The following is a 57,671-nucleotide window of genomic DNA, read 5'->3' on the forward strand; positions in this document are numbered from 1 at the left end:
GTCATCTGCCCGTACATCATCAGCCCTTTTTTCTCAAGGTCATGGAAATGCTCCCAATCCGCCCATTTCGGCACGAGAACCGAATTAGCCAGCAGGACGCGGGGCGCGCGGCTGTGCGTGCGGAACAGTCCGACCGGTTTTCCGGATTGGATCAGCAGTGTTTCATCATCTTTTAACATTTTGAGGGAACGCTCAATCGCGTGAAAAGCATCCCAGTTTCGTGCGGCCTTGCCTATGCCGCCGTATACGATCAGATCCTCCGGTTTTTCGGCAACCTCCGGGTCAAGGTTGTTTCGGAGCATGCGGAGCACGGCTTCTTGCTCCCATCCTAAGCATTCAAGTTCGGTGCCGCGGCCGGCGCGGATTGATTTCTTTACATCAGTCATCTTGTAAGTCCCCCTTCATTGGTCATCAGTTTTTGGTGATGCTCATTCGGCAGAAAAGACTCCTTCTTCAGCCAGTCACTCAGATGCTCGATGTCATAAGAAAACACGCGGTCTTCTTGTATGGACGGCACGATGTTTCTCATTTCGTGATAGAGCTGTTTTGTGTACGAGGCGCAATGTTCCGCACCCCGGTACTCCACGGCCTGCAGCGCGCAAATAGCTTCAACGGCAAGCACCCGTCTCGTATTCGCAATGATCTGGTAGGCGTGCCTTGAGGCGATGGTTCCCATGCTGACGTGATCCTCCTGGTTTGCCGATGAAGGAATGGAATCGACACTGGCGGGATGGGCCAGGGTTTTATTTTCTGACACGAGGGAGGCCGCCGCATATTGCATGATCATCGCTCCGGATTGTAAGCCGGGCTGCGGGCTCAGAAAGGGCGGCAGGTCATTCAGCTGCGGATTCACAAGCCGTTCGATCCGGCGTTCAGAAATATTCGCAAGCTCGGCCGCCGCCACTTTGAGAAAATCCATGGCAAAGGCGATCGGCTGTCCGTGAAAGTTTCCGCCTGAGATGATTTTGGCGCCGTCTTCGAAAATGAGCGGGTTATCTGTCGCGGCATTCATCTCAATTTCTAATTTTTCTTTTACATACGCTAATGTCTGCCATGATGCGCCGTGGACTTGAGGAATACAGCGGATCGAATAGGCGTCCTGGACACGCAGCTCCCCTTGGACGGTCGTCAGCTTGCTGTCTGACAAGTAATAGCGGATTCGCTCTGCGACATCCATCTGTTCCTGATAACCGCGGGCGGCATGAATGTCCTCGTCAAACGCATCGATAATACCCTGAAGGCCTTCGATCGTTAAGCTCGCGATCCGTTCCGACTGATAGGCCAGCTTTTCGGCTTCGAGGTAAGCGATCAGCCCCATCGCGGTCATGGCCTGCGTTCCGTTGATCAGCGCGAGTCCTTCCTTAGAGGTCAGGACGGCCGGCTGAAGGTTTGTCTGTTCTAAAGCATGAGCTGTCGGCATCCGGGCCCCTTCGTAAAAGACTTCGCCTTGACCGATAAGCGCCAGTGCGAGATGAGAAAGCGGCGCCAAATCCCCGCTCGCCCCCAGTGACCCTTGCTGCGGGATGACCGGGTGAATGCGATGATTGAGATACGCGAGCAGTTGATCAATCAGCTCAGTCCGCACGCCGGAAAAGCCTTTCAGCAGGGCATTGGCGCGCAAAAGCAGCATGGCCCGCGATACAGATTCCGGAAACGGATCACCGACGCCGCACGCGTGAGAAAGAATCAGATTCAGCTGCAGATCCGCGGCGTCTTCTTTTTGAATCAGCACATCGCTGAACTTGCCGAACCCCGTCGTAATCCCGTAAATGGTCTTCTCTTCTTGAACGATCCGTTCAACCGCCGCCCTGCTTTTTTTCACACGTTCCATGCTTTCGGCAGATGCCTGAACCTCTTCAAAATCAAACAGCACACGCTGGGCATCTGCGGTTGTCAGTGAGGAACCGTCTAACGTTACCATCATTTCAACCCCTTTTTCTTTACTTTGGTAAAGCGCCCATACAAAAAGGAGCTATGCCATGAAAATGATGTTTCATGCATAGCCCCCTATCATCTGAAATCTATGGGCTGATTCATATGTGATTAATTCCGACTCCGAATGTTTCGTGCTCAAGCCCCTTAATCGGAGCTCCGATCGTACCGTAAAGGGAAACGGCGATCCAATCGCCTTCCGCCTCGCTTTCATACGGATTTCCCCGCAAGACGGCAAACTTCAGGCCCACGGTACGAAGCAGCGAGCCAAGCAGCATTTCGCCCCGCGTCACTCCGTGCAAAGCTTCCATTGTGGCATGATACAGCGCATGTGATTCGCGATAACCCTCAGATTGAATGACGCCGCTCTTTTTGGAAGCGGTTTCAATTGCAGCTACCACCTTATGCGCATCCATTGAACCCACCCTGCCGAGACAGACTTTCCAGCCGTCCCGTTCCAGCCGGCTGATCTGCTGGTTTTCTTCAGTCTCATGAAGCAGAAGAAGGACGGACAATCGCCCGATGCGGCGGTCTTTGTGTAAGGTCATATATGCTTCACTCAATTCTTAAATATTCTGATAACTAGTAACTGTTTTTTATATTAAGTGTTTGCGAATCAGAAGTCAAAACTTTTTTTCCAGTCTTTCACAAATCAGATTGCTATTGTATTAAAGCGGTACATCGGGAAGCCGGCGCTGTTGATCACATATTTCCGCCATCCGCATCATAAAATGGAGCGTTGTCTTGAAAGCGTTTTAAGAAAAGAAGAGAGCGAGGAGATTTCAGAAAATGAAAACCAGTTTCTTTCGTGTGTGCTTGGTCTCAGCAGCGGTCATCGGGTTCACTCTGCCGCAGGCAAAAGCCCAGCATCCCGTTTTTTCAGAGGTCAGCGTGCATGATCCGTCCGTCATCAAAATAGGCGATACATACTATGTATTCGGCTCGCATTTGGCTTCCGCCAAGTCGAAAAACCTGATGCAGTGGCAGCAACTGTCTTCAAGCGTCAATCCCAATAATCCCCTGATCCCGAACGTCTACTCCGAATTAAAAGAGACATTCGACTGGGCCCAGTCTGATACGCTGTGGGCGCCGGATGTGGCTCAGCTGGCTGACGGGAAATATTACATGTACTATAACGCCTGTAAAGGAGACTCGCCGCGATCCGCTCTCGGTGTCGCCGTGAGTGACAAAATCGAAGGACCCTACAAAAACAAAGGCATCTTTTTGAAATCAGGCATGGAAGGAAAAAGCGAAGACGGCACGACGTATCATGCAAACGTTCACCCGAACGTCGTAGATCCGCAAACGTTTTTTGACCATAAAGGCAAGCTCTGGATGGTGTACGGCTCTTACTCCGGGGGGATTTTTATACTGGAAATGAATCCGAAAACCGGTTTCCCGCTCCCGAACCAAGGCTACGGAAAAAAACTGCTCGGCGGAAATCACAGCAGAATCGAAGGCCCGTACATCAGCTACAATCCGGAAACGAAATATTACTATCTGTATCTGTCATTCGGCGGACTTGACACAGCCGGCGGCTACAATATGCGTGTGGCGCGCTCTAAAAATCCGGACGGTCCGTACTATGACGCCGCAGGCCATAACATGCTTGACGCCAAAGGAAAAGACGGCAGTTTCTTCGATGACAAAGCAATTGAACCGTACGGGGTTAAACTCATGGGCGGCTACAGCTTCGCCTCACAATCTGAAAAAGGCACGGGCTACGTTTCACCGGGACACAACTCCGTGTTTTACGACGGGAAAACGAAACGATCATACCTCATTTTCCACACCCGTTTCCCGAACAGAGGCGAAGAGCACGAAGTCAGAGTGCATCGGCTGTACATGACCAAAGACGGATGGCCCGTTGCAGCGCCGTACCGCTATGCGGGAGAACCGGATACACACATATCGGCAGCCGCCGCATCCGGAGCCTACAAACTCATCCAGCACGGAAAAGACATTACAGCTACGATCAAAACCCCAAAAACCATCCGGCTTAACAACGACGGCACCATTTCCGGGGAAATGACCGGAACCTGGACAATAACCGACAGCAGCAAAGCCCGAATCAACCTGAACGGCACAAATTATGACGGCGTCTTCCTGAAAGAATGGGACTCAGCGAGGGAGAAGGAAGTTGTGACGTTTAGTGTGCTGAGCGGTGATGGGGAGGCTGTTTGGGGAGTGGAAGTTAATTTATAAATTCAGAGGATACCGCTCAAAGGTATCCTCATTTTTTAATGCTTTTATTGATATGTGATATGTAAGTAATAGTGGAAAATTTATGTTTTTGTCCGATATATATAGGAGCCCGATTCAAATAGAGTTACTGTTCTAAGGATATTAAATTAAATAGGGAGAGAATAACATGATAGTTGGACTGATGTTACGTAATTACAAATGCTATAAAAATATAAATTACATATCATTACTAAAAGATATACGCCATCCTTATACAATCTTAACAGGAGATAACGGGGTAGGGAAAAGTGCAATCTTAGAAGCTTTAGATTCCTTGTTTAATGGCAGAGGTTGGAATGTTAATAATTCTATATCTGAGAAAGATGATACAAGAACACCTTTTATTTGTCCTTTATTCTTAATAAAAAAAACTAAGGTAAAGTTAAAGGAAGAAAACAAAAATATTTTAGAGTATATTAGTGATTACTTTTGGGATGTAAATTGGTCCAAAAATCAGGATGCATTCAACATTATCTCCAATGATATAGAGGAATATAGAGATTACCAGAATGATTATTATTTGATATTTATTGGAGAGAAACTAAATAGTAAAGATGCTTTGTTAACAACAACTTATAACGAAGAGATACAAAAAAATTTAATGAAGGAATTTGGGTTAGAGCAAAATAAAATAAGAAAAAGTTTGAGTTCTTTAAAAAAGTATATATTTGAGATGTATTCTTATATATATTCCTGTGGAACAACCTGTAAGTGAATTGTTAAAGCTTGAAACTAGAGAGATGCAAGCTCTTTTAGACAAGGATATATTAGATTTTATCGAAAATATAATTGAAAAAAACGATATTGTTAATAATATAAATGATAAACTCGAAGATTTTATGAATGAAGTGAATGTTAATTTAGAAAAACTAGGAATGAATTATGTTTACGATTATAAATCAAAAGCGAAATATAGGTTGACAAGTAAGGATATTAAAGAGCAAATTCTTTTTGCCTACTTTAATTTAAGAGCTTTAAAAGTGGAAAATAAAACACTTGATAAGCTAAGTTCGGGAGAACAAAGACAAGCATTAATAAATACAGCATATGCATTTTTGAAAAATTCCAATAACTCTTCTAACGAAAGAGGTAAAGAAATAATACTAGCTATTGATGAGCCAGAGGTATCTTTACACGTTTCAAAAAGTTTTGAACAATTTCTAAAGTTAGAGGAAATTCTAGATAACAGTTCAGCCCAGCTCTTAGTTACTACACATTGGTACGGATTCATACCATTATCTTCAAAAGGAGAATTGAAGTATCTTTTGAAAGAAAAAGATAATATATCAATTACCTCCAATGATCTAGGCGAAATACTTAGTGATTCTAGAAATATACCAGATATTATCGAACTAAAAAGCATGTTCGATTTAGCAATAAGTCTTATTTCATTCATGAGGGAAAATCCTAGTGTCAATTGGATTTTTACTGAAGGCAAATCTGATGAAATTTATTTGAAATATATTTTGAAAGATGAAAATGATATTAGAATTATTTCTCTTGGTGGGCGAGATAAAGTATTAAAGTTATATAATATAATTTATAGCACCATTTCAGACAGAAAAGAGAAAAATGAAATAAAAAACAAACTGCTTTTTTTGGTGGATACCGACTTGGAATTTAAGCTCCCTGAAACTCCAAAATCATATGGTAGAAACGTAGATGATATTGTATATCTCCGTAGATTATTAGTCACTGAAAACTTCAGGTGTTAAGTTATTAGATTTTAAAAAAGGCAGTGAATTAAGAAAAACTGACATTGAAGATTGTTTGATACCCAAGGTTTTAATTAACACGTTAGAAGAAATTTTTAAGGATAATACGAGGTTTATTGAAATTCATAAAAAGTTAACAGAGGAGAGTAGGATAGATTATTCATCAACTCATACTAATTTTAGAGATCAAGAGGTATCTTTTATAGATTTTGGTGCAAAGGATGACTTTAATTATTTTAAAGACCTAATATTCAAAAATAAGGATAAAGATATAAAAGTCAAGATAGCACATAAATACTGTGAATTAGTTGAACGCGAACCGATAACTGATCATTATTTGAAAAGAGAAATTATGAATTTGTTTGTTTAAAATGATGAATACCTAAGACATTACCGTTTTTATTTAACTAGAAAAATAAATTTATTCAAAAAAAGAAAGACTGAAAAAGGCGAATAGAGCGGGTCTATGGTAAATTACTTGAATGTAAGCATAGATAATCAGTATAAAAAACTCAAAAGGGTTCCTTTTGAGTTTTTCCTATCAGTATCAATCATAATATATAATTTTAAATGTAAGCGTTGACACCCCATAAATCCAGTGCTAAAGTATACATATCAACCCAATATCATTCACATAGGATTGTTACTGCAAACCGCAGGCAAAACCTAAATTGCGTCAGACAGGGGAAGACCCCCGTGTTCTGTGCAGTTTAGGTTTTTTTTATACCTTTTTTTCGGAGGTGATGCTGATTTCATAACAAAAAAGCCGGAGAAAGGCGGCCACCTTTCGTCCGGCAGTTCCCCCATTTTTAAGGAGGTATACTCATGGACTATCATAAAATATCAAAAGAGATTTTACAACTTGTCGGCGGGGAGGAGAATGTTCAGAGTGTCATCCATTGCATGACGCGGCTTCGTTTTAATCTGTATGACAATGCGAAAGCAGATCGGAGCGGGCTGGAACAGACGGAAGGCGTGATGGGGACAAATATCAGCGGCGGGCAGTTTCAGATCATTGTCGGCAATCATGTGCCGAAGGTGTATCAGGCTTTGATGGAGAGCAGCGGGCTCAGTGATGAAAGCGCAAACAAAACATCGAAACAGAAGAAAAATGTGCTGAGTGCTGTATTTGATGTGATTTCCGGCGTGTTTACGCCGATTTTGCCGGCCATTGCCGGAGCCGGCATGATAAAAGGGCTTGTCACGCTAGCGGTGACATTCGGCTGGATGTCGGAGAAGAGCCAGACTCACAGCATTCTCACGGCTGTCGGTGACGGTGCGTTTTATTTTCTGCCGCTTTTGCTTGCGGTAAGCGCGGCGAGAAAATTCAGATGTAATCCGTACGTGGCGGCCGCTGTGGCGGGTGCGATCCTGCATCCGGATTTGACGGCCCTGCTTGGGGCAGGGAAAAGTATCTCCTTTATCGGTCTTCCTGTAACCGCTGCCACGTATTCATCGACAGTTATCCCGATTTTGCTGGCGATCTGGCTGATGTCCTATGTGGAGAAGGGAATCGACCGAATCACTCCTTCCTCTTTGAAATTGATTGCCGTTCCGATGCTTACGCTTGTGATCGTCGTGCCTGTCACCCTGATCACAGTCGGCCCGCTCGGCGCGATTCTCGGAAATTATCTGTCTGTCGGCGTCAATGATTTGTTCAATCATGCGGGCATTGCCGCGATGATTCTGCTGGCCGGCACGTTTTCGCTCATCATTATGACGGGGATGCATTATGCGCTTGTGCCGATCATGATCAATAACATTGCGCAAAACGGACATGATTACATTCTGCCTGCGATGTTTTTGGCGAACATGGGGCAGGCCGGCGCGTCATTTGCGGTTTTCTTGAAATCAAAAAACAAAACCTTCAAATCACTCGCGTTTACGACGAGCATTACGGCATTGATGGGCATAACCGAACCTGCCATGTACGGCGTCAACATGAGATTGAAAAAACCGTTCGCGGCTGCATTAATCGGCGGCGCGGCAGGCGGCGCTTTTTACGGTGTAACGGGTGTCGCTTCTTACATTGTGGGCGGAAACGCCGGTCTGCCGAGCATTCCGGTCTTTATCGGGCCGACGTTTCTTTACGCGCTGATCGGGCTTTTTATCTCGTTTGCGGCGGGTATGGCGGCGGCACTTCTGATCGGGTTTGAGGATGTACAGTCTGAACGGGACAAAGCATCTGAAACGCCGGGTGTGACGGCAGGCGGAGAAATCATTCACAGCCCGATTAAAGGCGAAGTGAAAGCATTAAGCGAAGTGAACGACAGCGTCTTTTCCGGTGGAATGATGGGAAAAGGTTTTGCGATTCTGCCTGAAGAGGGTGCGGCGGTTTCTCCCGTAGAAGGCAGGGTGACAGCCGTATTTAAAACAAAGCACGCCATCGGCATTACGAGCGCCCGGGGAGCCGAAATTCTCATTCATATCGGGCTTGATACGGTACGGCTAGATGGCAGGCATTTTGAAATACACGTCAAAGAAGGCGATGCCGTCGCGCCGGGAGATCTGCTGATTACTTTTGATATCGAAGAGATAAAGGCTGCCGGTTTTGACGTGATCACGCCGGTCATCATTACGAATACGGATCAATATTCATTTACAGACGTGAAAAAAAGCGGAATGGTCAAACCGAACGAAGCGCTTCTGGCGTTATCCTGAAAAAGAGGTGGAGAAAACATGAAGAGATTTCCGGAAGGTTTTTTATGGGGCGGCGCAACGGCTGCCAATCAGATTGAAGGAGCTTATAAAGAAGGGGGCAAAGGACTTTCTACGGCGGATGTCTCCCCGGACGGCATTATGTCTCCGTTTCATGAGACGGATGATGCGCTGAATCTGTATCACGACGCGATTGATTTTTATCACCGCTATCAAGAGGATATCGCCCTGTTTGCAGAGATGGGCTTTAAAGCGTTCCGCACCTCCATTGCGTGGACGAGAATTTTTCCGAACGGCGATGAAACAGAACCGAACGAAGAAGGGCTGCAATTTTACGACCGTCTTTTTGACGAATTGAGAAAACATCAGATCGAACCGGTCGTCACGATTTCTCACTATGAGATGCCGCTCGGTCTTGTGAAAAACTATGGCGGCTGGAGAAACCGCCGGACGGTCGATTTCTATGAGCGGTACGCCCGGACGGTTTTCACCCGTTATAAAGACAAGGTGAAATATTGGATGACCTTCAATGAAATCAACGTTGTTCTTCATGCTCCGTTTACAGGCGGCGGTCTTATATTCCGGGAAGGCGAAAATAAACAAAACACGATGTACCAAGCGGCCCATCATCAATTTGTGGCGAGCGCGCTGGCGGTAAAAGCCGGCCACGAGATCATCCCGGATTCCCAGATCGGCTGCATGATCGCCGCGACGACGACGTATCCGATGACGCCGAAGCCGGAGGATGTATATGCGGCTTTGCAAAAAGAGCGGAGCACGCTGTTCTTTTCTGATGTGCAGGCAAGGGGCAGCTACCCGGGCTACATGAAGCGCTTCTTTAAAGAAAACGGAATTACGATCGAGATGAAGGAAGGAGACGAGGCGCTACTGAAAGAACATACGGTGGATTACATCGGCTTCAGCTACTACATGTCGATGACGGCCAGCACGGCGCCTGAGGATCTGGCGCAATCTAAGGGAAATCTCCTCGGCGGCGTGAAAAACCCGTACCTGAAATCTTCCGAATGGGGCTGGCAGATTGATCCGAAGGGCTTGCGCATCACCTTAAACACGCTGTACGACCGTTATCAGAAACCGCTCTTCATCGTCGAAAACGGGCTCGGCGCGGTTGATCAGCCGGAGGAGGACGGAACCATTCAGGATGATTATCGAATCAATTATCTGCGTGATCATTTAATAGAGGCAAGAGAGGCGATTGAAGACGGCGTCGACCTGATCGGCTACACGTCGTGGGGGCCGATTGACCTCGTCAGCGCCTCAACGGCAGAAATGAAAAAACGCTACGGCTATATCTATGTCGACCGCGGCAATGACGGAAAAGGCACGTTTGAAAGAAAGAAAAAGAAAAGTTTTTATTGGTATAAAAACGTCATCGCCACAAACGGAGAAAGTCTGTAAGCGCAATGTTCCGGAGAAAGCCGGCAAAATTGACATTCAGCAAAGAGAGGAGGACAATAAAAGCAGAAAGGCGGGATTCATATGTTTAAAAAAATTCTTGCAGCAGTAGACGGTTCAGACATGAGCAGCAAAGCTTTGGACGCAGCGATCCATCTGGCGAAAGAACAGCAGGCTGAACTCACCATTCTCTATGCGGGACGTGAAGCCGTTGTCTCCACATCAGCCCTAACAGGGATTGTCTATGTTCCGGAAAACTTCATTGAAGACATCAAACATGAAGTCGAGCAAAAAGGAGCGGCCATTCTGGAAGATGCCAAGCAGAAAGCGGCAGAAAGCGGGGTAAATGCGGAAAGCCTGTACGTTCAAGGCGAACCTGCGCATCAAATTTTAAACATAGCGAAAGAACAGCATTTCAATCTGATTGTCGTCGGAAGCCGCGGAATCAGCGGATTTAAAGAAATGATGCTCGGAAGCGTGAGCCATAAGGTCTCACAATTGTCTCCTTGTCCTGTACTGATCGTTCATTAAACAGAAGACCCTGCTGATGCGGGGTTTTTTTATGAGAAAAGACCGCCGTCTTTCGAAAAATAGGATGAAATCTTCCTCTGAATCAAGTAAAATGGCTGTTAGTATTTGTCTGAATAAACAGTCAATGATATGGGGGAAGCGAATCAATGCAAGCTGAACAAACATCAAATGCCGTCATCAAAATGGTCATTTCCATGGTCATTTTCGGATCAATCGGCTTTTTCTCGGAACATACGAATGTGCCTTCAATTGAACTGGTCTTTGTGAGATGTCTGTGCGCCTCATTGTTTCTGGGCGTTTGCTGGTTTGGTTCCGGACGGTACCGCACCGAACAATGGAACCGGCGTGAGGTGCTGCAGACACTGGCCTGCGGATTTTTTCTCGTGCTGAACTGGGTGTTTTTATTTAAATCATTTGAGGAGACATCAGTGACGATAGCGATTTCCGTTTATCATCTGGCCCCGGTTCTCGTCCTTCTTCTAGGGAGCCTTATATACCGGGAGAAACTGCATATTGTGTCCGTCACTTCCATCGTAATTTGTTTTCTGGGCACCGCCCTGATTTCCGGCATCAACGGAAATACGTCATTTTCTCAGCTGATGGGATCGGGTATTATTTGGGCCGTGCTGGCCGCCCTTTTTTACGCCTTTACGACACTGGCCGGGAAAGGTATCAACAGTCTCAGCCCATATGCGGTCACCTGTTTGCAGACCGGGTTGGGCGTTATCATTCTTCTCCCGTTCGTCCGTTTCGGCGCTTTTTCTGATTTGTCGCATGTGAACTGGATCATGATTGTGTCAACCGGTATCATTCATACGGGAATTGTGTATTTGCTCTTTTTTGACAGCTTGCGGTTTTTATCCACCCGGTTTATTTCAATCATCGTATTTCTTGATCCGGCGGTGGCGATTGTGCTTGACACCGTATTTACGGGATTTCGCCCCGACCTTTATCAATCTTTGGGGATTGTGATGATTTTTGCGGGGATGGCGCTGTCCTTGATTCGAAAGCAAAAAGCCGTGCCGGCGGAAACTCAGGCAGACAGCACCCGTATATAGGCGGCCGTATCGGCTGCTTTTTTTATTTTGGGGCTTTTCAGCCATAACGAAAAAGCAGACAAACAGATCATGGAAAAAGAGGATAGTAATTGTATAATACTTCATGTGTTTACAATTTAAGAGATTAAAGGAGTGAAGGGCATGAAAAAGAAGACGCGTCATCTCGCTTTCTTGGCTGCACTCGGCTTTGCGCTTTGTCTGGCCATCGTATGTTCCGCATCCAAGCAGGCAGAAGCGGCAGCGGCTTATCCGGATGTGATGCAGGGACTTACCGGATTCGCTGGCAATGCGAAGGATCATAACGGAAAAGCAAAATCCGCCGTATCGGGAGGCCAGGGCGGCCCCGTCGTCTACGTCAGCAATCTCAATGATCTGAAAAACAATGCGGGCGGAACGGACCGCAAAACCATCGTCATCACAAGTGATATTTCTTCCCCGGGTAAAGCCGTTGTGACAGTCGGCGCCAATAAAACCATCGTCGGCTCTTATACCAGCCACAGGCTGACCAACATCTATCTGACCACCGGCTCCGGCTCAAACAATGTGATTTTCAAAAATCTCATTATCAGCCATAATGCCGCCATTACAGGCAACAACGACATTCCGATGTACATAGCGAACGGACAGAATTACTGGATTGACCACGTGTGGTTTGAAGGACACAGCTACAATCCGAACAGCCGCAGCGATTTGGGAAAGCTTCTGTATGTCGGCGCCAAAGCGGATTTTGTGACGCTGTCTAACTCTAAATTCACAGACCATCTGTACGGCCTGATTCTCGGTTATCCGAATGATGATAACGAGGGACGCAATTATATCGGCTATCCGCATATGACGATCACCAACAACTATTTTAATAACGTCTATGTGCGTTCACCGGGCCTGATGAGATACGGCTATTTTCACGCGAAAAACAACTATGTGACCAATTTCAATTTAGGATTCACCATTCATACAAACGCGACTGTCTTCTCAGAAGCCAACTATTTCGGTAACGGAAATGAAAAAGGCGGAATGATAGACGACTACGGGACGGCCCAATTCACCGACATCGGTTCATTCCCGTCGCTCAAAGCCCCGAAATCACCGCGCACCGGCTGGAATCCGAGATCAAATTACAGCTATGGCACGCTTTCAGCCCAGGACGCCAAAAACTTCGCCCAATCCTACGCGGGAGCGCAAAATACAAATCTCCGCTATCCATAATACGAAAAACCGCCGGCAGCCGGCGGTTTTTTTATATGAATAAAAGGTTCAAAATTCCTATAATCCTTAAAATAACCTTAAATACCTAGGGAAATATTGATAAACAATTTCAATAATATTACTATTGTTAAAACTGTGTTGCACAAGAAGTGGAACTTAACTCACCCTAACCGCCAGAATACCGGAGAGTAACATGAAAACATCAACCTGAATAGAAAAACATTTTGAACGAATCGCATTAAACAAATTATGAAACAATCAAGAAACGTTTAGAAAAATGGGATTGAAAATTGAAGCTGCTTTTGGAAGAGTCGGGAGAATACCTATCATTCACTGATATTTTTTTTTGCAGCCTATTTGGGCGGCACCGGCTTTCACGATAATGAAGACGGCTATTGTGTAGATCATTTTGATATATGGGTTTGTGAAAAAAAGTTGTTTTCAGGTAAAGCGGGATATTTATCAGATCTAGAAAGTGATGAAGAAATCGCAGAAGAAATTCAAAACAGGATAAATGAATTGTACTTAGAAGCGGCAGAAATGATTGAAATGTTAAATGAATCCTAGTCTATTAATGTGAAGAGAGGTTCCCAGCCTCTCTCACTCAAAGGGAGGAGACAGCGACCAAAATCGGAGACAGCTGTCTGGAACTTGAAATAACACCAAGAAGGTATCAAGAGGCGGAGGATGATCCTTTTATCTCAACAATGTTTGAAATGTTGGAACATAATAAAGTAATCGCCCGCGATTACTCTGCCGTTTATTAGAAAGTGAATATAAAATGCTGACATCAGTGATCGAAGCGTTATTAGCAGGCAATCAAGACAGGATACGTTTAGAAACAATTGAACCATTTTTTATTTTGAGTATAGATAAAGAAAACGAATATTCGTAATGAAGAGAAGCTAGAACTTTTCGTGTAGACTCTAAAATCAGATCTCAAAGACTCCAAAACTTTAGGGAGATAAACGATGTACAAAACAATAAATGAATGGGTAGATTACATAGATGGGGGGTGCGCTGTCCTTCATTTTGATTTTCAAGTGTTTAAAAAAGAACTTTCACTTAAGATTCAGGTCGTTGAAAATAAAGCCGAATATACGCATAACATTCTTTTTCAAAATGTAGCATCTGTTTATTTCAGTGCAGATATTGGTGATATGAGATTAGAAAAAATAGATCCTGAAGAATACAATTGGCAAGTATTTGAGATGAGTTACCACCCGGAAGGAATCGGTAATCTATCAAATGCTGTAATTCCGGAGTATCAATCAAATGCTAATTTTCTCATTGACATGAACAGAATGCTGATTGCTGTAGAAGCTGAAACAGTTCGCTTTGACGACCAATCATTTTATGCGTATCATTCAAGATCATAAATAAACAAATAAGAGAGGTTCCCAGCCTCTCTTTTCTTACATAACGAAATCGTTCGCGGAGGCAAACATGAACACTCCTTTAAATTTACAAAAAGAATCATTGAGGGCTATAGGGAATCTGGATGTGATTAATCCGCTTAAATACAATTCGATTTATTCATGTGATCTAGTGAGTAAAGATACTTTTTCTCAATTAATGAATGACTTAGAATTCGAAACAGTTCTGATAGAAGTAATGGCATCACCTTCTTTTATTGAAGAATGGAAGAAGAAGGTTGAAAAGAAAATGATAAATATGAATACTGTATCGAAAAAGTTCATTCATATTGAATGTGCCCTAACCAAAGAAGAATTGATGGCAGATCACTTATTAGATGAATTATATTTTTTAGCATCGATCAATGACTTTGTTGTTATAATAGCAAATCCTGCCAAAAATAAGTCCTATATGAACCTGAACACTCAAAAGGTTGATGTAACTACTGAAAATAATGAAAAAATCATTTGGTTTGAATTTGATGCAGCAGATTTATATATCATTGATTAATTTGATATAAATTCCAGATTCTTAATCTATGGAGTGTTGCTGATGTTGAAACTTACCGCGGAGCGGGTTGGGTCATATAAAAGAGAGCACATCATCTATTTCAATGCGGGTCGGGATGATCAGGTATTTATTGTGTCGGTGCACGATCACAAAGTAATATTGGAGGTTATGAAAGGCAGCTCTCTTTTAATCAAAAAAGAGTTACACGGATTTTCTGAAGATGCCCATTTCTATCTGATTGATTCGTATGATAACACAATCGTGATCGTTTACCTGGAAAATCATACGTGTCAATTAGCCGCATACTGCATAAACAGTAATAAAATCAATCCGATTTGTTCTTTTCTATTAAGCGCCAATGTATTTCATCTGGGTGAGGATGGATTATTATGGATCGGATTAACGGACGAGGGTATGTATGATGAGAGAAATCCTCAAGGAAAAGCGATATTTGCTTTTCATGCAGAAGACAGAACGTTTTATTTTGAAGACGATTTTAAAGAAATGATGCATGAATGCTATGCCGTACAATCGATCAAATCTGATTTGTATGTATGTTTCGAGGGAGAGGATTGCTGTGTCATCGGGCATTATCAGATTGGACGGGACAGAATTCGTACTGTTGCAGAATATGTGCTAAACGGCGATCAATACTCCTATTGTGATCAGCTATCCGTTTCGAAAAAAAGGGTGCTTCTGATTCAGAGTCACGAGGATACCCTATTTGCATTTCATGAAGAGAACAAAGGCTTATCAGAGGCTGACGTCATGATACACGGTATTGATAGAAAAGGAGAAACAACGTACAGAGCCGTACAGGACCGCATGTTTATCTTTAGTGATAACGATTTATATCTGGTGAAGTATTAATTACTTCTATGCAGCATACATGCCGGCAGAGTGAAAATATCCTGTAAGGAAGTGTTCAGTGATGAGAGAAAAGTTAATTGACAAGCTTGAGGAAAACAAGAGGCATTTTTTAATGAAACAGGTGCGTGACTCGTTAAGATCTTGTGAAGAATCAGGGTTTGTTTATCAATTAGCTGAGGCAGAACAAAGCAGGCAGATATTTGAGACTATATTATCGAATTCTTTCCCAAGTGCAGTGCGTGAAGTTGATATAAGCGACAAGGAGACAGCCATATCGCTTATTTTAGAAATCATTGCGGATACGGGGGTTGAACGGATGAATGATATTGTTTATCTGTTTCATCCGTATAGTGATGAAGTCGGCGCTATCAAATGTGCGCTGAAGGATTGTGCATGTCATCTGCACTGTCTCATGGATTTTATAGATATTGAAGGCCGGCTGCTTTCTAACAGCTTTATTGTAGTTGAGCCGTCCTTCTCATTTGCTATCTGTTTATTTCACACAGAATACGGCTGTGAGCTTGCGTATAAACCGCCGAAAAGAGGTACAAGATGCATCCCTTTTTTATAAAGAACACAAAGGAATCGGCAGTCTTTCAATCTCAAATATATTCCTTATTTCATGAAGACAAAACGTTGCCCGAACAAGTATTTAAACAACGAAAACATTATTATCTATTCGAGGAATTCCACTGGGTCTTGTCTGAAGAAGGTTGGGAAATGCTCAAAAGTTTGGCGCATCATCATCACGATGAATTTATCTTAATGGCTGTTCTGGAACAACCTGATGATATGAATCGGTTTCACGTGGAATTCGGCTATTTTGACTGGTTAAAGATTCCTTTAAATATAACCGAAGATGAATATCTTTCAATCTTAACTGATTATCCAAAGCACAGTAAAAATGACTGCATAATGAATATTGCATCCCGCGTCGTATGGGCTTCACCGACTTTAAAGTGGGCGATTTACGGAGAGAGAGATTTTGAGATCTGTATTCTAGGCATTGATCAGGAGATTGCGGGAAAAACGTTAGGATCATGGAGGCCCTTAGATAATCATGTTTTAGACTGGGTATCAGTTGTATTCCCGGATCAGATCGTTCGGGATGAATTTCAAAAAAAGCTCGCCGCGCATTATAAATTCAAGGGGCCATGACATGAAAATAAAAATGAATAAGATACACGATGAATCAGTAAAAGGATGTTTTTGTCATTTTGATAACTGCGGGCGTCTGTATCTCGGAAGGCATCAGAATGACGGTCTTTCGTTTACGATCATCGACGAATCCGGCGATAGCCGAGTGATTCATATCGATGAACAAATTCTGTGTGAGGATATTATGCTGTTTCAACAGAGTTTGGCTGACAGGTATGTGTTGATTTACTTTGAATCGCATGAGTATAAAGTGAAGGTACTTTCAGCAGATGGAACAGAACAATGTGCATTTTCTCTGCCTTCAGGGGTTTCATGCAGTCTTTTGGACGAAAAACAAAAGCTGTGGATCGGTTTAAGTGATGAAGGTATTTATAGTGATGAAAATCCTGATGGGCACAGTGTGCTGTGCTATTCATTAGATGGCCGGCTGAAGAAAACTCACATTGATCAGCAGCTTTCGGAAATATACGCGCCCGCGGCAGATGACTGCTATGCACTTGCAGAAAAAGACGGACTGATCTACATGCTGTATTACTCTTATACAGTCATTGCTGCGTTTGATGAAACCGACGTGAAACGAGTTTGGATTATTTCTGATAAAACATATTCCGGGGTTTACGACCAGCTAGCGATTTCTGATGACGGGTTTTGGGTATGCAAAGATGATCATTCACTGTCTCTCATTCCGGCCGATGTCAGTCTGCCGATGCAAGAGGTGACGTGCTGTGATCCGGATGGCGATGAGCTTTCCGGGCATCAGCTGAAGCTGACTGGCAATGCCATTTACGTGGTCTCGAATTCGGGGATTTATAAGCGGGATATCAGTAATTGGAAAGCGGCAAAATGAGATGATGAAATCCAACAGATATTCTTTAAATGATGACGTCATCCGAAACCTGAAATTACACAAAAAAGAATTAGAGGGTCCGCTGCCTTCAGATGCAGGGAGATTCGAAGAATACTTTAAGGGTGCTGCCTGCGCTGGGGATTTTTATGAGTATTTCGCGCTTGTCTGCGGCAGCTTAGATTTTGTGTTGGCGAATAAACAAATGCCTGCACGGCAGCGTAAAGCCTTATATAAATCCTTTTTTGAGCTGTATCCGCAATATGCGCAGCTGAAAAACGCTTTAACGGATTATCCGGAGCTCAGCCGGGAAATCGGGCGGCACGAACGGGCCAGGAGGCTGTTAGTCAGCATTTTAAACAAGAAATGAAAGGCAGGCTTCTAACGTGAAAGAACCCACAATAGCAGAATGTCTGAAAAAGGCTGGTCTGATCCTGAACGGTCAAGCGGCGAGGGAAGAAGTGTCGGATTGGGCGTGCGAGTACGTGGCTGCAGATGATCCGGCGGTTGAGGACGAAACCGTTTGGGAGATGCTCGTATATTTGAGCGGGTTTGATCTGAAAGATTCGCCTGATGCGTATCTGCATACGTTAGAAGAATTAAGAGATTGGGTGCAGGAATATAAAGAAGTTCATGGGGCTTTGTAAGACATGTCAATTCAGGTGAAAAAAAGGAGGCGCAAAATGGAGTGGCACAAACATGAGAAAGCAGTTCTGCTGGGGCCGAATTCGCCGGGTTGTTTTGAATTGACGGAGTTTATGTTCTATACCGGATATAACGAGTATTATGATAAAATCCCGGTGTTTGAGCTGAAGCTGACTGACGGACAGTATGATGCCGTGCTGCGCTTTGAGGATGTGAGGTCTGCCCGGCTGGATGATCTTGAAAGCATCACCGACATCCATCTGGATATCAGCCCGGTCGACGGCGGCTGGGAATCGATCCGCTACTATGTCAATGACGGGGAAGGAAGCATGAGCTTTTATTGCGCCAAATGGGTCGTGCTCGACATGAAGAAAAAGCAGTCCCCCGAACGGCCCGGCAAAACGTCAGGGTAAAGCGGCGGCATTTCGCGTATAATGAGGGGAGCCGGACAGAGAAGGAGTTTAGTCATGAATGAGTTTAATGAATATGCGATCAGCCCCGAGATCCGACGGGCGCTGAATGGCTTGCAATACACCGAGCCGACTGAAGTGCAGCGGCGCGTCATCCCCGCCGCGCTGCAAAAAAAAGACCTCGTCGTCAAATCGCAGACGGGCAGCGGCAAAACCGCGGCCTTCGGCATTCCGATCTGCGAGCTTGCGGAGTGGGAGGAAAACAAACCGCAGGCCCTGATTTTAACGCCGACCCGCGAGCTTGCGGCGCAGATTAAAGAAGATATCACGAATATCGGCCGTTTCAAACGGATAAAAGCCACGGCGGTTTTCGGAAAAGCTTCTTTTGACAAACAGAAAACCGAACTGAAGCAAAAAAGCCACGTCGTTGCCGGAACACCGGGGCGTGTGCTTGATCATATAGAAAAAGGGACGCTGCCGCTTGAGCGGCTGGCGTATGTGGTGATTGACGAAGCGGATGAAATGCTGAATATGGGATTTATTGAACAGGTGGAAGCCATCATTCAGCATCTGCCGAAAAACAGAGTCACCATGCTGTTTTCAGCGACGCTGCCGGATGACGTCGAGAAGCTGAGCCGCACATATATGAAAGACCCTGAATTGATTGAAGTAAAAGCGGAAGGCCTGACGACAAAAGACATTGAGCATTTTGTCACCAGAACAGAAGAAGAGGACAAAACATCTTTGCTGCGTGATGTCCTGATCACCGAAAACCCGGACAGCTGCATCATATTCTGCCGGACAAAAGAAAGAGTCATACAGTTAACCGATGAGCTGGACAGGCTGGGCTACCCTTGCGATAAAATTCACGGCGGCATGGTGCAGGAAGACCGCTTTGACGTCATGAATGAATTCAAGCGCGGCGAGTTCCGCTATCTCATTGCGACCGACGTTGCCGCCAGAGGAATTGATATCGAAAACATCAGCCTCGTCATCAATTATGATATTCCGCTTGAAAAAGAAAGCTATGTGCACCGCACAGGCAGAACGGGCCGCGCCGGACACCGCGGACGGGCCGTTACGTTTGTGACGCCGTCTGAATCGCGGTTTCTGAATGACATTGAGACATATATCGGTTTCCGCATCCAAAAGCGGGAAGCGCCGTCGGAAAAAGAAACAGCGGGACGGAAAGCGGCATTTGCGGAAAAATTGAACGCCCGCCCCGATGCCAAAACAGACAAAAGCGAACAGTTAAACAAAGACATCATGAAACTGTATTTTAACGGCGGGAAAAAGAAAAAACTCAGAGCGGTCGATTTTGTCGGGACGATCGCGAAAATCGACGGCGTTTCAGCCGATGATATCGGGATTATCACGATTCTGGACAACGCATCGTACGTCGAAATTCTGAACGGCAAAGGCCCGCACGTTCTTGACATCATGAAAAATACGACGGTCAAAGGCAAAAAACTGAAAGTCCATAAAGCCAAGAAATAAAAAAAGAAAGCCTGCCGCGCGCAGGCTTTTTTTACGCCGTCTCCTCGGGCACAAACGCAAGGATGCCAATCCCGATTACAAACAAAATGATCAGGCTGAACACGGCGGCTGACGAATTTCCGGTCAGCTGGGCGGTGACGGCAATCAAAAGCGGGCCGATAATCGAAGCGAACTTGCCGAAAATATTATAAAAGCCGAAAAACTCATTGGCGTTCTGTTTGGGGACAAGCTTGGCAAAGTAAGAGCGGCTCAGCGCCTGAATACCTCCTTGGGAAGTGGCGACAAGCATAGCCAAAACCCAGAAATCAAAAGCGGAATCCATAAAATAAGCATACGTGCAGACAATCATATACACGCCGATTCCGACATAAAGCATCGTTTTTCCTTTAAACCGTTCGGCCAGCCGTCCGTACAAAATCGAAAAAGGCGCGGCGACGACCTGTGTGACAAATAAAACAATCAGCAGATTTGCCGCGCTGATGCCGAGGTCAGCCCCGTATGACGTGGACATCGTAATGATGGTGCCGACCCCGTCGATGTAGAAGAAATAGGCGAGCAGAAACAAAAACAGCGCCCGGTGCTTCCTGATCTGCTTCAGCGTGCCGGCCAGCCGTATAAAACTGCTGATCACAAGCCGCGGCTCCCTCTCGATATAATAGCGCTGGCGGACGCGGAGAAGGAGCGGAATCGAAAACAGTCCCCACCATGCCGCCGTAATCAAAAAGGCAATGCGGCCCGCAGTCTGGGCGGACAGCGGAATCACCTCCGCTTGTGCTGACAGAATCACGGCAATGCTGAGGAGAAAAGGGATTGTACTGCCGATATAGCCCAGCCCAAACCCCCTGGCGGACACCATATTCATCCGCTCCTTTGCGGCCACATCAACGAGAAACGCATCATAAAACACATTAGACCCGGCAAAGCCGATCGTAGAAATCGTATAACAAATTAATAACAGCATCCAAGATTCGCCGGGAATCAAAGCCAGCGCGGCGGTGCCCGCCACACCGATCAGAAAAAAGAAGGCAAAAAACCGTTTCTTGCATCCTTTGTAGTCGGCAATCGTTCCTAAGACGGGGCTGAGCATCGCCAAAATAAAAGTCGCGGCGGCAATCGTATAGCCCAAATAAGCGGTGGAATCAGCCGCGCTGACGCCGTTTTCCGCCGCCGCCGCTTTAAAAAACAAGGGAAACACCGCCGTCATAATAATGACCGAATAAGCTGAATTGGCCCAATCATACAGCATCCAGCTGCTTTCTTCTTTCGAAAACCGTTTCATCACACACGCTCCTTCCCAAAAACCGGTTCTCTGCATTATATGCGCCTCTGCCTCATCGTTGGACAATGATTTCTGAACGGCGTTTTCTGATTGACCTGGAGATATTGACCTAGTACAAAAAGGATGTACAATCAAGGTGTAGCAGGTAAATGGTCAGGCGGGAGGGAGACGGAATTGAAGATTGCGAAAGTCATTAATAATAATGTCGTCAGTGTGCTCAAAGAAGGCAATCAGGAATTGGTCATCATGGGCCGGGGCATTGCTTTTCAAAAGAAAACGGGAGATCCGGTAGATGAAGCCCGCATTGAGAAAGTGTTCACTCTCGATAACAAAGATGTATCCGAAAAGTTCAAAACCCTTTTGTATGATATTCCGATCGAGTGTATGGAAGTATCCGAGGAGATTATCAGCTATGCGAAATTACAGCTCGGCAAAAAGCTCAACGACAGCATCTATGTATCGCTGACCGATCATATTAACTTTGCGATCCAGCGCAATAAGAAAGGGCTGGATATCAAAAACGCCTTGCTGTGGGAAACGAAACGGCTGTACAAAGACGAATTTGCAATCGGCAAACAAGCGTTGGCCATGGTGAAAAACAAGACTGGCGTGTCGCTGCCGGAGGATGAAGCAGGCTTTATTGCGCTGCATATTGTAAATGCCGAGCTGAATGAAGAGATGCCCAATATCATCAACATTACAAAAGTCATGCAAGAGATTTTGAGGATCGTAAAATACCATTTTAAGATTGAATTCAACGAAGAATCGCTTCACTATTATCGATTTGTCACCCACTTAAAGTTTTTCGCGCAGCGTCTTTTTAACGGCACACATATGGAAAGCCAGGACGACTTTTTGCTGGAGACAGTGAAAGAAAAATACCATCGGGCGTATGAATGCACGAAGAAAATCCAAACATGCATTGAGAGGGCGTATGAGCACAAGCTCACCAGTGACGAGCTGCTGTATTTAACGATTCACATAGAAAGGGTAGTCAAACAAGCATAATGAAAGCGTTGGCATTTTTGTTTTCTTGTATTCATTTTTTCTTACATTCACATATGATCTTGTTAGGATTGTTACTCATAAGCAGGCAAAACCTAAATTACAATGAGTGCGGATCATCTCTTACTGTGCTGATGGTAATTTAGGTTTTTTTAAGATTCGTTATTATCATTATTCTGACCGATGTTCCCTTTTAACAGAATCATGTATGATCGATAAAGAAATCGCTTTCAAAGAAAGGGGAATGCCGACATGTTTTATCGTATGAAACGAGTGCTGCTCATTCTTGTCACTGGATTGTTTTTGAGTTTGTGTGCGATCACTTCTGCTGCATCAGCTCAAACAGGCGGATCGTTTTTTGAACCTTTTAACAGCTATAATTCCGGTTTCTGGCAAAAAGCAAATGGTTACTCCAATGGAGATATGTTCAACTGCACTTGGCGTGCAAATAATGTATCCGTGACGTCATCAGGTGAAATGCGTTTGGCGCTTACAAGCCCGTCTTATAACAAGTTTGACTGCGGGGAGAACCGCTCCGCTCAAACCTATGGCTATGGACTTTATGAAGTCAGAATGAAACCGGCTAAAAACACGGGGATCGTTTCATCGTTCTTCACTTATACAGGTCCAACGGATGGTACCCCTTGGGATGAGATTGATATCGAATTTTTAGGAAAAGACACGACAAAGGTTCAATTTAATTATTATACAAATGGCGCGGGAAACCATGAGAAGGTTGCGGATCTCGGATTTGACGCGGCCAATGCCTATCATACGTATGCGTTCGATTGGCAGCCGAACTCTATTAAATGGTATGTCGATGGGCAATTAAAACATACTGCGACAAGTCAAATCCCGACAACACCGGGAAAGATCATGATGAACTTGTGGAATGGGATAGGTGTCGATGACTGGCTCGGTTCCTACAATGGTGTAAATCCGCTATACGCTCATTATGACTGGGTGCGCTATACAAAAAAATAATGTACAGAAAAGGATTTCCGCCAGCGGAAATCCTTTTTTAATTAAAACGAAATAATCCCAATCAAAAGCGCCGCAATCGTCATCACAATCGTTGTCCCCACGGCCCATTTGATGGTGAATTTTTGATGGTCGCCAAAGCTGACGCCTGCCATTCCGACCAATAGATAGGTGGATGGCACAAGCGGGCTGAGCAGATGCACCGGCTGGCCCAGCAAGGAGGCTCTTCCGATTTCAGCGGCGTCTATTCCGTAAGCGGAAGCGGCTTCGGCGATGATGGGAAGCACACCGAAGTAAAAGGCGTCATTCGACATGAAAAAGGTGAAAGGCATGCTTGCAATCGCCGTGATCAACGGCAGATGCGGACCCATGGCATCAGGGATGAGGGAAACGAGAGAATGCGCCATCGCATCGACCATTTTTGTGCCTGAGAGAATGCCTGTAAATATGCCTGCCGCAAACACCATTGAGACAACGTTTAACGCATTACCCGCATGCGCCGAAATCCGTTTCTGCTGCTCTTTGACATTTGGATAGTTGATCATCAAGGCGATGGCGAACGCGATCATAAAAAGAACAGGGATGGGAAGCAGGCTGGTGATCAGCGCGGCCATCAGAGCGACAGTCAGCAGCAGGTTAAACCACTGGAGAGCGGGACGCTTCAGCGGCGCCGCCTCCGGATCAGAAGACGGCGCGTGTTCAATCGAAATGATGCCGAGACGCTTCCGTTCTTTTTTTCCGAGGAGATAAGCAACGGCGATCACCCAGAGAACGCCGGCGATCATAGCGGGAATCAGCGGCGTAAAAACTTCTGACGTGTCCAATTTCAAGGAAGCCAAAACCCTCGCCGTCGGCCCGCCCCACGGAATAATATTCATGACGCCCGAACCGAGCATCGCAATCCCCGCCAGCACCAAACGGTTCATGCCGAGCCGTTTGTAAAGGGGCAGCATTGCCGCAATCGTAATCATATACGTTGTTGTCCCATCTCCGTCCAGCGAAATGGTCATCGTCAGAACCGCTGTGCCGATGGCGATTTTTAACGGATCTCCTTTGACAAGCGATAGGATTTTGGCAATGAGGGGATCAAACAAACCTGAGTCAATCATAATGCCGAAATACAGGATGGCGAATAACAGCATGATCCCGGTAGGAGCGAGGTCTGTAACGCCCTGAATCATCATCCCGCCGAGATCTTTGCCAAATCCGCTGATCAGGGCAAACACAACGGGAACGACAATCAAAGCAATAAGAGCGGAAAGCCGGTTAGACATAATAAGGTACATAAAAACAATCATCATCACAAAACCGAGTATGGCAAGCATGATATGACCTCCCCTGTTCAACAGCTGTTTTGGTAAGCGCTTTCACATTTTGTTTCTGTGAAAATGGCTTATTTCAAAATGTGTATGACCGCATATGTAAATACAGACCTAAAATCCTAATGAGCGGATCAGCAGTTTATTTGAAGAACGCCGCGGGTAAATGTGCTGTAGAATGTTTCGTTTTAGAAGGGGGAACTGACATGAGTGATGATCAAAACAAACGAGTAAATGAACACTCAAAGGACGAACAGCTGGAGCAGTACCGATCTGATAACAGCGGCAAAAAAATGACGACCAATCAGGGGCTTCGCGTGTCTGAGGATGAGCATTCTTTAAAAGCGGGCGTCCGCGGCCCCACGCTGATGGAGGATTTTCATTTTCGTGAAAAAATGACGCACTTTGACCACGAGCGGATTCCGGAACGGGTCGTTCATGCGCGCGGGTACGGCGTTCATGGGCATTTTCAGGTGTACGAACCGATGACGGAATATACACGGGCGAAATTTTTGCAGGACCCGTCCGTCAAAACACCTGTTTTCGTCCGTTTCTCAACAGTGGCGGGCTCCAAGGGGTCAGCCGACACCGTCCGTGACGCCAGGGGATTTGCGACGAAGTTTTATACTGAAGAAGGGAACTATGACCTCGTCGGAAACAATATTCCGGTGTTCTTCATTCAGGACGCGATTAAATTCCCGGATCTCGTTCACGCCATAAAACCGGAACCGCACAATGAAATGCCGCAGGCTGCGACGGCTCATGATACGTTCTGGGATTTTGTCGCAAACAATCCTGAATCCGCGCACATGGTCATGTGGACGATGTCTGACCGCGGCATCCCGCGAAGCTATCGGATGATGGAGGGCTTCGGTGTGCATACGTTCCGTTTCGTCAACGAGAAAGGAAAAGCGCGCTTTGTCAAATTCCACTGGAAACCCGTGCTCGGCGTTCATTCCCTCGTATGGGATGAAGCGCAGAAAATTGCCGGGAAAGATCCCGATTTCAACAGGCGCGATCTGTGGGAAACGATTGAAAACGGCGGCAAAGTCGAGTATGAGCTCGGTGTTCAGATGATTGACGAAGAAGATGAATTTAAATTTGATTTCGATATCCTTGATCCGACGAAGCTGTGGCCGGAGGAGTTGGTTCCCGTCAAGCTGATCGGAAAAATGACCCTCGACCGCAATCAGGACAATGTCTTTGCGGAAACGGAACAGGTCGCCTTTCATCCGGGAAATGTCGTGCCGGGCATTGATTTCACCAATGATCCGCTCCTGCAGGGACGGCTTTTCTCTTATACAGATACACAGCTCATCCGTCTTGGCGGGCCGAATTTTCACGAGATTCCGATCAACCGGCCGGTCTGCCCGTTCCATAACAACCAATACGACGGCTACCACCGGATGACGATTAATAAGGGCCCTGTCGCCTATCATAAAAATTCTCTGCAGAACAATGATCCGTCGCCGGCCTCAGAAGAAGAAGGCGGATACGTTCATTACCAGGAAAAAGTAGAAGGCAGAAAAATCCGCCAGCGCAGTGAGAGCTTCAATGACTATTTTTCTCAGGCCAAGATGTTCTGGAACAGCATGTCTCCCGCCGAAAAAGAACATATCATCTCCGCGTTCTGTTTTGAGGTCGGAAAAGTGAACAGCAAGGATGTGCAGCAGCAGGTGGTTGATGTCTTCAGTCATGTCGACGCCGGGCTTGCCGAGCGTGTTGCGAAAGGAATCGGCGTGAACCCGCCGCCGAAGGACCGTGAATCTGATGAAACGTTCACTTCCCCTGCCTTAAGCCAGGAAAACACGGTGAAGACGGCAGCGACAAGGCAGGTTGCGGTTTTAACCGACCACGGGTTTTCTGATGAGAAAGTCAAACAAGTGCTTGACGCATGCAAACAGGCGGGAGTCAGAGCCGATATCATCAGCCCCGCGCTGGGAACCGTCAAGGGAGAAAACGGTACGGAGCTCGAAGCGTCAGCCACTTTCCTGACAGTGGATTCCGTCCTGTACGACGCTGTTTTCATTCCGGGCGGAAAACAAAGCACAGACAGCCTCAAAGCCCAAAAATCGGCCAGAGACTTCGTCAACGAAGCTTTCAGTCATTACAAAGCGATCGGCGCCTCCGGTGAAGGAAAAGAACTTCTCGCCCTCGCCGCCGGAACCGAAAGCGGCCCCGGTCTTGTTCCGGACGGAAACCATGAACAATTTCTGAAAGCCGTGGCTGAGCATCGGCATTGGGACAGAAACGTATAAGAATGAAAAAGCGCCTTTGATGAGAGGGGCGCTTTTTTCTTGTGAAAGAATATTGGGAGAAAACGAAAATTGCTTCCGTGCGAATCCGTACCTTCCGCTGTCCGGGACATTCAGACAACAGGTTTAGAGAGTCAGGGTATGCGCTATTTAAAGCAGGCGGGTTGATGAAATAATATGTTTCACCCTCTTTGGTTTACTTCCGCCCTGTGTTTGTGTATCTTAGGGGTAGATTTTCTGGAGGAGCGATTGATAGTGAAGCCGTTTACCGAAAAACAACTCGAAGAATATTACCGGCGTGACGAAAACATGATGATTTTGGTGTTTGCCCAATGGTGCGTCAATCATGACCTTGATCCGATGGCCATTTACAGCAAAGCTTACCCCGGACAGCCTTTAAACGAAGAGCTGCGAAAAACGGCTGAAGAGCTTGTCGTGCCGAAGGAGGAATCAGAACCGATTCCTGATCAAACCGTCATCGGCGTTTTGGAGATGTTCGGCAACTCCGATTTGGCGGAAGCCGTTTATGAAGCCATTGCACAAAGACCTTCACGGTAAAAGAGGCGTGGATTATCCATGTCTCTTTTTTTCATGGAGAAAATGTGAAAGAAGGCCCAGAAACAATTTGCTGATCTGCGCTGTCTATAGAGTGTAATCCGTTTTCAAAAGGGGAACGGTAATGAAAAGGAGGAGTTGTGATGAAAAAGGCATTCAAAATGATGGCGGCCGTGCTCTTAACCGTGCTGACAGCCGCGCCGTTCGGAGGTTTCGCGCCTTCAGCCGAGGCCGCGCAAACTGCAAAGCCCGTCGTCAAAAGCCAGACGTATAAGCATGTAAAGCAGCTGACGTACCCCGAGGTCACAAATACGGGAAACGCATCTTTTGAAAAGAAAATCAATCAGGACTTCAAACGCTATATTGAAAACTCGTACAAAGAATATGTAAAAAACAAAAAAGACGGTGAAAAACAAGGCTACAAAGCGGAATACCAGGCAGATTTCAAGGTGAAGTATAATCAAGACGGCAAGCTCAGCATTCAGACGGAAAACTACAGTTACACAGGCGGCGCACACGGGCTGACAGCCGTTCAGACCTTTAATTACGACCTGGCCGCAAAAAAACGGGTCACACTCAATGATGTGCTCAATACAAAAACGAAAGCCAACAAAACGAGAGACTATCTTTACGGCTACATCAAGAAACATGACGATCTGTTTGACCAGGACGTCAAAAAACAAGAGATCATCCTCAATAACGAAAGACCTTTCTTCTTTACGAAAAACGGCATTGCCGTTGTGTTTGGACAATATGATCTCGGACCGTACGCGGCAGGAATCCGGGACGTTTTCGTGCCTGCATCCGTCTATCAATAAAAAAAAGCGATATCACTCCAAAACGGAGCGGTATCGCTTTTTTTCTTTTACCAGACAAACAATCCGACAATCGCCGCGCTCAATAAGGAAACGGCAATTCCGCTGACAAGCAGCTTCCAGACGTTTTTTCCGATGATGGCTGACTTTTCACCATCAAGCAGAGATTGATAAGATCCGTAGATCATACCGATGGTGCTGAAGTTTGCGAATGATGTCAGGAATGTCGTAGCCACGGCAATCGTGTGCGGCGGAAGTGATTTCAGCTGCCCTTTCAGATCGGCCATTGCCACAAATTCATTCGTCGCGAGCTTGATGCCCATCAGCTGTGCGACATACATCGCGTCATGTACGCCTAATCCGAGAAGGAAGGCAAACGGACTGAAGATGTATGAGAAAATCTTTTGAATGGTCAAACCGTGCATGAACAGTCCGAGTACGCCGTTTAACGCAGCCGTTAACGCCACATAGCCGATTACCATCGCTAAAATGACAATGACCATGTTCATGCCGACAAGCATACTGTTAGAAATCGTGGAGAAGAAGTCTTTTTTCTCCGCTTTTGAAGGAACGTAAATAATATCATCCTCTTTAGAAACGTCCACGGGATTCAGCATATTGGCGATTAAAAGCGCATTTAAGCAATTCAGCGGGATGGCTGTAAACACATAAGTGGACGGAACCATCGTCAAATACGATCCGATGATCGAGCCGCTGATGCTGCTCATGCTCATCAGCCCGAAAGTCAGAAGCCGATTGTTGCTGACGGCGGCAAGCTGCTGGCGGATGACGGCTAAAGCTTCCGTATTTCCTAAAAACATCATCTGGATGGAGAAAAAGCTCTCCAGCTTCGGCAGACGGGATATTTTAGAAATCAGCCAGCCGATTTTATCAATGAGCCACGGCAGAATACCGAAATACGACAGCATATCAAAGAAGGTCACGACGAAGATAATCGGCAGCAATGCGCTGAAGAAAAAATCAACCGTCGGGTTCGCCATGACAGACGGAAAGGCGAACGCAATCCCTTGACTGGCGCAGGAAATCAGCCATGTAAAGAACGCGCCGATCTTCCCGATGACAAAGCCGCCGACTTTTGTCCCTAACATAAACCAAGTAATCAGAAACTCAAAGACGAGGAGCATGACAATCGGACGCCATTTAATCTTCTTCTTGTTGGGAGAGCATAAGAAAACAACAGCCATGACAACAATGAGACCGACAATGTTCAATAAAAAGTACATGTGAGCAACTCCTATAAGGGTATTATGGAAATAAAAAAAGCTCTTATTCGTCACAAATTCCTGAAAGCCAGAAAGTGTGATAAATAAGAGCCAAAAGAAAAGAATAGACTGACAGCATCATATGCTTTTCACTCGTTCAAATTTATGCAAACTTTCTTGTAGTCTAGTCTTTTACGGCACTAGGTAGAAACAATCAGACCATATTACTGATCATATACAAGAATAACGATATTACATGAGATAGCAGTATTTTATCGTTTCAATTTTTGAAAATCAACCTTTTTAGATATTTTCAAAATAATAAATTTATATTATAAATAAAGAAAATAAAGGATGTTCACAAGTAATTGGATAATAAAGGTATAAAAAGCCCCCGAAAAACAGTTCCGGTTCATTGTAAAGACGGGATGCAGCTGATAAAATGGATCTGAGGGCACCGCCTTCAAAAGACGGCAGAAAAGGGGTCATTTTCATGATCATTCAGTTCATTCGTTACAGATAATGAGAGGTATAGATAAATAGGTTAAACTTCCAATTTTGCGAGGTTTATTTGTCTATGCCTTTTTCATTTCATCGGAATAACGAATGAATGAGGTGTTTTTATTGACGTCTATAAAAAGAAAACGCGCGGAATTACTGCAATCATGCCAGTCCGTATTCAGGTGTCCGCTATGCCGTTCGGCCATGGCGGTCTCACAATACAAAAGCTTGATGTGCGGACACGGGCATACATTTGATATATCAAAGCAAGGATATGTGAATTTCCTCAATAAATCGGTCAAAACCCGCTATGACAGGCAGCTGTTCGAAGCGAGACGCGCTCTTTTTGACAGCCGGGAATTTTTTGGGCCGGTTCAAAAGGAGATCGCCGCCATCATCAGCCGCATTCAATCTCCGCAAACAACGGCGGCGATATTGGATGCGGGATGCGGAGAAGGCACTCATTTAGCCGCCGTATGCAAATGGCTTCAGCCCGCTTTTTCCGTGACGGGAATGGGCATTGATCTCTCGAAAGAAGGTGTGCTGCATGCCGCAAAGGCCTTCGGGGATCATTTGGTTTTTGCCGTCGCTGATGTCGCGGATGCGCCGTTTGCCGACAGCTGTTTTGATATCGTGATGTCTGTTTTATCACCTTGGAATTACAAGGAATGCAGCAGGCTTTTACGAAAGGGCGGCACAGTCATTAAAGCGGTGCCGCGGCGTGATTATTTGAAGGAAGTAAGGGAATTCTTCTTCGGAGACAGTCCTCGGCGGAATGACACCGCCGATTCTGCGGCCGGACGATTCCAAGCGGGCTTTCAAACCTTTGAGCGCAAACGGCTGTGTTACACGAAGCCCTTATTGCAGCCTGACCTCGAGCGGCTTGTGAAAATGACGCCCTTAACATGGAAATGTACTGATGAAAGCATCCGGCGGTTTATCAGCCGAAAAGCGGCGGATATTACGATAGATATCGATATTTTAATCGGAAACGGTCCTCTGTAAACAGAAAAGACACGCTGATCGCGTGTCTTTTTTTTTATTTCCAGACTTCACCGGCAATGTTGACGACATGGCGCAGTTTCGCCCATTGCTGTTCTTCTGTGATCAGGTTTCCTTCCTCAGTGGAGGCGAATCCGCATTGCGGGCTGAGGCAAAGCTGATCCAGGCTGACATATTGTGAAGCTTCTTCAATCCGGCGTTTAATCGCGTCCTTGTCTTCAAGTTCGCCATGTTTTGATGTAATCAATCCAAGCACAAGCTGAAGATCAGAGCGTTTGACATAGCGGAGCGGTTCAAAGCCGCCGGAGCGGGAATCATCATATTCCAGGAACAATCCGTCAAGGTCAAGCCCGTCAAAAATCGTTTCAGCCGCTGCATCATAGCCGCCTTCAGCCGTCCATGTGGATTGGAAGTTGCCGCGGCAGATATGCATCGTAACCTTCAGATCGTCAGGGCGGTCCTTGATGGCGTCATTAATGGAAGCGGCAAACAGCTTGCGCAGCTCATCCGGCGTTGTGCCGAAATCTTCAATCTGACGAAGCCCCGCTTCCGATAAGAAAACGGCCCATGCGGTGTCATCAAGCTGAAGGTAGCGGCACCCGGCGTCATAGAAAGCCTGAATCGCTTTTTTATACGCTTTTGACACATCGTGCTGAAATTGTTTGTAATCATTCTGGTAGGCCGCTTTTTCCAATTTTCCGCGGAAAAACAGCATATTCGGACTTGGGATGGTCATTTTCGGAACAGCATCGCCGGCAATGCTGTGCAGGAATTTATAATCTTCGAGCATCGGATGCTGAGAAAAATCAATATCTCCCGTTACTTTAATGCCGCGCGCTTTCGTCTGTACGTTGTGAAACTGAATGCCGCTTTCAGGCGTAAATGCCTCAACCCCGTCTAAATTTTCGAGAAAATCAAAATGCCACCAGGCACGGCGGAATTCGCCGTCAGTCACGACATTGAGGCCGGTTTCTTTCTGCTTTTCCACGCTGCGGATGATTTCTCTGTTTTCGATTTCGCGCAGCTGTTCTGCTGAAATCTCACCTGCCGCTCTTTGCAGGCGGGCTTGCTTCACAGCCGCCGGCCGCAGCAGGCTTCCGACCTGATCTGCGCGAAACGGCGGGTTTTTTCTTAGAAGAGTATGCAATGGTTGTTCTGTGTTTTGCTGTGACATGAACGATTCCTTCTTTCCTGATGAAATATAAAAAAACTCTTCCCTCGGATAGGGAAGAGCTTGCGTCCGCAAATCTCAACCTTATCTTCAGGATTTAGCACCATTCTGCTGAACAGCGGTTGCCGGGTATCATAGGGCCAGTCCCTCCACCTCTCTTGATAAGGAAATATGCTATTTTTCAGAATAAACTGTAATACTCTTAATCTTAGTATATTATCTTATATTGTCAATATATTTCGATAAATATTTTTATTTGTCACCCTCAAATAGAATCATATCTATCACGATGGCGATCGCAAGACAAAGAGCAATATCCTCTTCCTTTTCAATCTGCAAATGATAGGAATCGCCCCAGCTCATCCATGATTTGGTGACGGTCATCCGGTTTGATTTTCCGTCTGTCACTTGAAAATTCCGGCCCCACACATCGCCGGTAAGATCCCAGCCGAGTCCGGAAATTTCAAATTTCGGTTTGAAAAACGTGACTTTCTTGATGACTTGGCAGACGGGTTTGCCGCTGACGGAAATCTCGTAACGGGGAACGAGCGACATCAGTTTCTGATTGACGCTGGCGAGCGTGCGGCCGTCCAAATCAGTCAGCTTCAGTTCATCACCGAATGAAAACAGCTTTCCTTCAACATTGTAGACTTCTTTTCCGCTTTCAAGAAACACTTGAAAACGATTCTTAAACGTAAACATTCGCTCTTTGATGTAAAAATGGTACATAAAAAAACTCCTTTTTTATGTTGTACGAAAAAAGGAGGCGGAAGGTTTCATATCGGCCGGGTGCATAAAAAAAGGCTGCCGATTTTGCGGCAGCTGTCGTTTTTATGATAGCGGCATCCGGCGTTTTTGACGGATCGCATTTAAGTCAATGATGTTATTCGTGTCGGCAGCTGTCACCAGCGGGCTTGTCTTTGGCGTTTTCCGGCGGTTGTCCTTACTGAAAGAGAAAACAAGATACCCTGTCAAAGCAGCGAAAATAAGTAGCATCATTTTACATACCTCCCAAAAAAAGTTTTGGTATTATTATTGTACGAAAAAATAAACGAAAAGTATTCAAACAATTGTCACTTTTTTAAAAAATAACGTCATTTTCCGTAAAAATGACTATGGGTTGAAGAAATTTTTCTCTTGTTGTGGTTCTATAGATTGTATCGGATGATGAATGATGATCGTTTATATAACTTTTTCACTATTTTTTTCAAGTGTCTAATTAACTACTTCAGTGTTTTCGTTTGCCTTGTGTTATTCAGTACCCTAAAAAACCTTATGATATGCAAAATAACTGCTTCTAACAGATGACTGCGAGTTGACAGCGCTTTCTTTATTTTTTTAACGAAAACGAGATGTTATCTTAAAAAAATCGTTTGAACATTTTCCGCAGTTTTTTAAAAGGGTTTGATTTTGTCTCCAGTACACGCGGGTCTTTTAAGGTTTTTTTCAATTCTTTCGCTACAGTCCCTCTTGCCATAGTCTTCACTCCTTCTTTCCATTTCATACCTTATATACGGAAAGAAAGAAGGAAAGGTTTCATGTGAAAGAAAAAACCAAAGCAGGGGGCTTTGGTTTTAAGCGCGCTCTTCAAAGAGCCTGGCGATTTCAACAATGACGTTTACCGCCTTTTCCATATGATCGACGGAAATGTATTCATATTTTCCGTGGAAGTTTTGGCCGCCCGTGAAAATGTTCGGTGTCGGCAGTCCCATGTAAGAGAGCTGTGAGCCGTCGGTTCCGCCCCGGATCGGTTCGATAATCGGTTCGATGTCGAGGTTTTTCATGGCTTGATACGCGACATCGACTATCTCTTTGACCGGTTCGATTTTTTCTCTCATGTTGTAATATTGATCACGCAGTTCAAGCTTGGTGCTTTCCTTTCCGTATTTGGCCGCCAGCGCATCGGCGGTTTTCTGCATATATTCTTTTCGTTCTGCGAAGCGGTCTCTGTCAAAGTCTCTGATGATGTACGACAGGGCGGCTTCAGAAACGTCTCCGTCCATGGAAAGTAAATGATAGAAGCCTTCATACCCTTCCGTATATTCCGGCGCTTCTTCTTTCGGCAGCGCGTGATGAAATTCCATCGCGATTTTTGAAGCGTTGACCATTTTGTTTTTCGCCGTTCCCGGGTGGACGCTTTTTCCGTAACAAGTAAGCTTTGCGGCGGCTGCGTTAAAGCTTTCATATTGCAGTTCGCCGAGGGGGCCTCCGTCTATCGTGTAGGCGAACGCGGCGTTGAAGCGGCCGACATCGAATTTGTGAGGGCCTCTGCCGATTTCTTCATCAGGCGTGAACGCGACCCGGATCGTTCCGTGCTTGATGTCCGGATGTTTGATCAAGTACGCCATTGCCGTCATGATTTCGGCAATGCCCGCTTTGTTGTCGGCTCCGAGCAGCGTCGTGCCGTCTGTTGTAATCAGCGTCTGGCCTTTATAGCGGGAAAGCTCCGGGAATTGCTCAGGCGACAGGACGACATTGAGTTTGTCATTCAGAACGATATCATGCCCGTCGTAGCTTTCAATAATCTGAGGATTCACATTTTTTCCGGTAAAATCGGTCGCGGTGTCCACGTGAGCCAGAAAACCGACAGTCGGCACGTCTTTATCCGTATTCGCCGGCAGAGTCGCCATGACGTACCCGTTGTCATCGACTGTAATTTCTGTCATGCCGATCGACTTTAATTCATCTGCCAGCATGTTGGCCAATGTCAGCTGGCCGGGGGTTGAAGGGCAGTTTTCATTGTTTTCGTCAGACTGTGTATCGACTTTTACGTAAGAGGTAAAGCGTTCAATGATTTCATTTTTCATACCGTCATCTCCTTTGTCTTATCTTACCATGCGCGGGGGAGGGATTTCTATTTCACAACCCGTTTGAATCGAGGGCTCTGTTTTTTACGCGAATGAAAATAAATTATGAAGAAACGATGACTAAACGATTAAACTTTTTGGAAATGGATGATTGAGGAAGAAAAAACCGATATAATATGGTCAATTCATTCAATAGGGGAGGCTTTCTTCATGGCGATTTTAGTGACAGGCGGAGCGGGTTATATCGGCAGCCACACATGTGTCGAGCTGTTAAACGGCGGATATGACATCGTGGTTCTGGATAATCTGTCAAACAGTTCACCGGAAGCATTGGAGCGTGTGAAAGACATTACCGGAAAAGGGCTTGTGTTTTATGAAGCGGATCTCCTTGACCGTGACGCCGTTCACCGTGTGTTTGCTGAAAATGAGATTGAAGCCGTCATTCATTTTGCGGGATTAAAAGCCGTCGGTGAGTCTGTGGCTGTTCCGCTCCGTTATTATCATAATAATCTGACGGGAACGTTTATTTTATGTGAAGCCATGCAGGCACACGGCGTGAAAAAAATCGTCTTCAGTTCTTCAGCGACGGTTTACGGCGTTCCGGAAACAACGCCGATCACTGAGGATTTTCCTTTAAGCGCGACCAATCCTTACGGGCAGACAAAGCTGATGCTGGAACAGATTTTACGCGATCTGCATAAAGCGGACTCTGAATGGAGCATTGCGCTGCTCCGCTACTTTAATCCGTTCGGCGCGCACCCGAGCGGCCGGATCGGAGAAGACCCGAACGGCATCCCGAATAATTTAATGCCGTACGTCGCACAAGTCGCTGTCGGCAAGCTTGAGCGATTGCAGGTGTTCGGCAATGATTATCCGACAAAGGACGGCACCGGCGTGCGGGATTACATCCATGTCGTTGACCTTGCCGAGGGCCATGTCAAAGCGCTCGAAAAGGTGCTGAACACAACGGGCGCCGACGCCTATAATCTCGGCACAGGAAGAGGCTACAGCGTTCTGGAGATGGTCAAGGCGTTTGAAAAAGTATCAGGAAAAGAAGTGCCGTACCGTTTTGCCGACCGGCGCCCGGGAGACATCGCCGCATGCTTCGCAGACCCGGCAAAAGCGAAGGCTGAATTAGGCTGGGAAGCAAAGCGCGGGCTTGAAGAAATGTGCGCCGACTCTTGGAAGTGGCAGTCCTCCAATGTGAACGGGTACCAAAAGGTGTAAAAAGAAAGAGACCTTCAAATGATGAGGGTCTCTTTTGTTATGATGATTATTTAATTTTCACTTCAACATCGTTGCTGAACTTTAATTTCCAAGTGCCTTTAGAGTATGCGTTTTTATCCACTTCAAAAGCTTTTACGTCAGTCACTTTAATGTTCGGGTTCAAGTCACTTAAAATTTTACTGTTGTCTACTTTTGTTTCTGTTGCATAGCTTGAAGAAGCATCAATATCTGAATCATAAGATGTTCCTTTAGAATCTACTAATTTCGCTCTTGGAATGGAGAAAGAGCTTAACGGCTTGTTTGAAACATTTTTAACCGTGTATTGAACAGCTACGATAACGCCGCCGTCAGACGCTTTTTTCTCGACAAATTGAGAGCCTACTGAATCTCTTTTTTCCACTTTCGTAACAGTAACTTCAGTTTTCTCAGTCTTAACAGTGTCACCGATGTTATACAGTTTTTCTTTAGATTCCGAAGCTTTTGAAGACGCAGTTTTAGATGATGAAGAATCGCCTCCGCCGCCGATGTTTACGAGAATGATAATAACCACCACTGCCAGAAGCAATGTGATGATTTTATGTCTCATGAAAAAGTTTCTCTGATCTTTACCGCAGTTTGGGCATTTTTTAACGCCTTTAGCGATTTCTTTGCCGCATGCCTTACAAGACACCAGGTTGCCTGCCATAATATTTCCTCCTATGTAAACTATTTCTTAAAAACTACATACTATAATGCCTGTAAAATAACCTATAGTCAATAATATTTTGAGAAAAAAAGTATTTTAATAATTTTTTAGTCATGTATTTTAGTGCCTTTTTTAGTATCGGCAGATCGTTCGAATTTTTTACAGGTTTATTGAAAAAAGAGTGGTTGAACATGTTCGTGATTTCCCGTATAATCTTGAAAGAAATATAAAAACTGAACATAAAAAACAGTGGTTTTCTAGGGTTCCGCAATGCTGAATTGGTCTGGACCGAGAGAAAACACACAGCAGGTTCCTGCTGTGACACGTTGGGATAAAAGCCCGGGAGTTTCTGCTCTTTTAATGAAGAGTGCTCTCCCGGGCTTTTTTGATTTTATAAAAAGGGAGTGTCTGGGATGAAAAAGAGATTGCTGGATGTGCTGATGCTGATTATTGGAGCTTTTATCTTTGCTTTGGCCGTTAATTTATTCGCCATTCCGAATGATCTTGGAGAGGGCGGGGTAACGGGAATCACCCTGATCTTGTACTATGTGTTTGAATTGTCGCCCGGGGTGACGAATATCATTTTGAACGGGATCTTATTGATTATCGGATATAAATTTTTAGACGGAAAAACAACGCTTTATACGATCATTACCGTTGTCGCCAACTCACTGTTTCTGCATCTGACGCATGATTGGCACTCGCCTTCACATGAACTCATTATTAATACTATTTTTGCGGGTGTGTTTGCCGGTGTCGGAATCGGGATCATTATTCGAGTCGGTGGCACGACTGCGGGTTCTGCCATTTTGGCGAGGATTGCGAACAAATATCTCGATTGGAATATCAGCTATGCGCTTTTGTTCTTTGATCTGATTGTCGTCTTCAGTTCTTATTTCATCATCGGTGCGGAAAAAATGATGTTTACCATTGTTATGCTGTACATCGGAACGAAGGTGATGGACTTTATCATTGAAGGCCTGAATACGAAAAAAGCGGTGACGATTATATCTGAGCATAAGCACGAAATCGCTGAACAGGTCAACACGCTGATGGACAGAGGGGTTACGCTGCTGTCGGGTAAAGGAAATTACACGGGGCAGTCGAAGGAAATTTTATATATCGTCATCCAGAAACAAGAGCTTTCCATGCTCAAAAAAATTATTAAAAGCTGTGATACAAAAGCGTTTGTCATTGTTCATGATGTGCGTGATGTCTTTGGTGAAGGCTTCGTCGATATCTCTAAATAAAAAGGATCCCTCTGCCGGCGCGGAGGGTTTTTTCTTATGCCGGCAGAAGCGGTTATGATTCGTTTCCCGGGAAATAGCCTGAAAGCTGTTTCTTAAAACGAAGTGGATACAATCGGCCGGACGTTTTATACTGAAAATATGATAGAGCGATAGAAAGGAGCGCATATGAACCCGTTATTGGCAATTTACCCGAGGGCTGTGTTGTCTGATACGTGCTGTACGGCGGACGATGTCTTTTGCTTTTATGATGAGAAAAGGCGGGTCTATGTCGCCATTCCGAAGGAGGATATCACCCCGAAGGAGAAACTGCTTCTGGAATCATTTTTGACGCCCGCTGAAGAAAAAGGCGTTTTTTTTCCGGAGACGGCGGCAGCAAAGAGGTGGCGGCGTTTTCTGCTGGAAGAAGGTCCGGTGCCTGATGTCAAGGAGCCGCGTGTCCGTTTTATCCATTATGACTTATTGGGAGAACGGGACTGGGGGGCATTTACGGAAGCGCTGCGCCATTTCTGGCCGGTTTCATATACAGTTGTCCGGACGGGGAGGGATCATGGCGTGATTGTGGAGGAAGAAAAGCTGGAAGCGCCAGATTCGGATGACATCGCATCTTTTGTGAAGATTCTTGAAGGCGATTTTTATTTCAGTGTCCGTTTTTTCGTCGGAAGGTATTACTGCAAGGGGGAACGTCTGCGCCTTCATTATCAGAGAGAACAGCAATATTGTCAGATCGGCCGGCGTCATCTCCCGCAGCTGAGCACGCTGACCGCGGAAACGGTATTTCCGGCCATGCTCACGGAGGAAAGCAGAGAAAAGCTCTCAGCCTTGCTTCACGAAGAAGCGGCGCTGCTGTTTCAGAAAGAACCGGAGCTGAAGCATACGATTCAGACTTTTATTGAACATAACTCGAACATGTCGCTCACATCGAAAAAACTGCATTTGCACCGCAACAGTCTTCAATATCGGATTGATAAATTTGCGGAACGCTCAGGTATTGATATTAAGACATATCGGGGCGCCCTGCTGGCTTATTTCATTTGTCTGCAATATGAAAAATCACATTAAATGGGAAATGTGCACGAAGGCAGCGGACTTTTTTTATGAACATTGCCTATATCCGCCGCCGTCTGACGCTGTTACAATCCTATTTAAGAAAGCGTTTACAAATAAAGGGGGATATACATGGCGGAACTTCGGCTCGAGCATATTTATAAGTATTACGATCAAAAAGAAGCGGCTGTCGATGATTTTAACCTTCATATTAAAGATAAAGAGTTTATCGTGTTTGTCGGTCCGTCGGGGTGCGGCAAGTCGACAACTTTGCGGATGGTAGCCGGGCTGGAAGACATTACGAAGGGCGATTTCTATATCGGTGACACGAGAGTGAATGACATCGCTCCTAAAGACAGGGATATCGCCATGGTGTTTCAAAACTATGCGTTATATCCGCACATGACGGTCTATGATAATATCGCATTCGGTCTGAAGCTGAGGAAGATGCCGAAACCGGAGATTAAAAAACGGGTCGAAGAAGCGGCGAAAATGCTGGGGCTCACAGAGTATCTGCACCGCAAACCGAAGGCGCTCTCCGGCGGGCAGCGGCAGCGGGTTGCATTAGGGCGGGCGATTGTCAGGGACGCCAAAGTGTTTTTAATGGATGAGCCGCTGTCAAATCTGGACGCAAAGCTTCGGGTGCAGATGCGGGCTGAAATTATTAAGCTCCATCAAAGGCTGCAAACAACCACAATCTATGTGACGCACGACCAAACAGAAGCACTGACGATGGCGACACGCATCGTAGTCATGAAGGACGGAAAAATTCAGCAGATCGGCACCCCGAAAGAAGTGTATGAACATCCCGAAAACGTATTTGTCGGCGGGTTTATCGGCTCCCCGGCGATGAACTTTTTCAAAGGAAAGCTGACGGACGGCGCCATTCAGATCGGTTCAGCCGCTCTCAGCGTACCGGAAGGGAAAATGAAAATGCTCCGGGAAAAAGGGTATGCCGGCAAAGATATCATCTTCGGCATCCGCCCGGAAGACATACATGACGAGCTGATTGTGGTAGAATCTTATAAGAATTCATCCATCACAGCTAAAATCAATGTCGCGGAATTGCTCGGGTCAGAAATTATGGTTTATTCCCGGATCGGGGATCAGGATTTTATCGCCCGGATTGACGCCCGCCATGACATTCGTGCCGGTGAGGAATTGACCGTCGCTTTCGACATGAATAAGGCTCACTTTTTTGACAGTGAAACAGAAATCAGAATCCGCTCATAACGCAAAGCCGGACAGCTGGATGTCCGGCTTTTTTGATGTAACAATTTATGACGCATAACCGATATAAAAAGTAAATAGAAGACAGAAAGCAGGAAAACGATGAAACGCATGATCATGTGCATGTGCCTTTTGGCTGCCGTGTTTACGCTTGCCGCCTGCTCGGGCCATGAGGCAAGCGCCGAACAAAGCATTCCGAAGGCAGAAGCGCACAGCGAAAAAAAGTCCGTAAAGCGGCAAATCAAAAAAGAGCCGGATACGTCCGCCTGGGTTCAAACGAAAGGAACGGCAAGACTGCCGATTCTGATGTATCACAGCATTTCAGAGGGAAACAGCCTGCGTGTGCCGCAGGAAGAATTCCGGCAGCATATGAAGTGGCTTCATGATCACGGTTATTATACGATGACTCCTGAAGAAGCCTATCTGATGCTGACGGAGGATAAGGAGCCGCGTGCAAAATGTGTTCTGATCACATTTGATGACGGCTATACCGACAATGTGAAAGCGGCCTATCCCATTTTAAAGAAATACAAGATGAAAGCGACAATCTTTATGATCGGAAACTTTATCGGGCATAAGAATCATCTGACTGAGAAGCAGATGAAGGAGATGGCCGCCCACGGCATTTCCATTCAGAGCCATACGATGAACCATCTCGAATTGAACGGGCTCACACCGCAGCAGCAGCGACGTGAAATGAAGGACTCTAAGCGTTTATTTGATCAAATGTTCGGGCAGCGGACGACTATGATCAGCTACCCTGTCGGACGATATAATAAAGAAACATTAAAAGCCGCCGCCTCGTCAGGCTACCGTATGGCGGTCACGACAGAGCCGGGAGCGGCGTCTAGAGATCAGGGGCTTTACGGGCTTCACCGCGTCCGTGTGTCGCCGGGCATGTCCGGCGCGGCATTCGGCTCTTATATTCAAAATGTGATGAAATAACAAAGCCTCCGCGTATGCGGAGGCTTTTTTCGGTTTAATAGAATTGATGAAGCAGCAGAAGAGTGACGCTCACGGTAATCGCTCCGCCGATTCTGGTCGACACTTGGGCGAATGGCATAAGCTCAAGCCGTTCAGCGGCGCTCAAGATCGCGACGTCACCGGTGCCGCCCTGGCCGGAATGGCAGGCATTAATAACCGCCGTCTCAATCGGGTACAGATTCAGCCATTTTCCGGTCAGAAAACCGACGGCAATCATCGTGACGACGATTGATAAAATGGTAATGATGTTGCTGATCGTAAACGCCGCAATCAGCTTGTCCCACGGTGTCATTGAAACGCCGATCGCAAATAAGAGCGGATAGGTCACGGCTGTCGAGAAAAAGCGCGAGACGCCGAAGGCTCCGTTTTCAATCGAAGCCGGCGCCAGCCTGAACAGCTTAATGAGAACGGCAAGGACGAGCATCACGACAGGAGCCGGAAGCTGAAAGAAATCATGCGCCAGCATGCCGACCAAATAGAGGGAAACCGCTAAAATACCGCCCGAAGCGAAAAAGGACAAATCAAACGTTTTATCATCGGCCGGCTGTTCCAATGCGGGAGCGGAATGATCAGACTTATCAACCTTCCCGTTGCCCGTCCATTCCGGTTTGCGTTTCCCGATGACATTCAGCAAACCCGATAACATAATGGCGCACAGGCTGCCTAGCATGATGGACGGCAGCACAAGCGCAAAGGCGTCTCCCTGGGACATCGGCATAATATCGGAGTAGCCGATGGATAAAGGAATCGCGCCTTCACCGACACCCCCCGCCATAATCGGAACGACGATATAAAGCAGCGTGTGCTGAAAGCCGAGCCCGAGCAGCGTCCCGACGCATAAGCCGACGATGGCGGCCGCGATCGAGCCGGCGATCAGCGGAATAAAAATCTTAACGAAAGCTTTGACGAGCGTCTCTCTTTTCATCCCGAGAATACTGCCGACGACGATACCGGCAATAAATAGATAGAGAAAGTTGGAGCTTTCCGTGAATTCTGTTGTTGAAGTAATAATGTCTTTCGGAAGCAGGTGGTAGTAGACGACAGCGGATGGAATAAAGGTTGCGAGAATCGCAGGGCCGCCGATGGACCGCACGATCGGAATGGATTTTCCGATCTGGCCGAAGGTAAATCCGAAAAAACTCATGACGGCAATTGATGTCAGAATGTCGCTTTTTACATCACGGCTCATGACAAACACCGTAATAAGCAAGAAAAGCAGGATATAGATAGGAAGAGGAATAATGCCGATTCTTATATTCATTGCTCTGGCAAACCAGTTATCAGTCCGTTCCTGTTTTTGGATTGAATCCGTTTGCAATTTTGGTTGAAGTTCTCCCATGCTTGTTCCCCCAGTCGTTATGTAGTGAAAAAATATCCCCATTTAAAGTATACTAAAAAATTTAAATTGTTCATATATTATGAATTTACTAGAGGATATGCTTTCTTCACATTTTCTTTCTCAAAACGGCGATTTGCCGGGCTTTTTCGACGAGAAAAGCATTTTGTTCGCCACACGAATAAAAAAGAGGTACGATATCAAAGGGACAAATATCCTAGGTGCTGACATAAAATCTCTACAAATCCGACAATAATCAGTCACAATTTCAGCCTGATTTTAGGTATATTGATCTTTTTTTTTAGGCTGAATCGTTGTAAAGTAATGATATTGAATCATTTCTATGACAGCCGCTGTCCCCCAGGGTGTACAGGCTGATATTTCAATAGTTTTGACGAATTTGTGAAACATTGAGCAAACATATCATTTTTTGTGAAATACCGAGCAATGATTCCACTATGTTTGTGAAATGTTGAGCAATTTACCAGATTGGAGGAAAAACATCATGAGTGAGTTGGTATTAGCCCGCATTCAATTTGCATCTACAACATTGTTTCACTTCTTGTTTGTGCCTATGTCTATCGGGCTTGTGTTTATGGTTGCTTTGATGGAGACGCTTTATGTTGTCAAAAAACAAGAGACCTATCTCAAAATGGCTAAATTTTGGGGGCATCTCTTTTTAATTAACTTTGCTGTCGGCGTCGTCACAGGGATTCTTCAGGAATTCCAGTTCGGATTGAACTGGTCTGATTATTCCCGTTTTGTCGGGGACGTATTTGGGGCTCCGCTTGCGATTGAAGCGCTTTTGGCGTTTTTTATGGAGTCTATTTTTATCGGATTATGGATTTTCGGCTGGGACCGTTTATCTAAAAAAGTGCATTTGCTTTGCATTTGGCTTGTATCCTTCGGAACGATTATGTCATCTTTCTGGATTTTGACGGCAAACTCATTCATGCAGGAGCCGGTCGGCTTTACGATTAAAAACGGCCGCGCGGAAATGAATGACTTCGGAGCGCTTTTGACAAACCCTCAGCTTTGGGTTGAATTCCCTCACGTCATTTTCGGAGCGCTTGCGACGGGTGCTTTCTTTATCGCCGGTGTCAGCGCATTTAAATTATTGAAGAAAAAAGAAGTGCCTTTCTTCCATAAATCTTTCAAGCTTTCGATGATTGTCGGTCTGATCGCCGGTATCGGCGTTGCGTTCAGCGGACACATGCAGGCTGAGCATTTAATGGAATCGCAGCCGATGAAAATGGCCGCCAGTGAAGCGCTTTGGGATGACAGCGGTGATCCTGCCGCGTGGACGGCTTTTGCGAATATTGATACGAATAAAGAAAAAAACACATCAGAAATTTCAATTCCTTACGCACTGAGCTACTTGGCTTACCAGAAGTTCAGCGGCAGTGTGAAAGGGATGAAAACACTTCAAAAAGAATATGAAAAAACGTACGGAAAAGGCGACTATATCCCGCCTGTCAAAACGACGTTCTGGAGTTTCCGCATTATGGCGGGAGCGGGCGCGCTTATGATTTTTGCCGCGATTGCAGGCTTTATTCTGAACCGCCGCAAAAAGCTCCATACGAGCAAGTGGTATTTACGGGGCATGATCGCACTGATCGCATTCCCGTTCATTGCGAACTCTGCCGGTTGGATTATGACTGAAATCGGCCGCCAGCCGTGGACGGTTATGGGGCAAATGACAACCGCACAATCCGTTTCGCCTAACGTAACGACGGGATCTCTGCTGTTTTCAATTATCGGTTTCGGCGTCATGTACTTGATTTTAGGCGCGCTGCTTGTCTTCCTATTCGTTCGTGAAATTAAAAAAGGTGCGGACCATGATGATCACAAGGATGTTCCTGTATCAACGGATCCGTTCAGTCAGGAGGTCTACCATGGGGTCACTTCATGATCTTTGGTTTGTACTCGTTTCAGTTTTGTTTGTCGGATTTTTCTTTTTAGAAGGTTTTGATTTCGGTGTCGGCATTTCGACCCGATTTCTTGGCCATAATGAATTAGAACGCAGAGTGCTGATTAACACCATCGGCCCGTTCTGGGATGCGAATGAGGTATGGCTGCTGACAGGTACGGGAGCGATCTTCGCGGCATTCCCGAACTGGTATGCGACGATGCTGAGCGGATATTATATTCCGTTTATCATCATCCTTCTTGCTTTAATGGGCCGCGGGGTGGCGTTTGAATTCCGCGGAAAAGTGAATCATTTAAAATGGGTCAAAACATGGGACTGGGTGATTTTCTTCGGCAGCCTTATCCCGCCGTTTGTATTCGGCCTTATCTTCACAAGCTTGTTCCGCGGCATGCCGATTGACGGCCATATGAATATGCATGCGGGTTTCTCAGATATTGTGAACGTGTATTCCGTCCTTGGCGGAGCAGCCGTCACCCTTCTTTCATTCCTGCACGGTTTAATGTTTGTCACACTGCGCACGATCGGTGATTTACAAGAGCGTGCGAGAAAAATGGCAAAACGCGTAATCGGTGTTATCTTTCTTGTTGTACTTGCTTTCTTTGCGATGTCTGCATACGATACGGATATGTTTACACGCCGGGCAAACATCACGATTCCGGTATTCGTGCTGATTGTCATCTGCAACGTTCTTGCTGTTGTGTTCATGAGCAAGAAAAAAGACGGCTGGGCATTCGGTATGACCGGTGCGGGTCTTGCTTTGACAGTTGCGATGATTTTTATCTCTCTGTTCCCGCGCGTCATGGTCAGCTCGCTGAAAAGCGCGTATGACTTAACAGTAGCTAACGCGTCTTCCGGTGATTATTCACTTAAGGTCATGACAATTGCCGCACTGACTCTGCTGCCGTTTGTCATCGGCAGTCAGATCTGGAGCTATTATGTCTTCCGGAAACGCGTCAGCCATAAGGAGCCTATGACTTATTAATGGGAAAAGACCTGTTTCTTTATAAAGGAATGAAGCGGATTCTTGCGATCATTACGGGATTAACGATTATACAAACGGCCGCCATCATCTTGCAGGCGGAATGGCTGAGCCAGGCGGTAACCGGATTATTTAATGGGAAGCGGATTGCTTCTCTTTATCCGGTTATCGGCTTTTTCCTGCTTGCGTTTTTGGTCCGGCATGCGGTGACAGCGGTCCGGCAGAAAATCGTATACCAATATGCCGCGCAAACCGGCGCAGACTTAAGAAAAAGATTTCTTGAGCAATTGTTCCGTCTCGGCCCCCGCTTTGCGAAAAAAGAGGGGACGGGCCGGATGGTGACGCTGGCGATGGAAGGCATCAGCCAGTTCCGCCGTTATTTAGAGCTGTTTCTGCCGAAAATGGTCAGCATGGCGATTGTGCCGGCGGCCGTTGTTATTTACGTGTTTTTTCAGGATAAAACATCGGCTTTGATTCTGATTCTTGCGCTTCCGATTTTGATTGTATTTATGATCCTGCTCGGACTTGTCGCACAGAAAAAAGCCGATCGCCAATGGAAGTCCTATCAGACGCTTTCCAATCATTTCGTGGATTCGCTCCGCGGACTGGAGACATTGCGGTTTTTAGGATTAAGCAAATCACACAGCAAAAACATCTTTCATGTCAGTGAGAGATACCGCAAGGCGACGATGAGCACGCTCCGGGTCGCGTTTTTATCATCATTCGCCCTGGATTTCTTTACGATGCTGTCGGTGGCGACAGTGGCGGTGTTTCTCGGCTTGCGGCTGATAGACGGACAAATTCTGCTCGGTCCGGCATTGACCGCGCTGATTCTCGCGCCTGAATATTTTCTCCCGGTCCGCGAAGTGGGAAATGATTACCACGCGACGTTAAACGGGCAGGAGGCGGGGAAAACCATTCAAGCGATTTTGGCGCAGCCCGGTTTTAAAGAAGAAAAGCCGCTCGAACTTGATACGTGGACTGACGGGGATGAATTACAGCTTACGCGTTTGTCCGTCCGAGAATCGATGTCTGAATTTCATCTGTCCTTTAAAGGGAAGAAGAAAATCGGAATTATCGGGGAAAGCGGTGCGGGAAAATCGACACTCATTGATGTGCTGGGCGGCTTTTTAGAGCCTGCGTCCGGTGAGATCAAGGTAAACGGTGAATCCCGCTCGCATCTGCAGTCGGACGGCTGGCAGAAGCAGCTGCTTTATATTCCGCAGCATCCGTACATTTTTGATGACACGCTTATGAATAATATCCGGTTTTATCATCCTGATGCTTCCCGTGAGGAAACGGCGCGCGCTGCTGATTCAGCGGGTCTTTCCGGACTGATCCGCGATCTGCCCGGCGGCCTTGACGGCCGGATCGGCGAGGGCGGACGGGCGCTCAGCGGAGGGCAGGCTCAGCGTGTCGCGCTGGCCAGAGCCTTTTTAGGAAACCGGCCGATTCTCCTTTTGGATGAGCCGACCGCTCACCTTGATATTGAAACAGAATATGAAATAAAAGAAACGATGAAAGACCTGTTTGAAAACAAACTTGTCGCTCTGGCCACTCACCGTCTTCACTGGATGCTTGAGATGGACGAAATTATCGTGCTTGATGACGGCGCGGTGGCGGAAATCGGCACCCACGACGAATTGATGGCGAAACAAGGCGTATATGCCAAACTTGTAAAGGCGCAACTGGGGGAAAGAACATGAGAAAAGAAGAATGGATTCTGCCGTATATAAAGCAAAATGCCCGTTTGTTTGTTCTTGTGATTTTTTTAGGCGCGGTGACGATTTTTTCGGCGGCCTTTCTCATGTTCACTTCCGGTTTTTTGATCTCTAAGTCGGCGACAAGGCCTGAGAATATCCTGCTGGTGTACGTTCCGATTGTGGCCGTGCGCACCTTCGGGATTGCCCGTTCAGTCTCACGGTACGCCGAGCGCCTGACGGGGCACCATATCATTTTGAAAATCGTGTCCGATATGAGGGTGCGGCTTTACAATATGCTGGAGCCGGCCTCGCTCATGCTTTCATCCCGTTTTCGGACGGGCGACATGCTCGGCATTTTGGCTGAGGATATTGAGCATTTGCAGGATGCGTTTTTAAAAACGATTTTCCCGGCGGTTTCCGCTTTGCTGCTGTATGCGGCATCCGTTATCGGACTCGGCTTTTTTTCCTGGCCGTTTGCCGCTTTTGCGGCGATTTACCTGTTTATATTGGTTGTATTGTTTCCGGTTGTTTCGCTTCTTGTGACGAGAGCGAAAAACATGAGGCTGAAAAGCGGCCGGAATACGCTCTACAGCCGGCTGACAGATGCCGTGCTCGGCGTGAGCGACTGGATGTTCTCGGGACGACAGGCGGCCTTTATTTCCTCTTATGAAGGGAAAGAGAAGGCATGGTTTGACCTTGAAAGCAAACGTCAGCGGTTTACGAGATGGCGTGATCTCGCCGCGCAATGCCTCGTCGGCGGTTTCATATTAATCATGCTGTTCTGGACGGCGGGTCAGTATGCGGACGGCAGCATCGCCAACACGATGATCGCGGCCTTTGTGCTTGTCGTATTTCCATTGACGGAGGCGTTTCTGCCCCTTTCGGATGCGCTGACGGAAGTGCCTTCTTATCAAGATTCCATCAAAAGAATGAATAAGGCGGCTCCGGAGCTGCGAAGTCGTGAGGTGAAGCAGACCGATGAGAAACTGGATGTATCCGATGTGACACTTACATTTGATAACGTGACGTTTTCTTATGATCAGCACAGTCATGTGCTTGACCGTTTTTCCTTCACTCTCCGCCAGGGGGAAAAAATGGCGCTGCTCGGCAGGAGCGGCTCCGGTAAGTCGACCTCTCTCGCTTTAATTGAAGGCGTCTTAGTTCCCGATTCGGGCAAGGTGATGCTGAACGGGCTGGAAACTGCGGCCGTGCAGGAGCAGATTTCCTCAGCGGTGGCCGTTTTGAATCAGAAACCTCATCTCTTTAACACGAGCATTATGAACAATATCCGGCTCGGAAACGGCAAGGCGAGTGATGAAGATGTTAAGCGTGCGGCTCGGCAAGTGAAGCTGCATGATTATATTGAATCACTGCCTGACGGATATGAAACGTCCGTGCAGGAGACGGGGATTCGTTTCTCAGGAGGAGAACGGCAGCGGATCGCGCTTGCCCGTATTCTGCTCCAAGATACGCCGGTCATTATCCTTGATGAACCGACGGTCGGCCTTGATGCGGTCACTGAACGTGAATTGCTTGATACGATTTTTGATGTTTTTAAAGAGAAAACGATCCTCTGGATTACACACCATTTAGCGGGTGTGGAAACAGCTGATAAAATCGTCTTTTTAGAAAATGGAAAAGCAGAAATGGAAGGAACCCATCAAGAGCTGCTTGCAGAAAACGAACGGTACCGGAAGCTTTACCGTCTTGATGTTCCGATCAGAACATAAACAGCCGCAAACGAGCGGCTGTTTTTTTGTGCGGTTTAAAATCTCTTCTTGTTTGGAATATAAATAGGAGACAGAAGAGGAGGTACAGAGATGAATATAATGGATTGGACGGAACAGGATGTGAAAGATACGCTGCCGAAACGGGAGGCAGACAGCCATAAAGGAACGTTCGGGACGGCGCTATTGCTGGCCGGGAGCGATGACATGCCGGGAGCCGCCCTTCTGGCCGGATTGGGTGCGATGAGAAGCGGTGTCGGCAAGCTCGTCATCGGTACATCGGCAGGCGTCATTCCGCTTATCGTCCCGGTGCTGCCGGAAGCCACGTACTGGCGGGACGGGTGGAAAAAAGCCGCGGCGGGCCAGCCCGGGGAAACCATCCGGGCCGCTGCCATCGGGCCGGGCCTTCCCCAAACAGACAAAGTGCAGCAGGCGGCTGATCAGCTGCTTTCTGGCGATTATCCCGTCTTACTGGATGCGGGCGCCATTACAAAAAGAACCTATCCGAAGAGGAAAGCTCCCGTGATCTTGACGCCTCATCCCGGCGAATTTTCCAGAATGACAGGCCTTCCGATTCAAGAGATTCAGCAGAACAGAGCGGAATATGCCGCGGAATGGGCGGAGCGGCTTCATGTCACGATTGTCCTGAAAGGAAACGAAACCATTATCGCTTTTCCCGACGGGGAATGCCGCAGGAATACAACCGGAAACGGCGCGCTTGCAAAAGGCGGGACCGGCGACACGCTGACGGGAATGATTCTTGGCATGCTGTGCTGTCATCAAGACCCGAAGCACGCCGTATTGAACGCCGTCCGCCTTCACGGCGAATGTGCGGAATTATGGACGAAAGAGCGCTCCGCCCATACCTTGTTGGCGCACGAACTTTCTGAACTGCTGCCGCGTGTATGGAAGGAATATGAATAAAGAAAAGGCGTCTTCATAGGGAAGGCGCCTCTTTTTGTTTTACCCTTGATTTCATCAGGACATAATACAGCAGCGACGGAACGGCCAGGCCGATGACCCAGGCAATGTCGCCTCCGCCGAATATTTCAGCGAGCGGCCCGATGTAAAAGGATGTATTGATGAACGGGATTTCTAATATAATCGACAAAACGAAGGCGGCCGCTGTAATCCAATTGACCCTGCCGTATTGCCCGTTGACGTCAAACATCGATTTGACGTGGTATTTTCCGCGGCGGATAAAATAGTAATCCACGAGGTTGATCGCCGTCCATGGAATTAAGAAATAACTGATGAAAAAGATGAAATTTAAAAACAGTTCCATGAAATTGCTTTGGCCCAAGAGACTTAATACAGTACCCGCTGCCGTCACACAAAGGATCATTACCACTCTCGTTTTCGGCGTCACCTTCAGTTTTAAAAACGGCTCCAAGGTAGTCGTGGTTGACATAAAGGCTCCGTATAAATTAAAGACGTTGATCGCCATTTGCCCGAACAGGACGATGATCAGCATAATAAAGGAAAACGGACCGAACAATCGGACAATCTCATTTCCCGCATTAGCGGTAAATTCCGGGAGCGCCGTCGTCAAAATGGCGCCGAGAAGCATCATCCAGATGGAACTGACTGACGTACCTGCATAGCTGTACCAAAAAGTATGCGATGCCGGTGTTTTGACCGGCAGATAACGGGAATAATCTGCGACATATGGCGCGTATGCCAGCTGCCATGTGGCCACCGCGCTGACCGCCACTAGAAAAACAGGCAGATCTAATGAGCCGGGCACCCAGCTTCCTGAAGGAATCGGCAGTTGAAAAATAAGAATCGTTGCAGCAAAAAAAACGGCAAAGGAGGTCCAAGAGAGGATTTTCTGCATTTTGTGAATCAGATCATGACCGTAGATCGTGAGTAAAAAACAGATGGCGCTTAAGCCGATAATACACCATGAAGCCGGAATCGGGACAAAGCTGCTCAGTGTACCGGCTGCGAGAATCGTACTGCTCGCAAAGAAGCCCAGGTAGATAAACATGACCAAAAAGAGGGGCAGAATCGCTCCGATCACGCCGAATTGCGCGCGGCTTTGAATCATTTGCGGAATTCCGAGCTGAGGTCCTTGTGCGGAATGAGACGCCATAAAGATTGCGCCGATAAAGGTTCCGATTATAATGGCGGCGATACTCCAAAAGAGATCGAGTCCCATTGTAACAGGCAGTGTGCCTGTGACTAACGTCGTAATATGCATATTAGCCCCGAACCAGACGGGGAATAAATCTTTGGCCTTTCCGTGTCTTTCGTCATGCGGAATATGTTCAATCGTTCGCCTTTCTACTTTCAATAGATAATCTCCTCCGTATGTTCTTCTTTAACATAAAGACATAGCTTAACAGATTGACCTGCCGTTTACAAATTCCAGCATGCAGGAAAAACATTGTAAAGCCTCGCTGACAGCCGTTCAAAGTTTTTTTGAAAAACGGTACAAACACTGCCGCCATAACGATTTGCCAGGGTTTAAAAGGCATGGATATGCTTACGGACTAATATGTATGAAGGAGAAATGTGTCAATCTTTTGACGAATGGAGCCATTATTCGTTAAGCTGAAAGAATAGTTTACTTTGTGTAAATTTCATTAATGAAAAGGGGATTGATGATATGTGTACAAGTCTTACATTGAAAACGACAGACGGTAATCACCTATTGGCGCGAACGATGGATTTTGCATTTCAGCTCGGTACGGACGTCGTGCTTTACCCTCGTCAGTACAGCTGGAAAAGCGAAGCTGACGGCAGGATGCATAAGACGAAATACGCATTTATCGGCATGGGGAGAAATCTCGGCAATGTTCTGTTTGCCGACGGTGTAAATGAAAAAGGGCTGTCGTGTGCGACGCTGTATTTTCCGGGCTTTGCGGGATACGAGAAAGCGGAACGGGAGGGAACCTGTCACATTGCTCCTCATGAGTTTGTCACCTGGGCCTTATCAAACTGTGAATCTCTTGAAGACATAAAGGAAAAGCTCTCAATGCTGACGATTGTAGAGAAGAAGTTAATGTTATTGGATACGGTGCTGCCTCTTCATTGGATTTTATCAGACCGCACGGGCGGCTGCATTGTCATCGAGCCGACACCGGAGGGAATGAAAGTATATGACAACAAACCCGGAGTGATGACCAACAGTCCGGAATTTCCTTGGCATGTGACCAATCTGCGCCATTATATCGGAATCAGGCCGCAGCAGTCAGAAAGCAAAACATTGGGCGGAATGACATTAACCGCTTTCGGCCAAGGATCTGGAACGATCGGGCTTCCCGGTGATTACACGCCGCCATCCCGGTTCATCAGAGCCGCTTATCTGAAAGAGCATTTAGAGCCTGCCGCCCATGAAACGGATGGCGTTACGGCCGCTTTTCACGTGCTGTCCAATGTGAATATTCCAAAAGGCGCGGTGATCACAGAGGAGTATGAAATTGATTATACGCAGTATACGTCGGTTATGTGCTGTGACACCGGGAACTACTACTTTCATCTGTACGACAACCGGCAGATTCACAAAGTAAGTTTATTCCATGAAGATCTTGACCGTCCGGAGCCGAAAGTATTTGCGGCCGCGGCGGAGCAGAATATACAGGAGCTGAATTAGCTCAAAAAAAACAGGACGCGATTGTCCTGTTTTTTTATTTAATACGGATCAGACGGATGGCTTTCCTGTTCAGCCTGTTTTGCGGCTTGTGCCGTATCAGTAGTGCCGATCGGCCCGCCGCTGCTGCTTTCGGAGGCTTTTTTCAGCCCTTCCGCAACACGTTTTCCGTAGTCCGGATCTGCTTTTGTGAAATTCTCAATCATTTGATCCTGAATGTCTTTCCGGCAGGAAGAAAGCGTATTGACCAGGTTTGTGATTAATTCGTTCCGTTCAAATTCCGAAAATCTGCGGTATGTTTCTCCGGCCTGGCCGAAATTATTCGGCCGGTCGATCGCTTCCCGCTTCACATCGCCTTCGACATGAGGTGTATGGTCTTTCCCATCCTGCTTTGCTTCGGTGAGTCCTCCCATAATGGACGGCTCATAGTTGACGTGCGGGTTTTGTCCTTCTGCCCGATCGACCCGATACTGCATTTGCCCGCCTTCCTGGTTGGTGGCGACATGCTTTTTCGGCGAGTTGATCGGGAGCTGCAGGTAATTTGCGCCGACGCGGTACCGCTGGGTATCTGAATAGGCGAATGTCCGCCCCTGAAGTAATTTGTCATCTGAAAAATCAAGGCCGTCCACAAGCACGCCCGTTCCGAATGATGCTTGTTCCACCTCGGCATGGTAGTTTTCCGGGTTTTTGTTCAGAACCAATTTACCGATCGGCTTCCAAGGGAAATCGTCTTTATACCACAGCTTGGTCGGATCAAGCGGATCAAAATCCAGCTCGGGATGCTCGTCATCAGTCATGATTTGCGCATACACTTCCCATTCAGGGTAATCGCCTTTTTCAATCGCCTCATACAAATCCTGTGTCGCATGGTTAAAGTTTTTCCCCTGAATCTCTTCCGCTTCCTTCTGTGTCAGGTTGCGGATGCCCTGTTTCGGTTCAAAGTGATATTTGACGAGCACGGCTTTTCCTTCTTCATTGACCCATTTGTAGGCATGGACGCCTGAGCCCTGCATCTGCCGGTAGTTGGCCGGGATGCCCCACGGCGAAAACAAGAAAGTGATCATATGAGTCGCTTCCGGTGATTGGGAAATGAAGTCGAAAATACGCTCGCCGTCCTGAATGTTCGTAACGGGATCAGGCTGAAATGCGTGCACAAGATCCGGGAACTTCAGCGGATCACGGATAAAAAAGATTTTCAGGTTGTTGCCGACCAGATCCCAGTTGCCGTCTTCGGTATAAAGCTTAACGGCAAAACCCCGGGGATCACGCAATGTTTCCGGGGAATGCTTCCCGTGGTTGACGGTAGAAAACCGCACAAACGCCGGAGTTTTCGTTCCTTTCTTTTGAAACACTTTCGCTCTTGTATATTTAGAAATCTCCTCGTCTCCAAAACTTCCGTACGCCTCAAAGTATCCGTGTGCGCCGGCGCCGCGCGCGTGAACGACGCGCTCGGGAATCCGTTCGCGGTCAAAGTGGCTGATTTTCTCCAAAAAATCATAATTCTCCAATGTCGTCGGTCCTCTATTGCCGACTGTCCTGACATTCTGGTTGTCAGTGACCGGATGGCCCTGCCGGTTTGTCAGCGTGTCTTCTGACTCGCCTTTACCGGTCGTCTTACTGGAAAGCGTTTCTTCGCTGTTTTTGTTATTTTCCATTGTTGAACCCTCCTTTTTGAACGGTAACAATATGCCCAGCAGAGCCGTTTTTTAAAACCGATTTTCAAAAGAAGCGGTTATTCCGCGATCGGCGTCAAGGATCCGCCGTTCCATATTTCGCCCTTGTTCAGCGTCCAGCTGTTTTGATAAAGGCTTTGCGCGCCTTGATTGGCCGCCGGACTTAATTGTTCATCCCATGTCAAAAAGTACGCGGTCTGAGGGTATTTTTGCCTGATCGCATTAATAAAAGCAGCATAATCAAAGCTTCCGATATTGCCGGACGGACCGGTTTCGGCAAAGGCAAACGGTTTTTTCAGAGACAGCATTTCATCATAGCCTGATATCGCATACGGATCAGTGAAGTAAGCGTCCAGACCGGTAATATCCACATAAGATGAGCCTGGGTAGAAGTCTGTTTTAAAGTCTCTGTTGGCATCCGGCGAATACACCCACAAAAGGTTATCCAATCCTCTTGTCTCTGTCATATAGCGGTATATCTTCTTGTAAAGCTCTTTGTACAGCGAGATTCTCTCATTGTCTTTTTGGTTGTAGCCTGTCAGCCCCCACCAGAACCACTCGCCGTTCATTTCATGCAGCGGTCTGAACAGAACGGTGACGCCTTGATTTTTCAGCTGAGTAAGGCCGTCGGCGATTTTGCTGAGCAGCGCCTCAAGCCGTTTTCCTTCCACAGTTGAAGGGTCCAGGATGTTTTTGTACTGGCTGTTTGAGATGGCCGTTTTATAGTTTCCGGATGGAAAGGCCGGATTTGCGAGATGCAGGCTGACCTGAGGGAGGCCGCCGCTTTTCCAGTATGAGATTAAGCTGCTGTTGCAGCTGTAATCGATAGTATCGGTGATATCCGCTGTTTCCAGCCACCCTCTCCCATAGTCACAGCCGTAGATGGCGGGAGACTGTCCCGTCGCGTTTTTCAAGCGGTTTTCCTCTGTCATTGAAAAAGTGACATCGCTGTACCCGCCGAACGCTCCGGACATGACCCTGTTTTCTGAACGGTTGGGCAGGTGCGCCAGCCAGTTCATGATATCTTTTGTCGTCTGCTGGGCATTTGGGTTGACGGGATAAACGGTGTGAGCCGATATCGGACTGGCGGCTCCTAAGAGTAATAAAACGATAGACAGGCAGACTGCTAACTTTTTAAGCATATAAAAGACCTCCTGATTTTTAAGATGATGAAGGATGTGAAACGATAACCTCACAATCTCCTTCTATAACAAAATCTCCGGAATCCGCCGGCACGATAAAGTGATCGCCTTTGTGAACGGGGCATCCATCCAGTTCTCCGCGCCCTTTAATGACGCTTGCGAGTAAATACCGGCCGGGTGCGGGGAATGATGCTTTCCCGCTCACATCCCATTGATAAACTGAAAAGAAAGGTGTTTCGGCGAGTATCGTAATAAGAGCATCTCCGATCCGATGCTTAGTGCTTTTTACATTTTCATCGGTATGGGGAATGTCTGTTACGTCAATTGCTTTCTGAAGATGAAGCTCGCGTTTATTCCCGTTCCCATCCGTCCGGTCATAGTCGTAAAGCCGGTAGGTGGCATCAGAGCTTTGCTGGATTTCAAGGACGAGCGTACCTTCACATAAAGCGTGCAGTGTGCCGCTCGGGACATAGAAAAAGTCGCCGGGCTTAATGGGGATGCGGCGGAGCAGGTGATCCCACTCGTTTCGTTCAATGAGCCGAACGAAATCTTCTTTTGTTTGGGCGCGGTGCCCTAAAATGAGCTCCGCGTCTTTTTTGCAGTCCAACACGTACCAGCATTCCGTTTTTCCGAGTTCTCCGTTTTCATGCCGATGTGCATATGCGTCATCCGGATGAACCTGCACGGATAAGTCCATATTTGCGTCAAGAATTTTTGTGAGCAGGGGAAAAGCGTCTTCTTTCGGATGTCCGAACAGGTCAGGGTGTTCATTCCAGAGACGGTGTAATGATGTTCCGGAAAAAGGCCCGTTCCGCACGATGGATGTACCGTGCGGATGAGCTGAAATCGCCCAGCACTCTCCCGTCCGCTCAGAAGGAATCTCATACCCGAATGTATCGCGCAGCTTCGTCCCGCCCCATAATCTTTCTTTAAAAACCGGTTCCAGAAATAAGAGTTTCGTCATTTTCCCGCCTCCCGGTTTGCCGTCTCTAATGCGCGCTCCGCCAATACGAGCGAACCGGCAGCGCCGGAGTGAATCCCTAATTGAGGGGGAACGATGAAGTGTTCAATGTCGGGCAGGTCAATATATTGATTCAGCCGCTTTTTCACGTGCTGACGGATATAAGAGAACAGCTGATGCTGCTTCATGACGCCCCCGCCGAGAATGATCTTTTCCGGCGAAAGTATGAGAATATACTGCACAAGCGCTTCAGCAATATAATAGCCCTCAAGCTCCCACACTTCCTGCTGATCCGCCAGCAGATATGCTTTTTTCCCCCAGCGTTTCTCAATGGCGGGACCTGCCGCGAGGCCTTCCAGGCAATCTGTATGGTAAGGGCAATTGCCTTTGTAGCCGTCGTCCGGGTGTCTTCTGACATAAATGTGGCCCATTTCAGGATGAGACAGCCCTTGAACAAATCTGCCGTTCATGATGGCGCCGGCTCCGATGCCAGTGCCGACCGTCAAATAGAGGCAGCTGTCCGCGTTTTTGGCCGCGCCGAAAGAAGCTTCTCCGAGCGCCGCCGCATTAACGTCGGTGGTGAAGCCTGCGGGAATATCCAGAGCGCTTTTGATCGTTTGAAGAATAGGGCAGTTCCGCCAGGCTGTCTTCGGCGTCGCGGTGATGCACCCGTATGTTTGACTGTCGGGGCGGATGTCAATCGGTCCGAACGACCCGATGCCGATGGCTTCTATCGGGAAATCTTTAAAGTAACGGATGACTTGTCTGAGTGTGTCATCCGGTTCTCCCGTCGGAAACTCCGCCCTGTCCAGAATGGTGCCGTCTTTTTGTCCGGCGGCACAGACAAATTTCGTGCCGCCGGCTTCAATACCTCCAAGCATGGCCGTACCTCCTCATCTGTTAAAATCCGTTTTGACCGGAAACGGCTTTGAACCAGCGGCCGCTTTTTTTGACGGTCCGTTCGCCCCCGTTTTCCAGATTGACAGATACAAAGCCGTAGCGGTTTTTATAAGCATTTGTCCAAGACCAGTTGTCCATAAAAGTCCACAGATGATAGCCTTTAACATTTGAACCTTCTCCGATGGCCCGATGCACCCATTTGAGATGTTCCCGAATAAATTCAATCCTGTAATCATCCTGAATGATGCCGTTTTCATCGCGGAAGCGTTCCTCGCCTTCAAC

At 46.6% G+C, this 57,671-nt stretch carries 54 protein-coding genes, 1 pseudogene and 3 riboswitches (2 of these 58 running past the window's edge); of the genes and pseudogenes, 37 read left to right on the forward strand and 18 right to left on the reverse strand.

Translation table 11 applies throughout. The features are described 5' to 3' along the window. The 3 genes from hutU to hutP all read right to left on the reverse strand — a co-directional run. On the reverse strand, positions 1–386 hold the 5' end (the start) of the coding sequence (hutU, locus tag G9F48_RS05820) for a urocanate hydratase (RefSeq protein ID WP_165409193.1). The gene continues 1,279 nt to the left of window position 1, outside the view; only the first 386 of its 1,665 coding nucleotides appear in the window; it begins with the start codon at positions 384–386; the stop codon falls past the left edge of the window. After that, positions 383–1,921 (reverse strand): histidine ammonia-lyase, encoded by a 1,539-nt coding sequence (gene hutH / locus G9F48_RS05825; protein WP_039063838.1) that lies wholly within the window; start codon positions 1,919–1,921, stop codon positions 383–385. Before hutH ends, hutU begins: the two co-directional genes overlap by 4 nt. Before the next feature lie 112 nt (positions 1,922–2,033). Continuing rightward, positions 2,034–2,480, reverse strand: a complete 447-nt coding sequence (gene hutP / locus G9F48_RS05830) for a hut operon transcriptional regulator HutP (RefSeq protein WP_004393292.1) — start codon at positions 2,478–2,480, stop codon at positions 2,034–2,036. A 241-nt stretch (positions 2,481–2,721) separates the two neighbouring features. On the opposite strand from hutP, the gene G9F48_RS05835 reads away from it, so the two are divergent. The 20 genes and pseudogenes from G9F48_RS05835 to G9F48_RS05925 all read left to right on the forward strand — a co-directional run bounded on the left by G9F48_RS05835 (position 2,722) and on the right by G9F48_RS05925 (position 20,110). Beyond that, positions 2,722–4,137, forward strand: a complete 1,416-nt coding sequence (locus G9F48_RS05835; RefSeq protein WP_165409194.1) for a glycoside hydrolase family 43 protein — start codon at positions 2,722–2,724, stop codon at positions 4,135–4,137. Positions 4,138–4,303: 166 nt separating this feature from the next. Then, a complete protein-coding gene (locus tag G9F48_RS05840) occupies positions 4,304–4,891 on the forward strand; it encodes an AAA family ATPase (protein WP_165409195.1) in 588 nt (195 codons plus the stop codon). Position 4,892: 1 nt separating this feature from the next. Continuing rightward, the gene (locus G9F48_RS05845; protein ID WP_165409196.1) at positions 4,893–5,891 is read left to right on the forward strand and encodes an ATP-dependent nuclease; all 999 of its coding nucleotides are present in this window, start codon (positions 4,893–4,895) and stop codon (positions 5,889–5,891) included. An 825-nt stretch (positions 5,892–6,716) separates the two neighbouring features. Further along, a complete protein-coding gene (locus G9F48_RS05850) occupies positions 6,717–8,552 on the forward strand; it encodes a beta-glucoside-specific PTS transporter subunit IIABC (protein ID WP_165409197.1) in 1,836 nt (611 codons plus the stop codon). An 18-nt stretch (positions 8,553–8,570) separates the two neighbouring features. Continuing rightward, positions 8,571–9,968 carry a 6-phospho-beta-glucosidase gene (locus G9F48_RS05855; protein WP_165409198.1) on the forward strand — a complete coding sequence of 466 codons (1,398 nt, stop codon included), beginning with the start codon at positions 8,571–8,573 and terminating at the stop codon, positions 9,966–9,968. An 81-nt stretch (positions 9,969–10,049) separates the two neighbouring features. Beyond that, a complete protein-coding gene (locus G9F48_RS05860; RefSeq protein WP_017418568.1) occupies positions 10,050–10,496 on the forward strand; it encodes a universal stress protein in 447 nt (148 codons plus the stop codon). A 146-nt stretch (positions 10,497–10,642) separates the two neighbouring features. After that, entirely contained in the window at positions 10,643–11,554 is a 912-nt protein-coding gene (locus G9F48_RS05865) for a DMT family transporter (protein ID WP_064107995.1), read from the forward strand. A gap of 141 nt (positions 11,555–11,695) precedes the next feature. Next, positions 11,696–12,760, forward strand: a complete 1,065-nt coding sequence (locus G9F48_RS05870; protein ID WP_094247371.1) for a polysaccharide lyase family 1 protein — start codon at positions 11,696–11,698, stop codon at positions 12,758–12,760. Positions 12,761–13,117: 357 nt separating this feature from the next. Continuing rightward, positions 13,118–13,327 (forward strand): hypothetical protein, encoded by a 210-nt coding sequence (locus G9F48_RS05875; RefSeq protein ID WP_015387497.1) that lies wholly within the window; start codon positions 13,118–13,120, stop codon positions 13,325–13,327. 62 nt (positions 13,328–13,389) lie between these two features. Continuing rightward, positions 13,390–13,751: pseudogene (locus tag G9F48_RS19700) on the forward strand (hypothetical protein). Further along, entirely contained in the window at positions 13,732–14,139 is a 408-nt protein-coding gene (locus tag G9F48_RS05880) for a YxiG family protein (RefSeq protein WP_101562564.1), read from the forward strand. Before G9F48_RS19700 ends, G9F48_RS05880 begins: the two are co-directional and overlap by 20 nt. A gap of 67 nt (positions 14,140–14,206) precedes the next feature. Continuing rightward, complete coding sequence (locus tag G9F48_RS05885) at positions 14,207–14,686, forward strand: hypothetical protein (protein ID WP_165409199.1); 480 nt, start codon at positions 14,207–14,209, stop codon at positions 14,684–14,686. Positions 14,687–14,728: 42 nt separating this feature from the next. Beyond that, positions 14,729–15,556 (forward strand): hypothetical protein, encoded by an 828-nt coding sequence (locus G9F48_RS05890; protein ID WP_165409200.1) that lies wholly within the window; start codon positions 14,729–14,731, stop codon positions 15,554–15,556. Between the two features lie 61 nt (positions 15,557–15,617). Continuing rightward, entirely contained in the window at positions 15,618–16,127 is a 510-nt protein-coding gene (locus G9F48_RS05895; RefSeq protein WP_165409201.1) for a YxiF family protein, read from the forward strand. Beyond that, on the forward strand, positions 16,109–16,714 hold the full coding sequence (locus G9F48_RS05900) for a hypothetical protein (protein ID WP_165409202.1): 606 nt from the start codon (positions 16,109–16,111) through the stop codon (positions 16,712–16,714). The genes G9F48_RS05895 and G9F48_RS05900 overlap by 19 nt, the downstream gene beginning before the upstream one ends. Position 16,715: 1 nt before the next feature. After that, positions 16,716–17,561, forward strand: coding sequence for a DNA-binding protein (locus G9F48_RS05905; protein ID WP_165409203.1), 846 nt, complete (start codon positions 16,716–16,718; stop codon positions 17,559–17,561). Between the two features lies 1 nt (position 17,562). Beyond that, positions 17,563–17,928 carry a YxiJ family protein gene (locus tag G9F48_RS05910; protein ID WP_165409204.1) on the forward strand — a complete coding sequence of 122 codons (366 nt, stop codon included), beginning with the start codon at positions 17,563–17,565 and terminating at the stop codon, positions 17,926–17,928. A 16-nt stretch (positions 17,929–17,944) separates the two neighbouring features. Beyond that, complete coding sequence (locus G9F48_RS05915; RefSeq protein WP_165409205.1) at positions 17,945–18,205, forward strand: DNA-binding protein; 261 nt, start codon at positions 17,945–17,947, stop codon at positions 18,203–18,205. 36 nt (positions 18,206–18,241) lie between these two features. Next, the gene (locus tag G9F48_RS05920) at positions 18,242–18,616 is read left to right on the forward strand and encodes a hypothetical protein (protein ID WP_165409206.1); all 375 of its coding nucleotides are present in this window, start codon (positions 18,242–18,244) and stop codon (positions 18,614–18,616) included. A gap of 54 nt (positions 18,617–18,670) precedes the next feature. Next, entirely contained in the window at positions 18,671–20,110 is a 1,440-nt protein-coding gene (locus G9F48_RS05925; RefSeq protein WP_165409207.1) for a DEAD/DEAH box helicase, read from the forward strand. Positions 20,111–20,141: 31 nt separating this feature from the next. On the opposite strand, the gene G9F48_RS05930 is transcribed toward G9F48_RS05925, so the two are convergent. Continuing rightward, the gene (locus G9F48_RS05930; RefSeq protein ID WP_165409208.1) at positions 20,142–21,392 is read right to left on the reverse strand and encodes an MFS transporter; all 1,251 of its coding nucleotides are present in this window, start codon (positions 21,390–21,392) and stop codon (positions 20,142–20,144) included. Positions 21,393–21,563: 171 nt separating this feature from the next. Here G9F48_RS05930 and licT point away from each other — a divergent pair, with 171 nt between their 5' ends. Next, positions 21,564–22,397, forward strand: coding sequence for a BglG family transcription antiterminator LicT (licT, locus tag G9F48_RS05935; protein ID WP_070082586.1), 834 nt, complete (start codon positions 21,564–21,566; stop codon positions 22,395–22,397). A 249-nt stretch (positions 22,398–22,646) separates the two neighbouring features. Beyond that, on the forward strand, positions 22,647–23,378 hold the full coding sequence (gene bglS / locus G9F48_RS05940) for a beta-glucanase (protein WP_003150769.1): 732 nt from the start codon (positions 22,647–22,649) through the stop codon (positions 23,376–23,378). Between the two features lie 41 nt (positions 23,379–23,419). Here the strand turns inward: bglS and citH are convergent, their stop codons facing one another. After that, the gene (gene citH / locus G9F48_RS05945; protein WP_146283933.1) at positions 23,420–24,700 is read right to left on the reverse strand and encodes a citrate transporter CitH; all 1,281 of its coding nucleotides are present in this window, start codon (positions 24,698–24,700) and stop codon (positions 23,420–23,422) included. Between the two features lie 200 nt (positions 24,701–24,900). Here citH and G9F48_RS05950 point away from each other — a divergent pair, with 200 nt between their 5' ends. The 3 genes from G9F48_RS05950 to G9F48_RS05960 all read left to right on the forward strand — a co-directional run bounded on the left by G9F48_RS05950 (position 24,901) and on the right by G9F48_RS05960 (position 28,322). Beyond that, positions 24,901–26,952: a catalase gene (locus G9F48_RS05950; RefSeq protein ID WP_103526494.1), complete on the forward strand. Its 2,052-nt coding sequence runs from the start codon at positions 24,901–24,903 to the stop codon at positions 26,950–26,952. 306 nt (positions 26,953–27,258) lie between these two features. Further along, the gene (locus G9F48_RS05955) at positions 27,259–27,507 is read left to right on the forward strand and encodes a hypothetical protein (RefSeq protein ID WP_046341506.1); all 249 of its coding nucleotides are present in this window, start codon (positions 27,259–27,261) and stop codon (positions 27,505–27,507) included. A gap of 140 nt (positions 27,508–27,647) precedes the next feature. Continuing rightward, positions 27,648–28,322, forward strand: a complete 675-nt coding sequence (locus G9F48_RS05960; protein ID WP_165409209.1) for a DUF3298 and DUF4163 domain-containing protein — start codon at positions 27,648–27,650, stop codon at positions 28,320–28,322. Between the two features lie 47 nt (positions 28,323–28,369). On the opposite strand, the gene G9F48_RS05965 is transcribed toward G9F48_RS05960, so the two are convergent. Continuing rightward, positions 28,370–29,563 (reverse strand): NupC/NupG family nucleoside CNT transporter, encoded by a 1,194-nt coding sequence (locus G9F48_RS05965; RefSeq protein ID WP_003150774.1) that lies wholly within the window; start codon positions 29,561–29,563, stop codon positions 28,370–28,372. A gap of 139 nt (positions 29,564–29,702) precedes the next feature. Beyond that, positions 29,703–29,803, reverse strand: a riboswitch (purine riboswitch). Positions 29,804–30,166: 363 nt separating this feature from the next. Between G9F48_RS05965 and G9F48_RS05970 the strand changes: the two genes are divergently transcribed. Further along, complete coding sequence (locus G9F48_RS05970; RefSeq protein ID WP_165409210.1) at positions 30,167–31,048, forward strand: methyltransferase domain-containing protein; 882 nt, start codon at positions 30,167–30,169, stop codon at positions 31,046–31,048. A 34-nt stretch (positions 31,049–31,082) separates the two neighbouring features. Here G9F48_RS05970 and G9F48_RS05975 read toward each other — a convergent pair whose 3' ends face one another. The 4 genes from G9F48_RS05975 to pepT form a co-directional block, all read right to left on the reverse strand. After that, positions 31,083–32,219 (reverse strand): 5-methyltetrahydropteroyltriglutamate--homocysteine S-methyltransferase, encoded by a 1,137-nt coding sequence (locus G9F48_RS05975; protein WP_079004947.1) that lies wholly within the window; start codon positions 32,217–32,219, stop codon positions 31,083–31,085. A 78-nt stretch (positions 32,220–32,297) separates the two neighbouring features. Continuing rightward, positions 32,298–32,384, reverse strand: a riboswitch (SAM riboswitch). A gap of 84 nt (positions 32,385–32,468) precedes the next feature. After that, positions 32,469–32,945, reverse strand: a complete 477-nt coding sequence (locus G9F48_RS05980) for an LURP-one-related/scramblase family protein (RefSeq protein ID WP_044052789.1) — start codon at positions 32,943–32,945, stop codon at positions 32,469–32,471. 102 nt (positions 32,946–33,047) lie between these two features. Then, positions 33,048–33,215, reverse strand: coding sequence for a hypothetical protein (locus G9F48_RS05985; RefSeq protein WP_003150808.1), 168 nt, complete (start codon positions 33,213–33,215; stop codon positions 33,048–33,050). Positions 33,216–33,790: 575 nt separating this feature from the next. Further along, positions 33,791–35,023 carry a peptidase T gene (pepT, locus tag G9F48_RS05990; protein ID WP_165409211.1) on the reverse strand — a complete coding sequence of 411 codons (1,233 nt, stop codon included), beginning with the start codon at positions 35,021–35,023 and terminating at the stop codon, positions 33,791–33,793. A 210-nt stretch (positions 35,024–35,233) separates the two neighbouring features. Between pepT and galE the strand changes: the two genes are divergently transcribed. After that, positions 35,234–36,250: a UDP-glucose 4-epimerase GalE gene (gene galE / locus G9F48_RS05995; RefSeq protein ID WP_165409212.1), complete on the forward strand. Its 1,017-nt coding sequence runs from the start codon at positions 35,234–35,236 to the stop codon at positions 36,248–36,250. Between the two features lie 46 nt (positions 36,251–36,296). On the opposite strand, the gene G9F48_RS06000 is transcribed toward galE, so the two are convergent. Continuing rightward, positions 36,297–36,836: a DUF4352 domain-containing protein gene (locus tag G9F48_RS06000; RefSeq protein ID WP_146284628.1), complete on the reverse strand. Its 540-nt coding sequence runs from the start codon at positions 36,834–36,836 to the stop codon at positions 36,297–36,299. Positions 36,837–37,181: 345 nt separating this feature from the next. Continuing rightward, positions 37,182–37,283, forward strand: a riboswitch (guanidine-I (ykkC/yxkD leader). A gap of 65 nt (positions 37,284–37,348) precedes the next feature. Between G9F48_RS06000 and G9F48_RS06005 the strand changes: the two genes are divergently transcribed. The 4 genes from G9F48_RS06005 (at position 37,349) to G9F48_RS06020 (ending at position 41,404) form a co-directional block, all read left to right on the forward strand. Beyond that, a complete protein-coding gene (locus tag G9F48_RS06005; protein ID WP_165409213.1) occupies positions 37,349–38,185 on the forward strand; it encodes a YitT family protein in 837 nt (278 codons plus the stop codon). 165 nt (positions 38,186–38,350) lie between these two features. Next, a complete protein-coding gene (locus G9F48_RS06010; protein WP_106080259.1) occupies positions 38,351–39,244 on the forward strand; it encodes a PucR family transcriptional regulator in 894 nt (297 codons plus the stop codon). 117 nt (positions 39,245–39,361) lie between these two features. Beyond that, a complete protein-coding gene (locus G9F48_RS06015; RefSeq protein ID WP_014306096.1) occupies positions 39,362–40,462 on the forward strand; it encodes an ABC transporter ATP-binding protein in 1,101 nt (366 codons plus the stop codon). Between the two features lie 99 nt (positions 40,463–40,561). Continuing rightward, positions 40,562–41,404 carry a polysaccharide deacetylase family protein gene (locus G9F48_RS06020; protein WP_165409214.1) on the forward strand — a complete coding sequence of 281 codons (843 nt, stop codon included), beginning with the start codon at positions 40,562–40,564 and terminating at the stop codon, positions 41,402–41,404. A gap of 34 nt (positions 41,405–41,438) precedes the next feature. Here the strand turns inward: G9F48_RS06020 and G9F48_RS06025 are convergent, their stop codons facing one another. After that, positions 41,439–42,782: a 2-hydroxycarboxylate transporter family protein gene (locus G9F48_RS06025; RefSeq protein ID WP_165409215.1), complete on the reverse strand. Its 1,344-nt coding sequence runs from the start codon at positions 42,780–42,782 to the stop codon at positions 41,439–41,441. Between the two features lie 502 nt (positions 42,783–43,284). On the opposite strand from G9F48_RS06025, the gene G9F48_RS06030 reads away from it, so the two are divergent. The 5 genes from G9F48_RS06030 (at position 43,285) to G9F48_RS06050 (ending at position 50,042) form a co-directional block, all read left to right on the forward strand. Continuing rightward, positions 43,285–44,691, forward strand: a complete 1,407-nt coding sequence (locus G9F48_RS06030) for a cytochrome ubiquinol oxidase subunit I (protein WP_014306093.1) — start codon at positions 43,285–43,287, stop codon at positions 44,689–44,691. After that, positions 44,675–45,691: a cytochrome d ubiquinol oxidase subunit II gene (cydB, locus tag G9F48_RS06035; protein WP_003150830.1), complete on the forward strand. Its 1,017-nt coding sequence runs from the start codon at positions 44,675–44,677 to the stop codon at positions 45,689–45,691. The genes G9F48_RS06030 and cydB overlap by 17 nt, the downstream gene beginning before the upstream one ends. Continuing rightward, entirely contained in the window at positions 45,691–47,394 is a 1,704-nt protein-coding gene (gene cydD / locus G9F48_RS06040; RefSeq protein WP_165409216.1) for a thiol reductant ABC exporter subunit CydD, read from the forward strand. The genes cydB and cydD overlap by 1 nt, the downstream gene beginning before the upstream one ends. Then, entirely contained in the window at positions 47,391–49,121 is a 1,731-nt protein-coding gene (cydC, locus tag G9F48_RS06045) for a thiol reductant ABC exporter subunit CydC (RefSeq protein WP_165409217.1), read from the forward strand. Before cydD ends, cydC begins: the two co-directional genes overlap by 4 nt. 90 nt (positions 49,122–49,211) lie before the next feature. Then, positions 49,212–50,042 (forward strand): NAD(P)H-hydrate dehydratase, encoded by an 831-nt coding sequence (locus tag G9F48_RS06050; protein WP_165409218.1) that lies wholly within the window; start codon positions 49,212–49,214, stop codon positions 50,040–50,042. Positions 50,043–50,055: 13 nt separating this feature from the next. Here the strand turns inward: G9F48_RS06050 and G9F48_RS06055 are convergent, their stop codons facing one another. Next, complete coding sequence (locus G9F48_RS06055; protein ID WP_014419229.1) at positions 50,056–51,414, reverse strand: purine-cytosine permease family protein; 1,359 nt, start codon at positions 51,412–51,414, stop codon at positions 50,056–50,058. Positions 51,415–51,729: 315 nt separating this feature from the next. On the opposite strand from G9F48_RS06055, the gene G9F48_RS06060 reads away from it, so the two are divergent. Continuing rightward, positions 51,730–52,716, forward strand: coding sequence for a choloylglycine hydrolase family protein (locus G9F48_RS06060; protein WP_138093295.1), 987 nt, complete (start codon positions 51,730–51,732; stop codon positions 52,714–52,716). 38 nt (positions 52,717–52,754) lie between these two features. On the opposite strand, the gene katX is transcribed toward G9F48_RS06060, so the two are convergent. The 5 genes from katX to G9F48_RS06085 all read right to left on the reverse strand — a co-directional run. After that, positions 52,755–54,368 (reverse strand): catalase KatX, encoded by a 1,614-nt coding sequence (gene katX, locus G9F48_RS06065; RefSeq protein WP_077723034.1) that lies wholly within the window; start codon positions 54,366–54,368, stop codon positions 52,755–52,757. Between the two features lie 77 nt (positions 54,369–54,445). Beyond that, entirely contained in the window at positions 54,446–55,528 is a 1,083-nt protein-coding gene (locus tag G9F48_RS06070; protein ID WP_014306088.1) for a glycosyl hydrolase, read from the reverse strand. A 19-nt stretch (positions 55,529–55,547) separates the two neighbouring features. Beyond that, positions 55,548–56,492, reverse strand: a complete 945-nt coding sequence (manA, locus tag G9F48_RS06075) for a mannose-6-phosphate isomerase, class I (RefSeq protein WP_088056376.1) — start codon at positions 56,490–56,492, stop codon at positions 55,548–55,550. Beyond that, on the reverse strand, positions 56,489–57,370 hold the full coding sequence (locus G9F48_RS06080; protein ID WP_108490719.1) for an ROK family protein: 882 nt from the start codon (positions 57,368–57,370) through the stop codon (positions 56,489–56,491). Before G9F48_RS06080 ends, manA begins: the two co-directional genes overlap by 4 nt. A 19-nt stretch (positions 57,371–57,389) precedes the next feature. Then, a protein-coding gene (locus G9F48_RS06085) for a glycoside hydrolase family 1 protein (RefSeq protein ID WP_156735389.1) crosses the window boundary here: on the reverse strand, positions 57,390–57,671 show its end. It continues 1,119 nt past the right edge of the window; 282 of the gene's 1,401 nt are visible here — the last part of the coding sequence; its start codon lies off the right edge, out of view — the gene reads right to left on this strand; the stop codon is at positions 57,390–57,392.

This window comes from Bacillus sp. EKM420B, from assembly GCF_011065565.1.
Taxonomy (GTDB): domain Bacteria; phylum Bacillota; class Bacilli; order Bacillales; family Bacillaceae; genus Bacillus; species Bacillus velezensis.

What these genes read in the sequence shown, in the direction of transcription:
- hutH (WP_039063838.1), bottom strand. Translation starts at nt 1,921, where the DNA reads ATGGTAACGTTAGACGGTTCCTCACTGACAACCGCAGATGCCCAGCGT.
- hutP (WP_004393292.1), bottom strand. Translation starts at nt 2,480, where the DNA reads ATGACCTTACACAAAGACCGCCGCATCGGGCGATTGTCCGTCCTTCTT.
- G9F48_RS05835 (WP_165409194.1), top strand. Translation starts at nt 2,722, where the DNA reads ATGAAAACCAGTTTCTTTCGTGTGTGCTTGGTCTCAGCAGCGGTCATC.
- G9F48_RS05840 (WP_165409195.1), top strand. Translation starts at nt 4,304, where the DNA reads ATGATAGTTGGACTGATGTTACGTAATTACAAATGCTATAAAAATATA.
- G9F48_RS05850 (WP_165409197.1), top strand. Translation starts at nt 6,717, where the DNA reads ATGGACTATCATAAAATATCAAAAGAGATTTTACAACTTGTCGGCGGG.
- G9F48_RS05855 (WP_165409198.1), top strand. Translation starts at nt 8,571, where the DNA reads ATGAAGAGATTTCCGGAAGGTTTTTTATGGGGCGGCGCAACGGCTGCC.
- G9F48_RS05860 (WP_017418568.1), top strand. Translation starts at nt 10,050, where the DNA reads ATGTTTAAAAAAATTCTTGCAGCAGTAGACGGTTCAGACATGAGCAGC.
- G9F48_RS05865 (WP_064107995.1), top strand. Translation starts at nt 10,643, where the DNA reads ATGCAAGCTGAACAAACATCAAATGCCGTCATCAAAATGGTCATTTCC.
- G9F48_RS05870 (WP_094247371.1), top strand. Translation starts at nt 11,696, where the DNA reads ATGAAAAAGAAGACGCGTCATCTCGCTTTCTTGGCTGCACTCGGCTTT.
- G9F48_RS05880 (WP_101562564.1), top strand. Translation starts at nt 13,732, where the DNA reads ATGTACAAAACAATAAATGAATGGGTAGATTACATAGATGGGGGGTGC.
- G9F48_RS05885 (WP_165409199.1), top strand. Translation starts at nt 14,207, where the DNA reads ATGAACACTCCTTTAAATTTACAAAAAGAATCATTGAGGGCTATAGGG.
- G9F48_RS05890 (WP_165409200.1), top strand. Translation starts at nt 14,729, where the DNA reads ATGTTGAAACTTACCGCGGAGCGGGTTGGGTCATATAAAAGAGAGCAC.
- G9F48_RS05895 (WP_165409201.1), top strand. Translation starts at nt 15,618, where the DNA reads ATGAGAGAAAAGTTAATTGACAAGCTTGAGGAAAACAAGAGGCATTTT.
- G9F48_RS05900 (WP_165409202.1), top strand. Translation starts at nt 16,109, where the DNA reads ATGCATCCCTTTTTTATAAAGAACACAAAGGAATCGGCAGTCTTTCAA.
- G9F48_RS05905 (WP_165409203.1), top strand. Translation starts at nt 16,716, where the DNA reads ATGAAAATAAAAATGAATAAGATACACGATGAATCAGTAAAAGGATGT.
- G9F48_RS05910 (WP_165409204.1), top strand. Translation starts at nt 17,563, where the DNA reads ATGATGAAATCCAACAGATATTCTTTAAATGATGACGTCATCCGAAAC.
- G9F48_RS05920 (WP_165409206.1), top strand. Translation starts at nt 18,242, where the DNA reads ATGGAGTGGCACAAACATGAGAAAGCAGTTCTGCTGGGGCCGAATTCG.
- G9F48_RS05925 (WP_165409207.1), top strand. Translation starts at nt 18,671, where the DNA reads ATGAATGAGTTTAATGAATATGCGATCAGCCCCGAGATCCGACGGGCG.
- bglS (WP_003150769.1), top strand. Translation starts at nt 22,647, where the DNA reads ATGTTTTATCGTATGAAACGAGTGCTGCTCATTCTTGTCACTGGATTG.
- citH (WP_146283933.1), bottom strand. Translation starts at nt 24,700, where the DNA reads ATGCTTGCCATACTCGGTTTTGTGATGATGATTGTTTTTATGTACCTT.
- G9F48_RS05950 (WP_103526494.1), top strand. Translation starts at nt 24,901, where the DNA reads ATGAGTGATGATCAAAACAAACGAGTAAATGAACACTCAAAGGACGAA.
- G9F48_RS05955 (WP_046341506.1), top strand. Translation starts at nt 27,259, where the DNA reads ATGATGATTTTGGTGTTTGCCCAATGGTGCGTCAATCATGACCTTGAT.
- G9F48_RS05960 (WP_165409209.1), top strand. Translation starts at nt 27,648, where the DNA reads ATGAAAAAGGCATTCAAAATGATGGCGGCCGTGCTCTTAACCGTGCTG.
- G9F48_RS05965 (WP_003150774.1), bottom strand. Translation starts at nt 29,563, where the DNA reads ATGTACTTTTTATTGAACATTGTCGGTCTCATTGTTGTCATGGCTGTT.
- G9F48_RS05975 (WP_079004947.1), bottom strand. Translation starts at nt 32,219, where the DNA reads ATGTCACAGCAAAACACAGAACAACCATTGCATACTCTTCTAAGAAAA.
- G9F48_RS05980 (WP_044052789.1), bottom strand. Translation starts at nt 32,945, where the DNA reads ATGTACCATTTTTACATCAAAGAGCGAATGTTTACGTTTAAGAATCGT.
- G9F48_RS05985 (WP_003150808.1), bottom strand. Translation starts at nt 33,215, where the DNA reads ATGATGCTACTTATTTTCGCTGCTTTGACAGGGTATCTTGTTTTCTCT.
- pepT (WP_165409211.1), bottom strand. Translation starts at nt 35,023, where the DNA reads ATGAAAAATGAAATCATTGAACGCTTTACCTCTTACGTAAAAGTCGAT.
- galE (WP_165409212.1), top strand. Translation starts at nt 35,234, where the DNA reads ATGGCGATTTTAGTGACAGGCGGAGCGGGTTATATCGGCAGCCACACA.
- G9F48_RS06000 (WP_146284628.1), bottom strand. Translation starts at nt 36,836, where the DNA reads ATGAGACATAAAATCATCACATTGCTTCTGGCAGTGGTGGTTATTATC.
- G9F48_RS06005 (WP_165409213.1), top strand. Translation starts at nt 37,349, where the DNA reads ATGAAAAAGAGATTGCTGGATGTGCTGATGCTGATTATTGGAGCTTTT.
- G9F48_RS06010 (WP_106080259.1), top strand. Translation starts at nt 38,351, where the DNA reads ATGAACCCGTTATTGGCAATTTACCCGAGGGCTGTGTTGTCTGATACG.
- G9F48_RS06015 (WP_014306096.1), top strand. Translation starts at nt 39,362, where the DNA reads ATGGCGGAACTTCGGCTCGAGCATATTTATAAGTATTACGATCAAAAA.
- G9F48_RS06020 (WP_165409214.1), top strand. Translation starts at nt 40,562, where the DNA reads ATGAAACGCATGATCATGTGCATGTGCCTTTTGGCTGCCGTGTTTACG.
- G9F48_RS06025 (WP_165409215.1), bottom strand. Translation starts at nt 42,782, where the DNA reads ATGGGAGAACTTCAACCAAAATTGCAAACGGATTCAATCCAAAAACAG.
- G9F48_RS06030 (WP_014306093.1), top strand. Translation starts at nt 43,285, where the DNA reads ATGAGTGAGTTGGTATTAGCCCGCATTCAATTTGCATCTACAACATTG.
- cydB (WP_003150830.1), top strand. Translation starts at nt 44,675, where the DNA reads ATGGGGTCACTTCATGATCTTTGGTTTGTACTCGTTTCAGTTTTGTTT.
- cydD (WP_165409216.1), top strand. Translation starts at nt 45,691, where the DNA reads ATGGGAAAAGACCTGTTTCTTTATAAAGGAATGAAGCGGATTCTTGCG.
- cydC (WP_165409217.1), top strand. Translation starts at nt 47,391, where the DNA reads ATGAGAAAAGAAGAATGGATTCTGCCGTATATAAAGCAAAATGCCCGT.
- G9F48_RS06050 (WP_165409218.1), top strand. Translation starts at nt 49,212, where the DNA reads ATGAATATAATGGATTGGACGGAACAGGATGTGAAAGATACGCTGCCG.
- G9F48_RS06060 (WP_138093295.1), top strand. Translation starts at nt 51,730, where the DNA reads ATGTGTACAAGTCTTACATTGAAAACGACAGACGGTAATCACCTATTG.
- katX (WP_077723034.1), bottom strand. Translation starts at nt 54,368, where the DNA reads ATGGAAAATAACAAAAACAGCGAAGAAACGCTTTCCAGTAAGACGACC.
- G9F48_RS06070 (WP_014306088.1), bottom strand. Translation starts at nt 55,528, where the DNA reads ATGCTTAAAAAGTTAGCAGTCTGCCTGTCTATCGTTTTATTACTCTTA.
- manA (WP_088056376.1), bottom strand. Translation starts at nt 56,492, where the DNA reads ATGACGAAACTCTTATTTCTGGAACCGGTTTTTAAAGAAAGATTATGG.
- G9F48_RS06080 (WP_108490719.1), bottom strand. Translation starts at nt 57,370, where the DNA reads ATGCTTGGAGGTATTGAAGCCGGCGGCACGAAATTTGTCTGTGCCGCC.